Origin of the sequence: Streptomyces sp. NPDC101166, assembly GCF_044768125.1 — a bacterium.
Lineage (GTDB): Bacteria > Actinomycetota > Actinomycetes > Streptomycetales > Streptomycetaceae > Streptomyces.
Genome location: NZ_JBIWPF010000034.1, coordinates 1 through 48,519 on the forward strand (window position 1 = coordinate 1; position 48,519 = coordinate 48,519).

Below are 48,519 nucleotides of genomic sequence, written 5' to 3' on the forward strand. Positions count from 1 at the left end.
CCAGTAGTCGCTCACCGACGCATTCAACCGCCATCGCAGCCCGTCTGCCAGCCACTATGCACGCCGCCAGTCGCCAATTGAGATGACTTCTAAGGGCTGTCCCGTAATCCCTGGTGGATCAGTGTGCGGCGTCAGATGCGATGCATCGCAAGGCGGAGGGACGTCCGCATACTGGATGTATGCGGACGTTCGGCGAGGTGCCGTAGCTGTCGTCGCACGCCCGCCAGGGGTTACGGGACAGCCCTTGGCTCCAGATGCCAGTCGGCGTCCGGCCAGCCCACCATCAGCAGGTCGTGCCCACCGGGTTCCGGCCCGCGCTCGGCCCGCCACACCACACCGAGTCCCAGCCCCCGCACCCAGAACCGCTCGGCCACCGCCAGGTCCCGAGAGGGCCGGGCCACGCGGATGTGACTACGACCGTTGACGGGCATCGTGACCTCTTCCTGAGCTGCCGATTCCAGCTCAGCAGCCTAGGGATCAGACTCTCGCGCGGCCATCGGCCGATCGCCCTGCATCACAGGTCTTAAGGCCTCTGGTGCGGCGTTCGCAGAGGCCGGGCCGAGGAGCAACCCTTCGAAGCCGCAGCGGTCGCCCGGGCCGGTGTCCGCCGCCGTACCGGCTGGGAAAACTGCTGTCGGGCAAATGGATCAAGATGTTAGAACTACCGCTGTGCACAAGACTCTTGAGTTTCCCGATCTGCTGCGGCTGATCGACGAACGGGCAACCGCGTTCCGCGCCGCGATCGCCGCCGCGCCCAGCCTCGACCTGCCCGTGCCGACCTGCCCCGGGTGGACGCTGTTCGACCTGGTGCAGCACATCGGCGAGGGCCGCCGCCGCTGGGCCGCCACCGTCGCCGCCGGGCCGGACGCCACGTCCAGGACCCCGGCCCAGGGTGACGCGGTCGCGCCGCAGGAGCGCGAGGCCGTGCCGGCCTGGCTGGCCGCCTCGACCGAGCTGTTGCTGACGGCCCTGCGGGAGGCCGGTCCGGATCAGGGCTGCTTCACCGGCTGGGGCAACACACAGACGCCGCACACCGCCGGCGGCGTCGCCCGGCACCAGGTCCAGGAGCTCGCGGTGCACACCTACGACGCCCAGCTCACCGTGGGCGAGCCGGCCTCACTGCCCGTCGAGGTGGCGCTCGACGGTGTCGAGGAGACCCTGTTCATCACCTGCTTCACGACGAGCGCCTGGCCGCACAAGCCCACCGCCTTCGACTTCCACGCCACCGAGGGCCGCTCCTGGCGCCTCACGGCCGACGGCGACGGTGCACGGACCACCCGGCTGCCCTCTGCCGACGAGGACCCGGACGCGGCAGGCGTCTCCGTACGCGGCACGGCCAGTGATCTGGTCCTCTACCTGTACGACCGCATTCCGGCGGACACCCTGCGACTCGACGGGGACCCGCAGCTGCTCGACCTGCTCCGCGCCTGGGAACCGGAGGACTAGGAGGGAGGGCCAGTTCGACTGACCGCCGCCATTGGCACAACAGCACACCGGCCGGCCCGTCATGCGGTAGCTGACCGCCTGCGGCCCGGTCCGTGATCCAGAATGGTCGGATGGTCAGGCTCGAGACTTCCCGTTTGATCCTGCGTCGCTGGCGCGAGGAAGACGTTGCGCCGATGGCTGCCGTCAATGCCGACCCCAAGGTCATGCGGTGGATCCGTGACGGCAGCGTCCGTGACGAACAGCAGACCCGCGACGGGATCCAGGCATGGGAGAGCGAGTGGGAGTCACAGGGCTTCGGCCTCTTCGCCGTGGAGATCCGGTCCACCGGCGAACTGGCCGGGTTCACCGGTCTTTCGGTGCCCGAATTCTTGCCGGAGGTGCTTCCGGCGGTCGAGGTCGGCTGGCGGCTGGGACGTTCCCACTGGGGGCAGGGCCTGGCCACGGAAGCCGCTGCGGCCGCTGTACGGTTCGGCTTCCAGGAACGAGGGCTGGATCGGCTCGTCAGCATCGCTCAAGTGGGCAACGACGCCTCCGAACGGATCATGACCAAACTGGGAATGCATCCGGTCCGTGAGACGGTCAATCCCACCTGCGGTCGGCGAGTCCGGGTGTTCGAGTTGTCGTCGGACCAGTACGTGACAACCCACTCTTAGGAAGCGGGCTTTCGCCTGCAGCGGCCGAGCCACTGCCATGATCGTCACCATGGGGATACACATCGCGACGGCCGACGTGGCCGACTTGCATCAGGTCCTGACCGATCACCCCCGTTACTGGGGCGAACGCGACCTTCGGTCGCTCCATCTTCTCGCACTGGTGCAGGAGTTCGGTTCCACCTGCCTGGTCGCCCGAGCCGAGGACGGAATCCGCGGGTACATCTTCGGATTCGTCACCCCGGACGGCACCGGGTACGCGCATCTGATCGCCACACGGGACGACGCCCGTGGCACCGGTCTCGGGCGTCGTCTGTACACGGCGTTCGCCGAAGCGGCGGAACGCCACGGTGCACGGCGGTTGAAGGCGATCACGTCGATCGAGAACACCGGCTCGATCGCCTTCCACCGCCGCCTCGGCTTCAATGCGAAGTTCGTCGATGACTACAACGGCCCCGGCCAGGCGATGGCCGTCTTCCACCGAGAACTGCCGCTCCACGTCCGGTAGCCCTGACATGGCTCACACGGCCACGATCTGCCACTGCTGTCGTGTCGCCCGTGTGTAGGTCCACTGGTTGATGTCGGCGCCGTCCGCCGTCGAGCCGCCGTCGACGTTCAGCGCGAGTCCGGAGAGCCGGTTGGTGAGGTGGTGGTAGCCGTCGCCGGTCGGTGTCACGGCCCAGTGCTGTTGCGGGACGCTGTCGTCGGACCAGATGCCGACGTTGCCGCCGTCCGCCCGCGAGAGTTGGGCCACCTCCAGCAGCTTGCCACTGCCCACACTGCGGATCTTGTAGTAGCCGTCGCCTGTGGAGGTGAAGGTCCACTTCTGGTTGGCCTGGTTCATCCAGGGCCGCTGGCGGACGTCGGTCCCGTCGGCGGTGCCCGCGTCGAGGACGTCGGCCACTCCGCCGCCGGCGCGGTTCACCAGCCGGTACACCGTCGTGTCCCCCGGCAGCACCCGCGAGAGCAGCTTCGGCTTCCTCTTCCTGCCGCCGATGTGCACGCCGCCGAGGTTGGCGTAGCCACCGGTGGCCTCCACTGCCTCGATCCGGACGAAGCCCACGTTCCTCGGGGTCCACTCGACGACCTTCGTCGCCTGGCTGCCGCCCCAGATGCCCTCAGCGACCTTGGTGAACCGGGTGCCGTCGGTGCTGGTGTGGATCGCGTACGAGATGATGTCGCCGTCGGTGGAGTTGTTGCGGTTCCACTGCTTGGGCAGGTACTCCAGCGTGGAGACGTCGCTCCAGACTCCGCCGAGGTCGACGGTGATCGACTGCGGCAGGTTCAGCGACCACGTGGACCAGCATGTCTCATACCCCTTGTCGCTGAGGCCGTCGATCGCGCGCATCGGCCCCTCGCCGGTGTGGAAGCCGGTCGCGTAGGCGCTGACCGGAGTCACCGGGTGCTCGGCACGCGGCAGTTGGGGCGGTAGCGGCTTGCGGGACCTGTCCGGCCGCCAGGCCGCGCCCACCTCGGCCAGCCGCTTGACGATGTTGTCGTCCAGCCTGCCGTCGCGGTTGGGCGGGCAGTTCAGGATGAACGATGTGTACTTCGGCTCCAGATCGACGAGATGGGACAGGAGCGACGCCTTGCTGGCGGGGTCGGTGGTCGGGGTCGAGGGGTGCCAGAACCATCCGTCGCTGATCGTCTGCCCCTGCAGCGCCGCGTGCGTGTTTCCCGCCGGGGCCGTGATGCCGAGCGGCTCCTCGAAGTAGATCGCGTCACCCAGGAAGGGCACGGAGAGACCGCCGTGGTCGATCATGACGATGTCCGGCTGGAGGGACTTCACGTGCTCGCGGATCCGCTGGTAGGAGACGGCCTGCTGGCCCATCTGCCAGCCGTAGCCGTCCGTGACGAACATGTCGACGGTGCCGTAGTTCGTCAGCAGCTCGGTGATCTGGTCGAGGATGTAGGTCACGTCGGAGGGCACGACGTACTGGTCCGCACCGACCCCGTGCCGGCTGTCGTACCCCTGCACGCTGTAGGAGCGGTCCCAGATCGAGAAGTACAGGCCCACCCGGAGCCCTTCCTTGCGGAAGGCCTTCGTGTACCGGGCGACGATGTCCTGCGGGTAACCGCTGTTGGCGACGTTGTAGTCGTTGTACTCGGACGGCCACAGGCAGAAGCCGTCGTGATGCTTGGTGGTCAGGACGCCGTAGCTCATCCTCGCGGCCTTCGCCGCCGCGGCCCACTGCGCGCAGTCCACCCCGCTAGGGGCGAAGAGCTTGGGGTTCTGGTGGGGCGCGGCCCACTCCTCGTCGGTGAACGTCCCCATGTTGAAGTGGTTGAACATACCGAACCGCATGTCGACCAGCCTGCTCAGGCCGGCCTGCGGGCCGACCGCGGCCTCGGCGGGAGAGCCGGCCGCGACGGGCAGCGCCGCGGCGGCGGCGGTGACCCCGGCGGCGGTCAGTACGGAGCGGCGGGACGGACTTGCTGACGGCATGGTCCTACTCCTGAATCAGGGGTGCGGGTGCGAAGCCTCGCGCCTGAACCTCTTACACATGACCCGGCCACGTCAACCATCTTGATGGGATGAAAACAACGCCTACCCGAAGGGGAATGGGAACATATACGGCATTGCACGGCTTCATACGCGCCAGACATCACATGCTTGCCGAACGATGTATGTGCCGAAAACGATGGAAGCCCCATTCTGGATTTAACGGACCGCACCGCTGAACCGGGGTGCGGGGCGAGCCGGACCCGAAATCCGACCGAAGGGCTGGAGGGCGGCGCCATGACTCTCACCGGCGAGCAGACCTGGCCGAACCCGGCCGAGTGGACGGGAAAGATCTACAGCGAAGGCTGGCGGACCTCTGAGGGCGGGATCCACCAGGTGGTCGAACCGGCCACGGGCGCGCCGCTGGCGCGGGTGGGACACGCCTCCCCCAGGGATGTCGAACGGGCCGCCGACAGTGCCGCGCGGGCCGCTTCGGAATGGGGGGCGACCCCGCCGTCCGAGCGTGCGGGGATGCTGATGCGCGCGGTCGGCGCCCTGCGTGAGCACAGCGGCGCGATCCGTGAGTGGATCGTGCGGGAAACGGCGGGCGTCCCGGCCAAGGGCGACTACGAGATCGCCGCCGGACTCGCTCAGCTCCAGCACGCCATCGGACTCGCCTCCCGTCCCCTCGGCGAGGTCCTCACGCCGCAGTCCCCCGGCACCACCAGCCTGGCGTGGCGGGTGCCGCTGGGAGTGGTGGGAGTCATCACTGCCTGGAACGCGCCGCTGCTCTTCGCGATGCGGGCCCTGGCGCCCGCGCTGGCCCTCGGCAACACGGCGCTGCTCAAGCCCGCCCCCCTCACGCCGGTGTCCGGCGGCGTCCTCGTCGCGCAACTGTTCCGGGAGGCCGGGCTGCCCGAGGGCGTTCTGCACGTCCTACCCGGCGGCGCGGAGGTCGGGCGGGCGGTCGCCGCCGACCGGCACGTCGCGATGGTCTGCTTCACCGGCTCCACCCCGGCCGGGCGCGAAGTGGCCCGGGTCGCGGGCGAAGGGCTCAAGCGCGTGTCCCTGGAACTGGGCGGCAAGAACTCGATCGTCGTCCTGGCGGACGCCGACGTGGAGGCGGCCGCTGCGGCGGGAGCCGTGAGCTCCTTCGGCTACCAGGGCCAGGCCTGCGTCGCGGCCGGACGCCACGTGGTCCACACGGACGTCGTCGAGGCCTACACGGAGGCGCTCGTCCGGCAGGGTGAGGCGCTGCGGACCGGCGATCCCCGCGAGGACGGCGTGGCTCTCGGCCCTGTCATCAGCGAACGGCAGGCGGCCCGGATCGAGCGGATCGTGGAGGAGAGCGTCGCGGCCGGAGCACGCGTGCTGTCCGGAGGCCCACGCGAGGGGCTCTTCTACCCGCCGACCGTGCTCGACCGCGTCGACCGGACCATGCCGGTCTTCACCGAGGAGATCTTCGGGCCCGTCGCTCCGGTCATCCCGGTCCGCACCGAGGACGAGGCCGTCGAGGTGGCCAACGACACGGCCTACGGTCTGACCGCCGCCGTCCACTCGGGATCGGTGCCGCGAGCCGTCGCCGTCGCGCAGCGGCTGCGTACCGGAATGATCCACATCAACGACGTGTCCGCCAAAGATGCCGCGAACGCGCCCTTCGGCGGTATGGGCATCTCGGGCAACACCTCCCGCATCGGCGGCACGGCCAGCCTGGAACAGTTCACGCAGTGGCGCTGGATGACGGCACCCGGACCGTGACGACGCCCGCCCCGCGAGTCCACCGGTCGGGCGATGCGGCGTTCAGCAGCCGCACGGCGGTCACAGGAGGCCCAGTTCCCGGGCGCGGCGGACGGCGTCGTTGCGGCGGTTCACGGACAGCTTGCGGTAGGCGCTCTTGAGGTGGGTCTTGACCGTGTTCACCGAGACGTACAGGTCGCCGGCGATCTCCTCCGTGGACATCATCTGCGCGAGCCGCGCCAGCACGTCTCGTTCCCTTCCGCTGAGTTCCTCCACTACTGGCGGCCGGTCGGCGTCCTCGGAGGGCGTGGTGGCGCTGGCGGGGAGGAGCCAGCCCTCCGCGTACGGCCGCAGGGTCGCCGAGTCGAGGTGGGGCCGGATCCACGGCCCGGCGTCCAGGAAGGGGCGGCGCAGCAGTTCACGGCGGGCCTCGCCGAGGGCCTGGGCGACGAGCCTGCACGCTCTCACGGGTTCGCCGGCCGCGTCGGCGGCCTGCGCTCTGACCAGGGTGGCCCGTACGGTCACGGCGGGGCCGAGGCCGTTCTCGGGGCGCAGTCCGTCGAGCAGGTCCGCCGCGGCCGCGGGCCGGCCCGCCGCGAGCAGGGCCCGTGCCGCCTGCACGGTGCAGGCCGGCTGGTCGTCGGTGACGGCGAGCAGCAGTCCGGCCGCGGCGTCCGGCCGCCCTTCGGACAGGTGCACGGCGGCGGCGACGAGCGCCCGCTGCCCTTCCGCCCAAGGGGATGCCGCTTCGGCCCGGACGGACGTCTCCACCGCTTGGAGCGCGGCCCGGGCGTCGCCGCGCGCGAGACGCAACCGGGCGGTGACGGCGGCGCGGCAGGCCGCCAGGACGGGGTCCCGCAGTGCGGGGTGCGCCTCGCCCGCCGCGTCGAGCAGGGCCTGGGCGCGGGCCTGTTCGCCGCGTTCCACGGCGACGGCGGCGAGGACCAGCCGCCCCATGCCGGAGCCGGACGGCTGGGGCAGGCCGAACCGCTCCGTCTCGGCCAGCGCCGCCCGGGCCCTGCGTTCGGCCCTGCCGGGCCAGCCGTTCAGATGGTCGATCAGGGCGAGGCGGCCCAAGGCGTCCTCACGTGGAAGCGCCGTCGAGGCGCCGCCGGGCACGCCGACCGCCGCGGCGAGGGCGTCGCGGGCGGCGTCGTGGTGTCCGGCCCACAGTCGCGCCGAGCCCAGGTGGGTCAGCAGGAGCGCGAAGAGTTCGGGGTGTCTGTCCAGGAGCGGGCCGCGGACCTTCGTCCGCAGTTCTCCCGCTTCCTCTCCGGCCGCCTCGGCCCTGTCGGGCGAGCCGGTCAGCCGGGCGGCCAGCGCTTCGAGCAGGGCGCAGCTGAGCCGGGCGGCCGCCGACTCGGACGGGTCGAGCGCGGGGTGTTCCGCCTCGTACAGTGCTCCGGCGGCCCGGCGTTCCACCGACTGGTCTTCGCGCATGAGGCCGTGCCGGGCTCGGTCGAGGTGGGGCAGACCGGCGTCGAGGTCGCCGCGGGCGAACTCGCGGGCAGCTCGGACGAGGTCGGTGGCCGTGCTCCTGATCCCGGGGTCCATCCGGGAGAACAACTCGGCCAGGTCGTCGGAGCGCAGGCCGGTGAAGAACTGGCCGAGCGCGAGGTCGTCGACCAGGGCCCGCGCGCTGAACTCCCAGTCCCCCGCGGCCGCACCGTGGGTGAGGGTCTCGGTGAGGTGTCCGGAGCGGCGGAGCCATCGCGCGGCCCTCTGGTGGAGCACGGGCTCCAGGCCCGGGGAGCGCACCCGCAGATGGGCCCGGAGGATCTCCCCGAACAGCGGGTGGAGGCGGTACGAGGCGTGTCCGAGATGCTCGACGAACGCGTTCTCGCGCTCCAGGGCGCTCAGGATGGGCTCGGCGTCGCCGCGCTGCGTCAGCGCGTTCGCGAGCTGCGGATCGAAACGGTCGAGCACGCTCACCCGCAGCAGCAGGTCCTGAGTCTCAGCGCTCTGCCGCTTGAGCACCTCCGCGAGCAGGAAGTCCGCGACGGGACTGCGGTCTGCCTCGAACTCCTTGAGATAGGTGTGCGGATCCGGGCTCTCCAGCGCCGCCATGGCGCACAGCCTCAGCCCTGCGGCCCAGCCGCCGGTCCGCTCCACCAGCGCGCGCGCCGCGTGCTCCGGCAGGCGCAGCCCGTGCAGGGCCAGCACCTCGGCCGCCTCCTGCGGGGTGAACGCCAGCTCACCGCCTCTGATCTCGGTCAGTTCGCCCGCCGCCCGATAGCGGTGCAGCGGCAGCAGCGGTTCGTTGCGCGTGACGAGGACGAGGCGCAGGCCGAGCCCCGCGTGGTGCAGGACGAACTCCAGTTGCTCCGCGATCTCCGGATCGGTCACCCGGTCGTACTCGTCGAGCACCAAGGTCACCGGCCGCTCCCGGGCGCTGAGTGCGGCGGCGAGCCGCGTCAGCAGGGTGTGGGGCACGCGGCTCGGGTCCGCCGGGCAGCCGACGTCGGCGGGCATCTCCGGCATGCAGGAGCGCAGCGCCTGGAGGAGATACGCCCAGAACATGCCCGGGCCCTGGTCCGCCTCGTCGGTGGTGAGCCAGGCGAGGCACTCCGGCCGCGCCGCGGCCCAGTCGGCGACCAGCAGGGTCTTGCCCGCCCCGGCGGCGCCGTTGACCATGGTCAGCGGCGTGTGCAGCGCCTGGTCGAGATGCCTGACCAGCCGTTCGCGCCGCAGGAAGGTCAGCGGCCGGGCCGGGACGGCGAACCGTGTGCGCAGATAGGGGTCTCCCAGCGGGTCGGCGTACGGCGGCGTCGACCGCGTACCGCTCTCACCGCTCTCCTCCAGCTCAGCCATGGCGTTCACCGCCCCTGGTCGTCAGGTCGTGGGCAGCGGTGCTCCCAGCATCCCAGCATCCGGCCGACACCGCGCTGCCGCGGACATCGGCGCAGGTCAGACCATCTCGGAGACGGTTCGACCGCTACCCATCGGCCCGGACGCGGCTCTCCGCACCGACCCGGCTCCGCGCACGTCACCACCCAAGGGTCGTCAGGTGCTCGCGGTACCAGCTCGCCGACTCCGCGAGCCGGGCCAGCGGGCCGGGGCCCGGCGTTTCCCGGGTCAGCCTCCATATGTCGTCGGACAGGTACCAGTGGTCCCGGCCGACCAGCGCGAACTGGCGTTCCGAGGCGCGGCCGGGGGTGGCCCGCAGGTGTTCCAGGCACCTGGGCCACGGCCAGTCGGCGGACGGGCGGGGCGGCAGGACGTCGTACGCCGACAGCCTCGCCAGCAAGTCGCCTGTGCGGACGGGCTCCGGATGGCCCACGTGGTACACGCCGGGCGGCACCTCGTGCGGCCCGACGGCGACGGCGGCGATCAGCCGGGCGAGGTCGCCGACGTCCACCACGGACAGCAGCGCGCGCCCGCCGTCCCACTCGGCGGGCACCCGCTCGACGAATTCCCGCAGCCCGGGGACGACCCAGCGGTCCCCCTCGCCCAGCACGAGCCCGGGCCGCAGCACCACGGCGCCCGCCTCCCGGGCGCAGGCTTCCCCGGCCAGTCTGGTCCTGCTCGCCGCGGAGACCGGCTCGGCCGGCGCCTCGTCGACGGCGACGCCCCGGTGCGGGCCGGCGCCGTAGACAGCGGCCGTCGACAGATGCACCACCCGGCGGACCCCTGCACGCGCGGCCTCCGCCATCAGGGCGCGGGTGCCGTGCACGTTGACTGCCTCGCAGCGCTGCTCGTCCCCGCCGATGTACGAGGCGAGGTGGATCAGCGTCCGCGCTCCCTCACACAGCCCGCGCAGCCCCGCCGGGTCGGTCGCGTCTCCGCGGAACCACTCGACGGGCAGAGCCGCCCCGTCCTCGGGGAGCCTGCGCACCAGCGCTCTCACGCGGGGCCGGCTCGGACCGGCCGGCAGCGCGCACAGCGCCCGCAGGGTGTGCGAGCCGATGAAACCGGTCGCCCCGGTCAGCACGACGGTGCCGGCCGCCGCTGTCTCGTCTGCCCCGGCTGTCCCGCGGGCGGCCCCGCCGGTGTCCCCGCCTGTCGTGCCGTTCAGTGCCGCCCCCACGCCGCTCCCCCTCGCCGTACCGCCGCCTCGCCGTACGCCCGGCTCGCCGCCGTACGGACGTACCGCCCCGTCACCATCTGCGGCCGTCTTCCGCTCAACGTGCGGGCTCAACCGGATGGTTCCGCCGCCGGGTCGGGCGATCGGGGGAAAACGGTCCAGGACTCGCCGATTGGCCTTGGTCCGCCGCTCGTCCCGCCCCCTACCGTCGGCCGCATGCGCATTCGAATCGTCGACGCCTTCACCGACCGCCCCTTCGCCGGGAACCCGGCCGGGGTCCTCCTGCTCGACGCCTTCCCGGGCGACGACTGGCTCCAGGACGTCGCCATGGAGGTCAACCACGCCGAGACGGCGTTCGCCCATCCGCTGCCGGCGGGCGGCGAGGCGGACTGGGCGCTGCGCTGGTTCACGCCGGTCGCCGAGGTGGCGATGTGCGGTCACGCCACACTCGCCACCGCGCACGTCCTGCACTCCACGCGCGCGCACGAGGGACCGGTGCGGTTCGCGACGCGCAGCGGCGTCCTCGTCGCGACACCAGCCGCGGACGGCTCGATCGCCCTGGACTTCCCGACCGCGCCGCTCACCCGCGTGGAGATCACGGAAGGCATCGGCGAGGCCCTCGGCGCGCAACCGCTCGCCGCGTTCGACACGGGGCCGAACGTCGGAGACCTGCTGGTCGAACTCGCCGACGAGAAGACGGTCCACGCGCTCGCCCCCGACCTCAGCTCGCTCGGCGCGCACTCCGCGCGCGGGGTGATCGCCACCGCCCGCGCCGAGGATCCGGCGCGCGGCTACGACTTCGTCTCCCGTTGCTTCTTCCCGAACGTCGGCATCGACGAGGATCCGGTCACCGGCAGCGCCCACACAGCCCTGGCGCCGTACTGGTCCGAACGGCTGGGCCGCCCCGAGCTCACCGGTCTTCAGGCCTCGCGCCGCTCCGGTCTCGTGAGCACGCGCCTGCGCGGCGAGCGCACCTTGCTGAGCGGCCGCGCGGTCACCGTCATCGAGGGCGAGCTGCTGGTCCCCGAGCCCTCCCGCTGACCACTCCGCCGCCCGAGGACCGGTGGCGCCTCACATCACCGGCAGCCACGACACCTTCCCCGCCAGCAGCGCGTAGCCGACGAACGCGCCGATGTCGAGCAGTGAGTGCGCCACCACCAGAGGGCCGACGCGGCCCCACCGCCGGTACAGGAACACGAACACCACGCCCATCACCATGTTGCCCACGAAGCCGCCGATGCCCTGGTAGAGGTGGTACGAGCCGCGCAGCACGGAGCTGGCCGCCAGCGACCCGGTCGGGCTCCAGCCCAGTTGGTCGAGCCGGCGCAGCAGGTAGCCGACGACGATGACCTCTTCCAGGATCGCGTTCTGCATCGCGGAGAGGATCAGCACCGGGAACTTCCACCACACGTCGGGCAGCGCCTCGGGCACCACCGTGAGGTTGAAGCCGAGTTGCCTCGCCGCGAGGTAGAAGGCGATGCCGGTGCTGCCGATCCCTGCCGCGACGGCGGCGCCCCGGCCGAGGTCCGGCCAGGGCCGGGTACGGTCGAAGCCGAGGGTGCGCAGCCCCTGTCCCTCGCGCAGCAGGAGGTGCGCGACAAGGGCGACGGGGATCAGCGCCGTGGTGATCCCGAAGAGCTGCCAGGCGAGATCGAGCCAGGGACGGCCGGGCGCGGCCGAGGCGTTGAGGGTCGCGGCCTGGTCCTTCAGGCCTCCGGGTTTCGTGACCGAGCCGACAAAGCTGATCAGGGCGGACACACCGCTCGCACCGAGCGAAAGCCCCAGGACGAGCAGCGTCTCGTCCCGGAGCATCCGTCGCGAGAGCGGCTGTTGGGGAAAGGAACCGGCCACCGCGCCCGTCTCCACCTGCACACCTGCTTCCAGTCGAGTACGGGGCGCACCTTCGCTTCGCATGCCGGGCGGCCGGACGAGACCGGCGCCGGGGTCGGCAGGGAGGGCGCCACCGCCATGGGACGTCACAGCTTGCCCGATCAGTGCGGGGCGGGCGTCGGCGACCCCCGTGTCGGCGCGTGGTCGTGGCGGCCGGCCGCACCGGACGGCGTGACAGAGGGGCCGGAGGGGATCAGCCCGCTGTCGACAGCCGGCGTTGCGGAGCGGCCTAAGGCAGCCCGCTGCGCCACCCCGCCCGGAGGCGGGGCGACGTCCAGGGACGGAGCGAGGGCGACGTCCAGGGACGGAGCGACGTCCAGGGGCGCGGGGAACCGTGCGACCAGCCCCCACGCAGCCGCACCCGTCCGACGGCCCCGCCGCACCGGGCGGAGCGTCAGCCCGCAGGCACCGGCTCCGGCAGGCCCACCGGCCAGGTGTGAGCGGGCTCGCCCTGGTGCGACAGTTCGGCGTAGCGGCGGGTGGTGGCCGCGAGGGCCGCCTCCCGGGACATACCGGCCTCGAGCGCCCGGTGGAACGTCTCCACCTGCCAGCTCGCCCCGTTGGTGCGCCGTCGGCACCGCTCCTCGATGATGCCCAGGTAATGGTCGCGGTCGGCGGGCTCCACTCCCCACGCGTCCAGTCCCGCCTCGGCCAGCGGCAGCAGCTCCTCGCGGACGAGGCTCACCACGTCGACCTCGGCCGTGCCGCCGAGCCGCCCCCGCCGCGGCCACTGCAGCCGGGCGTCGATGCCGTACCGGCAGGCGGTGTCGAAGTTGGCGGCGGCGGTCTCGAACGGCATACGCGTCCATACCGGCCGGGAGTCCTCGGCGAGGGCGCGGACGAGGCCGTAGTAGAAGGCCGCGTTGGCGACGACGTCGGAGACGGTGGGCCCGGCGGGCAGCACCCGGTTCTCCACCCGCAGGTGGGGGAGGCCGTCGGCGATGCCGTAGACGGGGCGGTTCCAGCGGTAGACGGTGCCGTTGTGCAGGACGAGCTCGGCGAGTTTGGGGACGCCGCCGGCGTCCAAGACCTCCAGCGGGTCCTCGTCGTCGCAGATCGGCAGCAGCGCCGGGAAGTAGCGCAGGTTCTCCTCGAACAGTTCGTACGCCGAACTGATCCACCGCTCCCCGAACCAGGTCCGCGGTCGCACGCCCTGCGCCTGGAGTTCCGGCGGGCGGGTGTCGGTGGCCTGCTGGAAGACCGGCGGGCGGGACTCGCGCCACAGTTCGCGGCCGAAGAGGAACGGCGAGTTGGCCCCGACGGCCACCTGGACGGCGGCGACGGCCTGGGCCGCGTTCCACACGTCGGGGAACCGGGAGGGGGTCACCTGGAGGTGCAGCTGCACGGAGGTGCAGGCCGCCTCGGGGACGATCGACTTCGACGTGCACGACAGCTGCTCGACGCCGTCGATGTCGAGGGAGAACTCCTCGCCGCGGGCCGCGACGATCTGGTCGTTGAGAAGGGTGTAGCGGTCCACGTCGGAAAGGTTGGACGTGACGAGGTCGTCACGGTCCAGAGTCGGCAGAATGCCGATCATCACGATTCCCGCGTCGACCTCTCCGGCCTTCCGATGGGCATATGCCAGCGACGTGCGGAGTTCCTCGGCCAGCCGGTCGAATACCCGCCCGCCCAACCGGTGTGGAGCTATGTTCACTTCCAGGTTGAACATGGCGAGTTCTGTTTGGAAATCGCGGCTGGCGATCCTCTCCAGCACTTCTCCGTTCAGCATTTTCGGCAGCCCGTCGGCACCCGCGAGATTCAGTTCGATCTCGAGCCCCATGAGGTTCTTGGGGCGGTCGAAGCGCTGCTGAGCCAGGAGCCGCTCCAGCCCCGTGAGGCACTGCCGCAGCTTGTCGCGGTAGCGCTGCCGATCGGACAGGTCGAACCCGCCTGCCACGACCTTCTCCCCCATCGAAGCTTCCCTCCTCGCGTGGCGGGCCGGTGGTCCGGCCGCCGGATGTCCCGGGGTCACGTGGGATGATGCCCAGCCTTCCCGATCGATAACGTCCCCGTCGGGCCGCGCCGACCGCTAACCTGAGCGGACGTGACCGGAGGCACATTCACGGGGCATGCGGCAGAACGCTGTTTCACCGACGTTTCGTCACCGGTTCACCGGATGAAGAACTCGTGAAAAACGACGATGCGAATAGGCCGACCGCGTCATCACCATATCCCGAGGTCACGGCCTCGCGCCCCGCTCTGAATCGGGATGATTCACGCGTACCGTCGACCGAATAGACTCTTGCCGGGTGCCCCGGGACCGGCTAGTCGAAACACAGTCTGAACACGTGTCGTATAAACTCCGCGAACAAGGCAGAGAAGGTGGGCGCCCTCGGTCGAAGGAGCCTGTCGTTCCGTCGTGGCGACGGACGGCAGGCCGCACGTGTCTGTCGGTTCCCTCACCCCGGCCACCACCTCTGTGACCTTCCCCGAGAGCTGACAGCGCCGTCCGCCCCCGCCCTCGCGCCACCGTGCCTGTCGAATGAGAGGCGACCCACCATGCCGCTGCATGTCCCCCCGGCTCCCGCGCCCGCCCTGCGCTCCGTCCTCACAGCCCTTGCTTCGCCCACTGCGGTCAGTGCGGCGAGGACCCCCTCGCTGCGTGACGCCGAGGGGCCGGCCGTTCCCGAACTCCCCCTGCCCCTGCATGTGCTGGACCGGATCACCTCCGAGGGCGTGTCGGCGACCCGGCTGGCCGGCTGGCGGTTCCTGATCCGCTGCGGCGACCGGGCGGTGGCCGCGGCCGAGACCCGACTGACCGCGGACGGCTGGGCGTTCTCGCACTTCTTCGAGGGCCCGTACATCGCCTCCACCGAACGGGCCCTGCGCCAGGCCGAGTCGACGCCCCAGCCGTACCAGGCGAGACTGCTGTCCGTGCCCGGCCTCTACATGCTCACCCTGTGGCTGCACGGCGACTGCGCCTCCGACGGCGTCGCGGGGCACCCCGCGGCGACCGATCTGCTGGTTCCGCTGGCCCCCGCGCCGCCCGGGATCGCGGCCCACCGGCCGCACCGGGTAGCCGAGTTGCTGCCGGTGCTGACCCTGCGGGTGACGCCGCCGGCCCCCCTGCTCGGCTCCCCCGCCCCGGCCTGACCGCCCCGACCGCCTCGTCGTGCCCCGACCGCCGCGGCGGCGGGGCACGGCACCGCTCGTGATCAGCAGACCCGGGCCCGAGCCATCCACCGGATAATGCGACGCGGAGGGCTTGCTCGCTCCTTTAGGGTGCGCCGAATGGACGACAGCACTTCATGGCAGCACTCGACGGCGACTCAGACCCTGTACTTCCATCCCGATTATCTCGATGCGGTACGCGCCGAACGGAAGACGACCACGGTACGTTTCCATGACCCGGTGGAGACCGGCCCGGTGAGCCTGGTGTTCGAGTCGGACGATGAGGTGGCACTACCGGGTGTCGTCACGCAGGTCATCGCCAAGACGGTCGCCCGGCTGAGCGAGTCGGACGCCCGAGCGGACGGTTTCCGTGATCTCGCCGAGCTCCACGACAGGCTGCGGTTTCACTACCCCCGGATCGAGCCGACCGACACCATCGCCATCGTGCACTTCCGGTTGGTGAAACAGCGGCGCCGCCTGCAGTGATTCGGTGTCGACAGAAGTGCCTGATGAAGTGGCTTGCGTCCGAAAAGTGCCACCTGGGCGTGTGTCGAGATGCTTCTCCGTGGCGATTTTTGCCGCTCGTAAGGTGTTTTCGACGAGACGGTCGAGTGTGGCTGGGAAAAGGTGAGGGTGCCCGCTCAAGGAAAGAGTGAAGCGTCCACGGACGACATACGTTCGCTCTACCCCCGGTGTTCACGGCCCAGGAGAGCGCCGGCAACCAGCCAGTGGAATACAGCCCCGCCGGAAAAGGTCGGCGGCAACTCGCCGACCTTTTCGAGCCGCTGCAATCTCGCACGAAGCCCCTCGGTCCACACCGCTCGGGCCGCAGGGCAAAGCCGATGCTGCCCCCCTGCATCCCCCTCCGGACCATCGCACACGAACTCGCCGGCAAGGCCGACTCGCCTGGCTGTCGTGCACATCACCGGGAAGCCTCGACCGACGCCTGACTGATCATTCTGAATGAACTCGGCTGTAGAGCACGACAGTTGAGACAACCGGAGGCCGAACAGTCCATGCGTCAGGTGATCTTGCAACGGCTGGCCTGTGGTAGCGGTGCTGCCGACCGACGGGCCGACCATTCTGCACACACGAACTAGCCCCATCGGGCCACCGGAAACCACCCGAAGTGACAGTGCGGTCGGGATGAACCGTCCGGGTGGGTGATGCGTCATGAACCTGTGAGAGGCGGTGCAGCGAAATCCCTGCGGATCGACGCCCGTGGGGCAACACTGGGTTCCGACCGACTTATCACAACGGGGGGCGGCCTTGAACGACGTTTCACGCCGCGGGACAGACGCGACACACTCGACCGACGCGATACACCCGACAGACACCTCACATCTCACGACAGAGCGAAAGATCTCCTCCATGTGCCAGCACAAGCCACCGTGCCCCACAGCCGACTCCGCCGACCGGGAATCCGCCCGTCTCCTGGCGCACCACCCGGAGCAGGGCTGGAGCCTGCTGTGCAACGGCGTCCTGCTCTTCGAGGACACCGGTGAGCTCCTCCCCGACGGCCAGATCATCGCGCCGCACCGCCCGCTCGACGCCGGCCGCGTGGTGACCGCCGCCTAAGGGCTGTCCCGTAATCCCTGGTGGATCAGCGTGCGGCGTCAGATGCGGTGCATCGCAAGGCGGAGGGACGTCCGCATACGGGATGTATGCGGACGTTCCGACAACGCGGCGAGGTGCCGTAGCTGTCGTCGCACGCCCGCCAGGGATTACGGGACAGCCCTCAGGCACCCGCATCCCCGGGGCGCGCCCCCGGAGCCTGGCCGGCCGGCGTCGAGCGACGCCGGCCGGTGTACCGAGGGGCCGGGCCGCAGCCGCCGCTGCGCACCGGCCCCGACGCGCGTCCGGAGCCGGTCACAGGCCGTAGCCGACCGATTCCCCTCCTGCCCGTCTTCCCCCGACCGCCCACTTTCCGGAAGACTCCTGGAAGTTTCGCGCCGGCGCCCGCAGCGGCGCTACGGAGGTGGGGAAGTGACAACGGACGACACGGCGCCCGCGTCCCGGGGCAAGGTGACCATCACGGAGATCGCCCGGCGGGCCGGCGTCTCGGTGCCGACAGTGTCCCGGGTGGTCAACGGCCGCTCCGACGTGGCGCCCGAGACCCGGGCCAGGGTCGAGGACCTGCTGCGCCTGCACGGCTACCGCAAGCGTCCCGCCCCCTCCGCCCCGGCCCGCGCCACCCTGCTCGACCTGGTCTTCAACGACCTCGACAGCCCTTGGGCGGTGGAGATCATCCGCGGCGTGGAGGAGGCCGCGCACGCGGCGGGCGCGGGCACCGTGGTGTCGGCGATCCACGGGCGTTCGGGCGACGCCCGGGAGTGGCTGCGCAATCTGCGCGCCCGCGCCTCGGACGGCGTCATCCTCGTCACCTCGGCCCTGGAGCCCACCCTGCACGAGCAGTTGCGCATCCTGGGAGTGCCGCTCGTGGTGGTCGACCCGACCGGCTCCCCGGCTTTCGACACCCCCACCATCGGCGCCGCCAACTGGTCGGGCGGACTGGCCGCGACCGAGCACCTGCTGTCCCTCGGCCACCGAAGGATCGGATTGATCGCCGGTCCGCCCCGACTGCTGTGCTCCCGCGCCCGGTTCGACGGCTACCGGGCGGCCCTGGAGGCGGCGGGCCTCGGCGTCGACGAGTCCCTGGTCGTGACCGGCGACTTCCGGCCCGAGTCGGGATGCACCGGGTGCACCGCCCTGCTCGACCTGCCCGAGCCGCCGACGGCACTGTTCGCGGCCAGCGACCAGATGGCTCTCGGCGCGATCGAGGCGCTGCGCCGGCGCGGACTGCGGGTGCCGGAGGACATGAGCGTGGTCGGTTTCGACGACCTGCCCGAAGTGCGCTGGTCCGCACCGCCGTTGACCACCGTGCGTCAGCCCCTGGCCGACATGGGCAAGCTGGCCGTGCGCACGGTGCTGCGCCTGGCCCGCGGCGAGCGCCCGGACTCGCCGCGGGTGGAGTTGGGCACGGAGCTGGTGGTGCGCTCCAGCACCGCGCCGCCGGCCACGGCGCGGTGAAAGCTCCGTGAGGTGAAGGCTCCCTTGGCGAAAGACCTATGGTGGAGGCCCCTTGCAGGGGTCGTCAGCGCCGCTTCAACGCGTCCCGGATCGCGTGGTACGCCGGCTTCGGCGCGAACTGCTCGTCCCAGGGCAGGGCGGCCCCCTCGCCGGGGAAGAACGCCGGGATCCACGAGTACTTGTCGGTCCAGTCCCACACGGTGATGCCGATGCACCGCCGCACCGCGAGGCACGCCTTCGTCAGGTCCCGGTACCAGTCGGCCTGTTGGGCCAGCTTCTCCTCCGTCGCGGGCAGCAGCATCCGTACGTCGACCTCGGTGAGCGCGGTGTCCAGGCCGAGCCGGGCGAAGCGGCGGAGGTTGTCCTCCAGCGTGGTCGGATAGCCGTACTGGAGCGCCAGGTGCGCCTGGAGGCCGAAGCCGTGGAGCGGGACGCGCTGGGCCTTGAGCTGCTTGGCGAGGGCGTAGTAGGCGTCGCTCTTCGGGCCGACGGCCTCGACGTTGTAGTCGTTGACGTAGAGCTTGGCCTTCGGGTCGGCCTCGTGGGCCCAGCGCAGGGCGTCGGCGATGTAACCGGGGCCCAGGGTCTTGTAGAAGATCGACTCGCGCCAGGTGCCGTCCTCGTTGAAGGCCTCGTTGACGACGTCCCAGGCGTAGACCTTGCCCCGGTAGTGGCGCACCTCGGTCTGGATGTGGTTCTTCAGCACGGCCCGCAGTTCGTCCGCCGTCCACTGCCTGCTCGTGAGCCAGCCGGGCAGCTGGTTGTGCCAGACGAGGGTGTGGCCGCGGACCTTCTGCCGGTTGGCACGGGCGAACTCCAGGACCTCGTCGCCCTTGGTGAAGTCGAAGACGCCCTGCCGGGGTTCGGTGGCGTCCCACTTCATGCCGTTGCCGGGGGTGATCATGCCGAACTCGTGGCCGAGGATCTTCGTGTAGGCGGTGTCGGTGAGCACGGGGTTGTCGGTGGCGCTGCCGAAGTAGCGGCCGTGGCGCTGCGCCAGGTCGCCGAGGGTCTTCGCGCGGTGCTGCTCTCCCGCCTGGGCGGCGGGGCCGCCGGCGGTTCCGGCGGCGACGAGCAGGGCGGCGAGGGCTCCGGCGAATCCGAGCCGGAGACGGGAGGGGCGGGTGGTGCTGGGCATGGTGCGACTCCTCACGGTGCGGGGTGTGGGTGAGCCGTACGGGGGTGCTGGTGCCGTGCGTCCGCGGGCGGGCGTCATCCCTTGCTGGCGCCGGCGGTGAGCCCGCCGACGAGCTGGCGCTCGGCGACGGAGTAGAGGGCCAGGGCGGGGACCATGGCGAGGACCAGATAGGCGAAGACACGGGCGTACTCCGCCGAGTACTGGCCCTGGAACTGCTGGACGCCGATCGGGATCGTCCACCAGGTGGAGTCGGTGAAGACCAGCAGCGGCAGGAGGAAGTTGTTCCAGCTGCCGACCACGGCGAGGACGGAGACCGTGCCGAGGGCGGGGCGGGCCATGGGCAGCAGGATCCGCCAGAAGAAGCCGAGCGGGCCGCAGCCGTCGATGGTGGCCGCCTCCTCCAGCTCGGCCGGGATCTCCCGGAAGAAGCCGCGCAGGATGACGATGGTCATCGGCAGCCCGAACGCGGCCTGCGGCAGGATCACGCCGAGGGGGTTGTCGAGCAGGTCCAGCGAGCGCAGGAGCAGGAAGAGGGGCAGGGCGGCTACGGCGAAGGGGAACATCAGCCCCATCGTGAACAGGGTGAACAGCGCCTCGCGGCCGCGGAAGGCGAAGCGGGCGAAGGAGAACGCCGCGAGTGCGGACACGGCGACCACGACGACGGTCGTCCCGACGGCGATCAGCGTGCTGCTGCCGAGCAGCCGCCAGAAGTCGCCGCCGCCCAGGATGTCGGTGTAGTTGGAGGTGACCCAGGTGTCGGGCAGTCCGACGGGGTTGCGGGAGAGCTCGTCGGTGGACTTGAAGCCGGACAGCACGGCGTAGACCAGGGGCACGACCATCACCGTCGCGACGGCTACGAGGACGACGTGCAGCGGAAAGGTACGTCCGGACTTGCGGGCGCTCACGAGCCGCCTCCTCGCAGGGTCGTGGTGGCGCCCTCGAGGTCCCGGCGGAGCACGAACCGCTGGTAGGCGAGGGCGAAGACGAGGCAGACGGCGAACATCGCCACGCTGATCGCGCTGGCGTAGCCGACCTGGTAGCGCTTGAAGCCGTACTGGAACATGGTCACGGCCATCGTCTCGGAGTGGTGGTCGGGGCCGCCCGCGGTGGTGACCCAGACCAGGTCGAAGAGCTGGATCGCGCCGATGACGGACAGGAAGACGCTGATGCGCAGGGTCGGTCCGAGCAGCGGCAGGGTGATGTGCCGGAACCGCTGCCAGGGCCCGGCCCCGTCGATGAGGGCCGCCTCGGTCAACTCGGCCGGGATGGACTGGAGTCCGGCCAGGTAGAGCATCATGTGGAAGCCGAAGTACTTCCATGTCATGACGAGGAACAGGGTGGCCATGACGGTGGACGGGTCGGCGAACCACTGGCCGCCGGCGCCGTCCAGGCCGACCGCGTCGAGCACCTGGTCGGCGAGGCCGTCGTCCGGAGCGAAGATCATGCCGAACAGCACGCCGGTGATCGCCTCGGAGAGGATGTAGGGCGCGAAGAACAGCATCCGGTACACGGCCCGGCCGCGGATGCGCTGGTTGAGGGCGACGGCCAGGGCGAGCGCGAACGGCAGCTGCAGGGCGAGGGAGAGCAGCACCAGGACCAGACAGCGCCACAGGTCGCCCAGGAACACCGGGTCCTTGAAGAGCCTGGTGAAGTTGTCGCCGCCGACGAAGTCCTCGGGCATGCCGAAGCCGCCCCAGCGGAAGAACGCGGCGTACAGCGCGAACAGCATCGGCAGCAGCACCAGCACGCCGAACAGCACCAGAGCGGGAGCCTGGAGGCCGACGGCGGTCAGCCAGTTCGACGTCCGCCGCCGCGCCCGGCCCCGGGCCGCCGCCTCGGAGGCGGTGGCCGCAGGGCCGTCGTCGGGGCCGTTGCTCTCGCCGGGGCCCTTGCGCTCGTCCGGGAGGAAGGTCGAGGTCATCGCGGCCTACTGCTCTTCCTTCGCGACCTTGGTGATCGACTCCGTGACCTGCTGCGCTGAGCGGGACCCCGCGATGAGCGCGGCGACGCTGTCGTTGACCTCCTGGCCGACGGCGGGCGCGTACGCCTGGTCCAGGTAGAGCTGGAATCCGGTGGCCGCCTTCAACTGGGCTTGTACGGCTGTGAGGTTGGGGTCGGTGAGCGCGCTCTCGGCGGCCGGGACGATGGGCAGCACGCCGGTCTTCTTGACCAGTTCGGTGTCGGTGGCGGCGGAGGCGAAGAACTTCAGGAAGTCGACGGCCGCTTGCGGCGCGCCCGCACGCAGGGCGTGGCCGCCGCCCCCGCCGAACACCTCGGTGAGCGCGCCCTTGCCGCCCTGGACCTCCGGGAACGGGAAGAAGCCGAGGTCGGCGCCCAGCCCCTTGCCCGCGTCGGCCTGCACCACCGGGGCCCACTGGCCCATGAGTTCCATCGCGGCCTTGCCGTTGCCGACGGCGGCGGCCTGGCCGGCCGGGGTGGAGTAGGCGGCGCCGAGGAAGCCCTTCTGGAACGGCTGGAGGTCGACGAGTTCCTGAAGGTGCTGCCCGGCCTGGACGAACCCTTCGCCGGTGAAGTCCTTGCTGTCGCTGGCCTTTTGAAGGGCGTCGATCCCGGCGGTGCGCATGGCGAGATAGGCCCAGTAGTACATGCCGGGCCACTTCTCCTTGCCCGCCAGGGCGAGCGGAGTGATGCCGGCGGCCTTCAGCTTCTTCACGGCGTCGAGGAATCCGCTCCAGGTGGTGGGGGGCGCCGCGATGCCGGCCCGCCGGAAGAGGGACTTGTTGTACCAGAAGCCGATCATGCCGATGTCGAACGGGATGCCGTAGACCTTCTCGTCGACCAGGTACGGCTTCCTGGCCACCGGGAGCAGCCCCTGCGACCAGTCCTTGGTGCGGTCGGTCAGGTCCTCGACGAGTCCGGCGTCGATCTGCTGCTTCAGGACGCCGCCGCCCCAGGTGTGGAAGATGTCGGGCAGTTTGCCCGAGGCGGTCAGCGCCGTCATCTTCGACTTGTAGGCGTCGTTCTCCAACTGGACTATTTTGACCTTGACTTGGGGATTCTGCTTCTCGAACTGCTTGGCGAGGAGAGCCCACACGTCCTTGGCGGGTTGGGTGGTGGAGATGTTCCACCACTCGATCGTGGTCGTCCCCGACGACCCTCCGTCCGAGCCGCCGCCGCAGGCGCTCAGTGCCGTCATGCCCACACCGGCCGCGGCGGAGGCCGCCAGGAAGCCTCGGCGGGAGAGTGCCGGGTCGCCCATGGTGCGCTCCTTGAGTACGGGACGGCCCCCACGACCGTCCACCGAGATCGAAAGTTTCGACGCTGATCCAGAAAGGTTCGCTGCTGCCGCACCCTAGAGACAGGCTCCGACGGGTGGCAACCCCTTGAACACAGCGAATCCTCCGACGGTCGGAACCGTGCGGCGGATCATCTCGCTGATCCCGCAGTCAGAAGACGGGATACGAGTCGTGAAGGATAGGAGGCGAAGCGGGCGAAACATTCGCTCTCAACAGCGAACCTTCCGGTGTTGCGCATCCCAGGCCCGCGCCTTGGCGGACCGGGAGCGCCCGTGTCGTCAGCGGTCTGTGGTCAGCCCCCGGAGGGCGACGTTGAGTTCGAGGACGTTGACCCGGGGCTCACCGATGAAGCCGAGGGTGCGGCCCTGTGTGCAGTCCTTCACCAGCTTCTCGACCCGCGTGACGGGCAGGCCGTTGCGTGCCGCCACGCGGCGCACCTGCAGTTCGGCGTAGGCCGGGGAGATGTCCGGGTCGAGGCCGGACCCCGAGGAGGTGACGGCGTCGGCGGGCACCTGGGAGGGCCGCACCGGGTGGCCGGGAACCGAGTTGTCCTTGACGACGGCCGCCTTGGCCGCCTTCACCCACTCGATGAGCTCCCGGTCGTCGCCGGAGCGGTTGGTCGCGCCGGAGAGGATCAGCTTGTACCGCGTGTTGACGCTGTTGACGCCGAGGCCGTTCTGCGGGCGGCCCTGGAACCACTTCAGGTCGGGCGCGGGGGTCTCCTGCCCCTTCGTCAGGGGCAGGTCGTAGGCCTGTCCGATGAGGGAGGAGCCGACGACCCGGCCCTGCGCCGAGATCTCGGAGCCGTCGGCCTTGTCGCGGAACAGGCTCTGGGCGACGCCGGTGACGGCCAGCGGGTAGAGGACGCCCGTCACCAGGGTCAGCACGAGCAGGGCGCGCAGGCCCGCCGCGAGCAACCGGGCCGTGTTGAGAAAGGAGTTGTTCATGGCGGTCAGCCGATCCCGGGGACGAGGGAGACGAGCAGGTCGATGAGCTTGATGCCGATGAAGGGCGCGACCAGACCGCCGAGGCCGTAGATCGCGAGGTTGCGCCGGAGCATCCGGTCGGCGCTGACCGGCCGGTACCGCACGCCCTTCAGGGAGAGCGGCACCAGCGCGATGATGATCAGCGCGTTGAAGATCACCGCGGAGAGGATCGCCGAGTCCGGCGAGGACAGGTGCATGATGTTGAGCTTGTCCAGGCCGGGGTGGACCGCGGCGAACAGCGCCGGGATGATCGCGAAGTACTTGGCGACGTCGTTGGCGATCGAGAACGTCGTCAACGCACCCCGGGTGATGAGGAGTTGCTTGCCGATCTCGACGATCTCGATGAGCTTGGTCGGGTCGGAGTCGAGGTCGACCATGTTGCCGGCCTCCTTGGCGGCCGACGTGCCGGTGTTCATGGCGACGCCGACGTCCGCCTGGGCGAGGGCGGGCGCGTCGTTCGTGCCGTCGCCGGTCATCGCGACGAGCTTGCCGCCGGCCTGCTCCCGTTTGATGAGGGCCATCTTGTCCTCGGGGGTGGCCTCGGCGAGGAAGTCGTCGACGCCTGCCTCCTCGGCGATCGCCCTGGCGGTGAGCGGATTGTCGCCGGTGATCATGACGGTCCTGATGCCCATGCGGCGCAGTTCGTCGAACCGCTCGCGCATGCCGTCCTTGACGACGTCCTTGAGGTGGACGACGCCCAGCACCCGGGCCACGCCTCCGTCCTCGACCGCCACGAGCAGCGGCGTACCGCCGGCCGCGGCGATCCCGTCGGTCAACTCCTGTGCGTCCGCAGCCACTCGGCCGCCACGCTCGGTCACCCAGGCGGCGACCGAGCCGCTCGCCCCCTTGCGTATCCTGCGGCCGCCGACGTCCACGCCCGACATCCGGGTCTGGGCCGTGAAGGCGATCCACTCGGCGTCGGCCAGCTCGCCCTGGTGCCGCTCGCGCAGCCCGTAGCGCTCCTTGGCCAGCACGACGACGGAGCGCCCTTCGGGCGTCTCGTCGGCCAGCGACGACAGCTGGGCGGCGTCGGCGAGTTCGGCCTCCGTCGCCCCGCGCACCGGCACGAACTCGGCGGCGCGACGGTTGCCGAGGGTGATGGTGCCGGTCTTGTCGAGCAGCAGCGTGGAGACGTCGCCGGCGGCCTCGACCGCGCGTCCCGACATGGCGAGGACGTTGCGCTGGACCAGCCGGTCCATGCCGGCGATGCCGATCGCGGAGAGCAGCGCGCCGATCGTGGTCGGGATGAGGCAGACCAGCAGCGCCACCAGTACGACCATCGTCACCCGGGCGCCCGCGTAGTCGGCGAACGGCGGCAGCGTGGCGCAGGCCAGCAGGAAGACGACGGTCAGCGAGGCGAGCAGGATGTTCAGCGCGATCTCGTTGGGCGTCTTCTGCCGGGCCGCGCCCTCGACGAGGCCGATCATCCGGTCGATGAAGGTCTCACCGGGCCTCGTCGTGATCTTGACGACGATCTGGTCGGAGAGGACCTTGGTGCCGCCGGTGACGGCGCAGCGGTCGCCGCCGGACTCGCGGATGACGGGCGCCGACTCACCGGTGATCGCGGACTCGTCGACGGAGGCCACGCCCTCGACGACGTCGCCGTCACCGGGGATGACGTCGTCCGCCTCGCAGACGACGAGGTCGCCGATCCTCAACTCGGCGCCGGGAACGCTTTCCTCGACGGCGCCGACGACCCGCCGGGCCACCGTGTCGGTCTTGGCCTTGCGCAGCGTGTCGGCCTGCGCCTTGCCGCGGCCCTCGGCGACCGCCTCCGCCAGGTTGGCGAAGACCACGGTCAGCCACAGCCAGGCGCTGATGGTCCAGCCGAACGGGTCGCCCGGGTCCTTCAGGGAGAACGCGGTGGTCAGCAGTGAGCCGACCCACACCACGAACATGACGGGCGACTTGACCATCACCCGCGGGTCCAGCTTGCGCAAGGCGTCCGGCAGCGACCGGACCAGCTGGCCGGGGTCGAACAGTCCCGCGCCGACACGGCCCTCGGAGGGCTTGTGCCCGGTGGGCACGTCGCTGTGCGGCACCCGGGTCGGGGTGGCTGTGGACATCGAGTCCTCTTGGTTCTCGGTACGGGTGGTCATGCCGCCAGCCCCTCTGCGAGCGGCCCGAGCGCGAGGGCGGGGAAGTAGGTGAGACCGGTGATGATCAGCACCGCGCCCACTAGCAGGCCGGTGAACAGCGGTTTCTCGGTGCGCAGCGTGCCCGCGGTGACCGGGACCGGCCGCTGCTCGCCGAGCGAGCCGGCCAGCGCCAGCACGAACACGATCGGCAGGAACCGGCCGAGGAGCATCGCCAGGCCCAGGGTGGTGTTGAACCATTGCGTGTCCGCGTTCAGGCCGGCGAAGGCCGAGCCGTTGTTGTTCGCGGCGGAGGTGTAGGCGTAGAGGATCTCGGAGAAACCGTGCGCCCCGGAGTTGGTCATCGAGTGGACCGGGGTCGGCAGTGCCATCGCGGCGGCGGTCAGGACCAGTACCAGCGCCGGTGTGACGAGGATGTAGCAGGCGGCGAGCTTGATCTCGCGGGTGCCGATCTTCTTGCCGAGGTACTCGGGCGTGCGGCCGACCATCAGCCCGGCGATGAACACCGCGATGACCGCCATGATCAGCATGCCGTAGAGGCCGGAGCCGGTGCCGCCGGGCGCGATCTCGCCCAGCATCATGCCCAGCATGGCGATCCCGCCGCCGAGGCCGGTGAAGGAGGAGTGGAAGGAGTCCACCGCGCCGGTCGAGGTGAGCGTGGTCGACACCGCGAAGATCGACGAGGCGCCGACCCCGAAGCGGACCTCCTTGCCCTCCATGGCTCCGCCGGCGATCTGGAACGCCGGGCCGTGGTGCGCGAACTCGGTCCACATCATCAGAGCGATGAAGCCGGCCCAGATGGCGCCCATCGTGGCGAGGATCGCGTAGCCCTGCCGGACCGAGCCGACCATGACGCCGAACGTCCGCGTCAGCGAGAACGGGATCACCAGCATCAGGAAGATCTCGAAGAGGTCGGTGAACGGCGTCGGATTCTCGAAGGGGTGTGCGGAGTTGGCGTTGAAGTAGCCGCCGCCGTTGGTGCCGAGCTCCTTGACGGCCTCCTGCGAGGCCACCGCCCCGCCGTTCCACTGCTGCGACCCGCCCAGGCTGTGCCCGTCGAGGAACTGACCGACCTCGTGGATGCCGGAGAAGTTCTGGATCACGCCGCAGGCGACCAGTACGATCGCCGCGACGAAGGCGCCCGGCAGCAGGATGCGGGTGACGCCGCGCACCATGTCGGCCCAGAAGTTGCCCAGTTCGCCCGAGCGCGAGCGGGCGAACCCGCGCACCAGGGCCACCGCGACGGCCATGCCGACGGCCGCGGAGACGAAGTTCTGCACGGCCAGCCCGGCGGTCTGCACCACATGGCCCATGGCCTGCTCGCCGTAGTACGACTGCCAATTGGTGTTGGTCACGAAGGACACGGCGGTGTTGAACGCCTGGTCCGGGTCGATCGACCTGAAGCCCAGGGACAGCGGCAGCACGCCCTGGATCCGCTGGAGCAGGTAGAGGAAGAGGACGCCGGCCGCCGAGAAGGCGAGCACCCCGCGCAGGTACGCGGTCCAGCGCATCCGCGTGTCGGGGTCGGCGCCGATGCCCCGGTAGATCCACTTCTCGACCCGCCAGTGCCGGTCGGAGGAGTAGACCTTGGCCATGTGGTCGCCGAGCGGTATGTGGGCGAGGGCCAGCGCGCCGACGAGGGCGAGCAGTTGGAGGACGCCCGCGAGTACGGGACCCATCGATTCTCAGAACCTCTCGGGGAAGAGCAGGGCGAGGACGAGATAGCCCAGCAGGGCGACGGCCACGACCAGGCCGACGACGTTCTCGGCGGTCACAGCTTCGTCACCCCCTTGGCGACGAGGGCCACCAGGGCGAAGACCGCGATCGTGGTGACGACGAAGGCCAGATCGGCCATCGTGAGCTCCTGAAGTCGGGGATGCGGATCGGACGTCCAACGCGCGGCATCGGGCGTCGAACGCTGTCGATGTCGAGGAAACAACCCCGGTGGCCGGAAGCGAGCGCCGTTGACGGCTCCCATACGCCGCTCCACCCGCCCTTGACGGGACTCATACGCGCGTGACGCTGGGTGTCCGACGACGCCTCACGGCCCCGTCACCCGCGCCTGCTCCCCCGTACGGCGCAATGCCCTCCGTACCCGCCCCGGCATCGCCCTCCGACGCTCTTCGCAGGTCCGCCCGGCGAGTCTTAACACAAGCTTGACGCCGCGAACCCCCTTCCGCCGTGGGCCCACGCATCACTCTCCGCTTACGCTGAGGCGGCCGTCCGCGTGATGGCCAAAAACCGCGCACCGCGCGCCGCACCACAGGCCCAGCCGCACCTCAGGAGCACCGCCGATGGCCACCACCGAGCACCCCGCATCCGGCCGCCTTCGCGCGTGGATGCTGGAGGGCCTGTCCGACATGGGCAAGGACGGCGGCCACCAAGGCCCGCACGCGGCGCCGGAACCGGCCCACGAGGGTCAGCGCTGGTACCGGGTCATGTGCCTGACCGGCGTCGACTACTTCTCCACCCTCGGCTACCAGCCGGGCATCGCCGCCCTCGCGGCCGGACTGCTGTCGCCGATCGCGACGATCGTGCTGGTGATCGTCACGCTGGCCGGGGCGCTGCCGGTCTACCGGCGCGTCGCCGAGGAGAGCCCGCGCGGCGAGGGCTCGATCGCCATGCTGGAGCGGCTGCTGTCGTTCTGGAAGGGCAAGCTGTTCGTCCTGACCCTGCTCGGCTTCGCCGCCACCGACTTCCTGATCACCATCACCCTGTCCGCGGCGGACGCCTCCACCCACCTCGTGGAGAACCCGCACCTCAACAGCGCCCTGCACGACCGGCAGATGCTGATCACGCTCATCCTCGTGGCGCTGCTCGGCGCGGTCTTCCTCAAGGGCTTCCTGGAGGCGATCGGGTTCGCCGTCGTCCTGGTGGGCGTCTACCTCGCGCTGAACGCGGTCGTCGTGGTCGTCGGGCTGTGGCACATCGCCACCGAGGAACACGTCGTCACCGACTGGTCGAGCGCCCTGACCGCAGAACACGGCAACGTCTTCGTCATGATCGGCCTGGCCCTGATCGTCTTCCCCAAACTCGCGCTCGGCCTCTCCGGCTTCGAGACCGGCGTCGCCGTCATGCCGCACGTCCAGGGCGAGCCCGGCGACACCGACGAACGTCCGACCGGCCGCATCCGGGACACCAAGAAGCTGCTCACCACCGCCGCCCTGGTCATGAGCGGCTTTCTGATCACCACCAGCTTCATCACCACCCTGCTCATCCCGGAGAAGGAGTTCGAGCCCGGCGGAGACGCCAACGGCCGCGCGCTCGCCTATCTGGCGCACGACTACCTGGGCAACGTCTTCGGCACGGTCTACGACGTCTCGACGATCGCCATCCTGTGGTTCGCCGGGGCCTCCGCGATGGCCGGCCTGCTCAACCTGATGCCGCGCTACCTGCCTCGCTACGGCATGGCCCCGCACTGGGCCCGCGCCGTGCGCCCGATGGTCATCGTCTTCACCCTGGTCGCCTTCCTCGTCACCTGGATCTTCGACGCCGACGTCGACGCCCAGGGCGGCGCGTACGCAACCGGTGTGCTGGTGCTGATCAGCTCGGCGGCGATCGCCGTGACCATCGCCGCCCGCAAGGCCGGACAGCGCAAGTGGACGATCGCTTTCGCGGTCATCGCGGCGGTGTTCCTCTACACGACGGTCGTCAACGTCATCGAGCGTCCCGACGGCGTGAAGATCGGCGCCTGTTTCATCGCCGGCATCATCCTCGTCTCGCTCCTGTCCCGGCTGGCCCGCGCCTTCGAACTCCGCGTCACCGGCGTGACGCTCGACCCCATGGCGGAACGTTTCATCCGGGACATGGCCAGCCGGAAGATCCGGTTCATCGCCAATGAGCCCGACCAGCGCGACAAGGCAGAGTACCGCGACAAGATCGAGCAGATCCGGTACGACAACGACATCCCCGGCCAGGAGGACTTCGTCTTCGTCGAGGTCACCGTCCTGGACCCGTCCGAGTTCGAGGCGAACCTGACCGTGCGCGGCGAGGTCCTGCACAACCGCTACCGGGTCCTGACCCTGGAGTCCTCCTCGATCCCCAACGCCCTGGCCGCGCTGCTGCTCCACGTCCGCGACGCGACGGGCTGCACGCCCCACATCTACTTCGAGTGGACCGAGGGCAATCCGTTCGCCAACTTCCTGCGCTTCTTCCTCTTCGGTCAGGGCGAGGTCGCCCCGGTCACCCGAGAGGTCCTGCGCGAGGCGGAACCGGACCGCGCCCGCCGCCCCCGCGTCCACACCGGCTGACGCGGGCCCGGCCGGCCGGTGCCCCTATCGTGACGGCATGCAGTCCTACACCATCGGCCAGGCCGCGCGTCTGCTCGGCGTGAGCCCCGACACCGCGCGCCGCTGGGCCGACGCGGGCCGGGTGGCGACCCACCGCGACGAGACCGGGCGACGTCTCATCGACGGCGAGGACCTCGCCGCGTTCTCCGTCGAACTCGCCCAGGCGGGCAGCCCCGAGGAGGGCGCGGCCTCCTACACCTCGGCCCGCAACGCCTTCCCCGGCATCGTCACCGCGATCAAACTCGGCGACGTCGCCGCCCAGGTGGAGATCCAGGCCGGCCCGCACCGCCTGGTCTCCCTGCTCACCCGGGAGGCCGTGGAGGAACTCGGCCTGGAGATCGGCATGGAGGCCACCGCCCGCGTGAAGTCGACCAACGTCCACATCGACCGCGTCTGATCGCAGTCGGCAAAGCACATGCACCCCTCAGGCATCGTTCTCGGCGGCTGATGCGAGGCCAGCAGGCGATCACACCTCGCACATGCGGCATTATCATCACGGCAGGGACCCGTTCGAGGGACCGACGACACCGAGGAGATCGCCGTGATGACCCGAACCAGGCGCCGGGCCCGCCGGACGTCGCAGGCCGCCGCCTCGGCGGTCGCGCTGCTGGCCCTGGCCGGCTGTTCCGACGCCGAGGGCACGGCGACCGACGCCTCCGGATCCCCGGCGAAGCCCTCGGGGACGGTGACCGTCTTCGCGGCCGCCTCCCTCAAGGAGAGCTTCACCGCGCTCGGCAAGGAGTTCGAGAAGACCCACCCCGGCACCGAGGTCACCTTCAGCTTCGGCGGCAGCGACTCCCTCGCCGCGAGCATCACCGGCGGCGCCCCGGCCGACGTGTTCGCCGCCGCCAGCGCCAAGACCATGGCGATCGTGACGGACGAGAAGGCCAACGCCTCCGCCCCCGTCACCTTCGCCCGCAACCGGCTGGAGATAGCCACCGCCCCGGGCAACCCCGACAAGATCGCCTCCCTGAAAGACCTCACCAGGCCGGGCCTGAAGGTCGTCCTGTGCGACAAGAGCGTCCCGTGCGGCGCCGCCGCCCAGAAGGCCCTCACCGCCGGCGGCCTGAAGGTCACCCCGGCCTCCTACGAGCAGGACGTCAAAAGCGCCCTGACCAAGGTCGAGCTGAAGGAGGCCGACGCCGCGCTGGTGTACAAGACCGATGTGCACGCGGCGGGTGACAAGGTGGAGGGCGTGGACTTCCCAGAGTCGGCCGGCGCCGTCAACGACTACCCCATCACCCTCCTCGGGGACGCCCCGAACCCGACGGCGGCCCGTGCCTTCATCGACCTCGTGCGGTCCGCGCAGGGCGCCCGCGTGCTGTCCGAGGCCGGATTCCTGAAGCCGTGAAACGCGGGGTCCGCGCGGGCGTTCCCTTCGCGCTCCTCCTGCCCGCCCTCCTCGGACTGGCCTTCCTCCTGCTGCCGCTGGTCGCTCTCGTGGTGCGCGCCCCCTGGCACCACCTGCCCGAGCAGCTGACCAGCGACGCGGTCTGGCAGGCGCTGCGGCTCTCCCTCGTCTGCGCCACCGCCGCGACCGCGGTGAGCCTGGTCGTCGGCGTGCCCCTGGCCTGGCTGCTGGCGCGCGCGGACTTCCCCGGCCGCGGCCTGGTCCGCGCCCTGGTCACCCTGCCGCTGGTGCTGCCCCCGGTGGTGGGCGGTGTGGCGCTGCTGCTGGCCCTCGGCCGCAACGGCGTGGTCGGGCAGTGGCTGGACGCCTGGTTCGGCGTCACGCTCCCCTTCACCACGGCGGGCGTCGTCGTCGCGGAGACGTTCGTGGCGATGCCGTTCCTCGTCATCAGCGTCGAGGGGACCCTGCGCGCCGCCGACCCCCGCTACGAGGAGGCCGCCGCCACCCTGGGCGCCTCCCGCTTCACCGCTTTCCGCCGCGTGACCCTGCCGATGGTCGCCCCGGGCATCGCGGCCGGCGCGGTGCTGGCCTGGGCACGCGCGCTCGGCGAGTTCGGCGCCACGATCACCTTCGCGGGTAACTTCCCCGGCCGCACACAGACCATGCCGCTCGCCGTCTACCTCGCCCTGCAGAGCGACCCGGAGGCCGCCATCGCCCTCAGCCTGGTGCTCCTGGTCGTGTCCGTGGCCGTCCTGGCGGGCCTGCGCGACCGCTGGATGACCGCGCCATGACCGCGGCCGGCGCACCCCTCACCGCGGGCCTGGACTCCCGCCTCGTCGTCGACCGCGGCTCCTTCCGCCTCGACGTGACGCTCCGGGCCGCGCCCGGCGACGTCGTGGCCCTGCTCGGCCCCAACGGCGCCGGCAAGACGACGGCCCTGCGCGCCCTGGCCGGGCTCGTCCCGCTGGCCGAGGGCCATCTGCGCCTGGACGGCGAGGCGCTGGAGCGCACCGCGCCGGAGTCCCGTCCCGTCGGCGTGGTCTTCCAGGACTACCTGCTCTTCCCGCACCTGAGCGCACTGGACAACGTGGCGTTCGGCCCGCGCTGCCAAGGCGCCACCAAGGCGCAGGCCCGCGCACAGGCCGCCGGATGGCTGGAGCGCATGGGTCTCACCGAACACGCCGGCGCCAAGCCCCGCCGACTGTCCGGCGGCCAGGCCCAGCGCGTCGCCCTGGCCCGCGCCCTCGCCACCCACCCCCGGCTGCTGCTGCTCGACGAGCCGCTCGCCGCGCTGGACGCCCGCACCCGGCTCGAGGTGCGCGCCGGGCTGCGCCGCCATCTGGCGGCGTTCGAGGCCGTCGCCGTCCTGGTCACCCATGACCCGCTGGACGCCATGGTCCTCGCGGACCGTCTGGTCGTCGTCGAGCACGGCCGCGTCGTCCAGGAGGGCGCCCCGTCCGACATCGCCCGTCATCCCCGCACGGAGTACATCGCGCAGCTGGTCGGCCTCAACCTCTACCGGGGCCGGGCCGACGGGCACACGGTCCATCTGGACGCGGGGCCCGCGCTGACCACGGCGGAGGAGCTCTCCGGCCCGGTCTTCGTCGCCTTCCCGCCGAGCGCGGTCACCCTCCACCGCGACCGCCCCGCCGGCTCCAGCGCCCGCAACATGTGGCGCTGCGAGGTGGCCGGTCTGGAGACCCACGGCGACCAGATCCGCGCCGACCTCGGCGGCGAACTCCCGCTGGCCGCCGACCTCACCACGGTCGCGGCCGCCGAGCTGGACCTGCACCCCGGCGCCACGGTCTGGGCGACGCTCAAAGCGGCACAGACGCACGCATACCCGGCATAGCGCCGACCGGGCCCTACGGTGGATGCCCATGACCCTGAGCATCCGCAACCAGCTCCCCGGCACGGTCACCGCCGTCGCCCCCGGCGACGTGATGGCCACCGTCGGCATCCGCCTCACCAGCGGCCGGTCCGTCACCGCGGCGATCACCAGGGAGGCCGTGAACGGCCTCGATCTGGCGCCCGGCTCCGCCGTCCGCGCCCTGGTGAAGTCGACGGAGGTCGCGGTGGCCACCGGCCCGGTCGAGGGGCTGTCGATCCGCAATCAGATCCCCGGCACGGTCACCGGCATCGCCGTCGGCAGCGCGATGGCCTCGGTCGGGCTCGCCGTCGAGGACGGCGAACTGGTCGCCGTCATCACCCGGGAGGCCGTCGAGGACCTCGGTCTCACCGTCGGCTCCCACGCCGTCGCCCTCATCAAGGCGACCGAGGTGTCCCTGGCGACGGGATGAGACGCCCGAGGGCTCCCGCCCACAGGGGACGGGAGCCCTCGGCGCACCGGCGCGGGCCGCCCGGCGTCAGTCCTCGTAGGCGTCCAGCGGCGGGCAGGAGCACACCAGGTTCCGGTCGCCGAAGGCCTGGTCGATCCGGCGCACCGGCGGCCAGTACTTGTCGGCGGCCGACACCCCGGCCGGGAAGACGGCCTCCTCCCGCGAGTACGCGTGCTCCCACTGCCCGCCGAGCGCGGCGGCGGTGTGCGGTGCGTTGCGCAGCGGGTTGTCGTCGGCCGGCCACGCGCCCGAGGCGACCTTCTCGATCTCCGCACGGATGGCGATCATCGCCTCGCAGAACCGGTCCAGCTCGATGATGTCCTCGGACTCGGTGGGCTCGATCATCAGCGTCCCGGCCACCGGGAACGACATCGTCGGCGCGTGGAAGCCGTAGTCGATGAGCCGCTTGGCCACGTCGTCGACGCTCACCCCGGTCGCCTTGGTCAGCGGCCGCAGATCGATGATGCACTCGTGCGCGACGAGCCCGCCGGGGCCGGTGTACAGCACGGGGTAGTGCGGTTCGAGCCGCTTGGCGATGTAGTTGGCGCTGAGCACCGCCACCTGGGTGGCCCGCTTCAGCCCCTCCCCGCCCATGAGCCGCACATAGGCCCACGAGATCGGCAGGATGCCGGCGGAGCCCCAGGGCGCGGCCGAGATCGGTCCGACGCCCGTCTCGGGCCCCGCGGCGGGCTGCAGCGGGTGGTTCGGCAGGTACGGGGCGAGGTGCGAGCGCACGGCCACCGGGCCGACGCCGGGACCGCCGCCGCCGTGCGGGATGCAGAACGTCTTGTGCAGGTTCAGGTGGGAGACGTCACCGCCGAAGTGCCCCGGCTTGGCCAGCCCCACGAGCGCGTTGAGGTTGGCGCCGTCCACGTACACCTGGCCGCCGGCGTCGTGCACCTGGGCGCAGATGTCGGCGACGTGCTCTTCGAACACACCGTGCGTCGACGGGTAGGTGATCATCAGCACGGCGAGCTCGTCACGGTGCTTGTCGATCTTCGCCCGCAGGTCCTCGACGTCGATCTCGCCGTCGCCGGCGGTGGCGACGACGACGACCTTCATGCCGGCCATCACGGCACTGGCGGCGTTCGTCCCGTGCGCGGACGAGGGGATCAGGCACACCGTGCGCTGCTCGTCCCCGTTGGCCCGGTGGTAGCCGCGCACGGCGAGCAGCCCGGCCAGCTCGCCCTGCGAGCCCGCGTTGGGCTGGAGGGAGACCTTGTCGTAGCCGGTGACCTCGGCGAGCCGCTCCTCCAGTTCCCGGATGAGGGTGAGGTATCCCTGCGCCTGATCGGCGGGCGCGAAGGGGTGCAGTTGCCCGAACTCGGGCCAGGTGACCGGCTCCATCTCGGTGGTGGCGTTGAGCTTCATGGTGCACGAACCCAGCGGGATCATGCCCCGGTCCAGCGCGTAGTCCCGGTCGGACAGCCGGCGCAGGTAGCGCAGCATCGCGGTCTCGGAGCGGTGCTGGTGGAAGACGGGGTGGGTGAGGACCTCGTCGGCACGCAGCAGCCCCGTGGGCAGGGTGTCCTCGGTGACCGCGTCCAGCGCCGCGATGTCGCCCTCGGTCCCGAACGCGGCCCACACGGCGGTGATCTGGGCCCGCCCGGTGGTCTCGTCGCAGGCGATCGACACGTGGTCGGCGTCGACGAGGCGCAGGTTGACGCCGTTGCCCCGCGCGGCGGCGACGACGTCGGCGGCCCGGCCCGGCACACGGACGGTCAGCGTGTCGAAGTAGGAGCCGTGCACGACCTCGGCCCCGCCGGCCGTGAGCCCCGCGGCCAGGATCGTCGCGTACCGGTGCGTGCGCCGGGCGATCGCCCGCAGCCCCTCGGGGCCGTGGTACACCGCGTACATCCCGGCCATGACGGCGAGCAGCACCTGAGCCGTGCAGATGTTGCTGGTCGCCTTCTCCCGCCGGATGTGCTGCTCGCGCGTCTGCAGCGCCAGCCGGTAGGCCTTGTCGCCGTCCACGTCGACGGAGACGCCCACGAGCCGCCCGGGCAGGCTCCGCGCGAACTTCTCCTGGACGGCCATGTAGCCGGCGTGCGGCCCGCCGAAGCCCATCGGCACACCGAACCGCTGCGTCGTGCCGACGGCGATGTCCGCGCCCAGCTCCCCGGGCGAGGTCAGCAGCGTCAGAGCGAGCAGGTCGGCAGCGACGACGACGAGCGCGCCCAGCTCGTGGGCCTGGTCGATGACGGGCTTGATGTCCCGTACGACGCCGGAGGCGCCTGGGTACTGGAGCAGCACGCCGTTGATCTCACGGCCGGCGATCTCGGCGGGGATGCCGTCGGCGAGGTCTGCGACGACCACCTCGACGCCGGTCGGCTCGGCGCGGGTCTCGATCACGGCGATCGTCTGCGGCAGCACGTCCGCGTCGATCAGGAAGAGACCCTTCTTGTTCTTGCCCATGCGGCGGGCCAGCGCCATCGCCTCGGCGGCGGCCGTCCCCTCGTCGAGCAGCGAGGCGCCCGAGGTGGGCAGCCCGGTCAGGTCGGCGACCATGGTCTGGAAGTTCAGCAGGGCCTCCAGCCGGCCCTGCGAGATCTCCGGCTGATAGGGCGTGTAGGCCGTGTACCAGGCCGGGTTCTCCATGACGTTGCGCAGGATGACGGGCGGCGTGAACGTGCCGTAGTACCCGAGGCCGATCATGGGGGCGAGGACCTCGTTGCGGTCGGCGAGCGACCGCAGCTCGGCCAGCACCTCGGCCTCGGTGCGCGCGCCGGGCAGGTCCAGCGCGTCGGCGTTCTTGATCACATCCGGGACGGAGGCGGCGGTCAGCTCGTCCAGCGAGCCGTATCCGACCTGCGCGAGCATCTTGGCCCGCGCCTCCTGGTCAGGGCCGATGTGGCGCTGCTCGAAGGGGATTCCCTGTTCGAGGTCGGAGAGCGGAATGCGATGGGCGGTCATTGCGGAGGCCTCCTGGTCTGACGCGACCTTCGAGGGGCACCACTGGCGCGGGTACCCGGACGGCCTCCCCCTCTGTCATCTCAACCTGAGAGTTTCACCGGCCGCCCGTGGGCGTCCGGTTTTCACCGTCGGTGAGAGCGGCAACTCGCGCCACCGCTCTGCTTTCCAGAGTGACCTCGTCCGTGCGGTACGTGGGCCTGAGAGATTCCGGGGAGGATTTGCTCCTTCGGCGCCTCCGATGGCGTCTCGGAGGACTCTCCCGCACGGGGTCAGCAGCCGTTGCCAGACTACCAGCGGGGTCAACGCCCCTCCTTTCGAGTGGCCGCCCGTCCGGTTGTGCTCTTTTGTAGTGCTTACGGATGAGGTGCGACCACGTGGAGGGCCCGTGCAGACCGACATCGATCCGCGCAACCTGATCGGCCGCAAGGCGTTCGACCGCAACGGCGCCAAGATCGGCACGGTGGACGAGGTCTACCTCGACGACGCGACCGGCGTGCCGGAATGGGCCGCCATACGCACCGGCCTCTTCTCCCGTGACGCCTTCGTCCCGCTGGAGCCCAGCGAACTGGTGGAGGGCGCGCTGCGCATCCCCTTCGAGCGGACCCTGATCAAGGAGGCCCCCGACTTCGGCGTGGGCCGCCACCTCTCCCCCGAGCAGGAGCTCCAGCTCTACCACCACTACGGCCTCGACGTGGCCGCCCCTCCCCCGCTGCCCGACCACGACTTCGGCAGACTCGCCGGCTCGGACGACACCTGAGCCGCGCCGCAGGTCACCGGGTCGGGGCCGTGCGGGGCCCGGGCCCGGGCGCAGCCGCACGCGGGGCTGCCTCCGTCTCGGGCGGCGGTCCGGCGCCGGGCGTCCCCGGGGGCGCGCCGGGCACCAGGGGCAGCGGGTCCGCCGGCTCCAGGGCGGGGTCGTCGACCCGGAACGTCCGCACCCGGCCCACATCCGACCAGGGCGTCTCGAAACGCACGGTGACCCGGCCGAGGCCGCTGCCCTGCACCCAGCCGTGCCCCAGCTCGGCGTGGCGTATGTCGAGCCCCGGACGCCACCGGTGTTCCGCGGGCGTCTCCTCCCGCTCGGCTGACTCACGCGCCGGCTCCTCCTCGGGCGCCGCCGACATCCGCTCCCCCGCGGCCTGTGCGAACAGGTCCTCCTGCGTGTAGTCCGCCAGGCCGCTGACTCCCACGCCGAGCAGCCGCACCCCTCCCGTGGTGTCCACGGATTCCAGCAGCCGCGCCGCCGCCTCCCGCACCACGGCGGGGTCGTCGGTGGGCCCGCGCAGGGTCTCGGACCGGGTGAGCGTGGAGAAGTCGTAGCGCCGTACCTTCAAAACGATCGTCCGTCCCGACAGCCCGGCCTCGCGCAGCCTGCGCACGCACCGGTCCGCCAGCCGCCCGACCTCCAGCCCCACCCGCAGCCGGTCGTGGATGTCCACGTCGTAGGTGTCCTCCACGGACACCGACTTGGTCTCCCGCTCGGCCACCACCGGCCGCTCGTCCCGCGCCAGCGCCATGCCGTACAGCGCGTGTCCGTGCGCCTTGCCCAGCAGCCGTACGAGTTCGTCCTCGCCGGCCTCGGCGAGCTCGTCGACCGTGGTGATCCCCGCCCGTCTGAGATGGTCGCCGGTCGCAGGCCCCACGCCCGGCAGCGTCCGCACCGACATCGGGCCGAGCAGCGCCCGCTCGGTCCCCGGCTCGATCAGCACCAGCCCGTCCGGCTTGGCCCGCTCCGAGGCGATCTTCGCGAGCATCTTGGAGGCGGCCAGCCCCACCGACCCCGTGAGCCCCGTGACGGCACGGATGTCCGCGCGCAGCCGGACCCCGGCCGCCTGCGCCGACACACCGTCCCAGGCCGCTCCCCCGGCCTCCAGGTCGACGAACGCCTCGTCCAGGCTGAGCGGCTCCACCAGCGGGGACAGGGCCCGCAGCAGCGCCATCACCTGGTCGCTGATGGCGCGGTAGAACATGAACCGCGGCACCAGGTAGGCGGCGTTCGGAGCCAGCCGGCGCGCCTGCCCCATGGGCATCGCCGAGTGCACCCCGAACACCCGCGCCTCGTACGAGGCGGTGGCCACCACCCCGCGCGGCCCGAGGCCCCCCACGATCACGGCCTTCCCGCGCAGGCTCGGCTTGGACGCCTGCTCCGCCTGCGCGAAGAAGGCATCCATGTCGAGGTGCAGGATGGTGGGCGCGTTTCTCACATCTCCGATGCTGCACCACACCACTGACAACGGCGTCACACCGCGGTCTCCGACGGCCGAGAGGCCGCCGGAAAGGCTCCCCGGAAGGTCAGACCGCCCGGTTGCGCCGCCGCGCCAGCTCGTCGGCCGGGTTGTGCCCCACGAGCGTCTCCCCGGTGTCGAGGCGTTCCCCGTGCAGCTGCGACAGCGCGCTCTCGACGTCCCGCCAGACCACGCCCACCGCGATGCCGAAGACTCCCTGGCCGCCCTGAAGCAGCGCGTGGACCTCGTCGGGGGACGTGCACTCGTAGACCGTGGCCCCGTCGCTCATCAGCGTCAGCCGCTCCAGATCACGGAACCCGCGCTCACGCAGGTGCTGGACGGCGGTGCGGATGTTCTGCAGCGACACCCCCGTGTCCAGGAACCGCTTGACGATCTTCAGGACGACGACGTCCCGGAAGCTGTACAGACGCTGGGTGCCCGACCCGTGGGCGGGCCGCACGCTCGGCTCGACGAGCCCCGTGCGGGCCCAGTAGTCCAATTGCCGGTAGGTGATGCCCGCGGCCGCGCAGGCCGTCGGACCCCGGTAGCCGATCTGTTCGGACGCCATGGACGCCGCCCCTCCGCCGCTCGGCACGGCCGCCGGCCGCTGCGAAGCCTGCGGGGCCGCACTGCCGTGACCGGGATGCCCCCCGCTCGCACGCAGCCGAGAGCCTGGGGGCGGGTACGGACCGCCACCCCCGACACCGAATCCGGGGGCACCCCCAGCCGTACCGTCGCCGCTGCTTCTCACGCCGACCTCCGTCCTTGACCTGCCTCTCGACGGTAGGCAGTCACCGGGGGTGCGTCAACGATCGCCACACTCGCCACGCCGGGTGATAATCACCCTAAGAGTGGTTTCCCGCACCCCGTCGCGGGGAAAGGCTAGCCGAATGCGCTGAGAAGGAGCCGTAGGACGCTCTCACTCGCCCCCGGCAATTGCCGGGAACCGGCCCTGCCGCAACGCCCCCTCGGAAGTGCCGGCAGCGCCCCGCGAGGCCTACTGATTGCTGGTGCCGAAGTCCTCCGGGGAGATCTGGTCGAGGAACTCGCGGAACTTCTCCACCTCGTCCTCCTGCTCGTCCGGGATCGCGATGCCCGCGTCGTCCAGCACCGTGTCGCTGCCGAAGATCGGCGTCCCGGTGCGCAGGGCCAGCGCTATGGCGTCGGAGGGGCGGGCGCTCACCTCGACCCCGCTGGCGAAGACCAGCTCGGCGTAGAAGACGCCCTCACGCAGATCCGTGATGCGCACTTCCGTGAGCTCCTGGCCGACAGCCTCCAGCACGTCCTTGAACAGATCGTGGGTCAGCGGCCGCGCCGGAGCCATGCCCTGCTGGGCGAAGGCGATGGCCGTCGCCTCCCCCGGCCCGATCCAGATCGGGAGGTAACGGTCGCCTCCCACTTCACGCAGCAGCACGATCGGTTGGTTGGAGGGCATCTCGACCCGGACACCTACGACATCGAGCTCGTTCACACAGCAACCCTAGGCCGTGCCCGGGACGTTTGGGTAGTCGGGCCGGGAACGGTTGACCGATCCGGCCGCCGCGCGCAGCACCCGGGCGGGCCTGCGCCAGGGGCTCTCGGGCCCTACACCGTCCCCGTGGACACCATGGTGTGGCTCGGCGGGGTCGTCATGCCGGTCTCGATGGTGGGCGGGTTCCTCGTCAGCGGTGCTCTCGGCGCCGGACCGATGGGGGCGATCCTCGCCGCCGAGCTGAAGGACGCGGCTCTTTGGCGGATCAAGTCGCAAGAAAGCAGCGGGACCGGTCGGCCCAGCTGAGCGGGGTCTGGTGCGTCCGACTGCAAGGCGGAGGAGGGAGGCGACGCGACGGGGGTACCTCCCGCGCGAGCGAAGCCGAGCGTGGGGGAGTCGGCGAGTGACGACAACGCCGCAGGTGGGCGTGCCAGACCCCGCGTCGGCGGCATGATCCGCCGGACAGCCGCCAAGCCCCCTCAGGGCAGCCGCACTCCGAGCGCGGTCTGCACCAGCGCCGAGTGCAGCCGGACCGTGAGGTCCGCCAGCTCCTTCGTACGGGCCTGCGCATGCGCCCTCGTCTGCGGATTGCGGTGCAGCTTGAGCGGGGCGACCACCTGGTCCACCAGCCCCGCCTCACGATCCGCGGCCGCCTTCATCACCCGCAGATGCCGGGGCTCGATGCCGAACCGGCCCAGTTCGGCCACCAGTGCGGCGACGGTGGCCGCCTCGGCGTCGTAGACCCCGTCGGCGAGCGGCACCACCAGCCCGTACGACTCCCACTCGTCGAGATCACGCTCGTCGATCCCGGCGGCGGCCAGCAGCTCGGCCCGGCCGATACGGGCGACGGTGGGAGCGTCGGACGCCTCCGGGACGGTCTCGCCGTCCCGCTGCCGGCCCACCGTGGGAAGCGGTGCGGCCTCGCCGCGCTCCATGGCGTCCAGATGCTCGCGGATCACCTTGAGCGGCAGATAGTGGTCTCGCTGCATCCGCAGCACATGGCCGAGGCGCTCGACGTCCCCGGCGCTGAACTTGCGGTACCCGGACGGGGTCCGCTGCGGCTCGACGAGCCCTTCGGCCTCCAGGAAACGGATCTTGGAGATCGTCACCTCGGGGAACTCGTCGCGCAGCACGTTCAGCACCGTGCCGATGCTCATCAGACCACCGTCCGCGGCGGCGGCGCCGTGCCCGGCACCGCCCCTCGGTGTTCGAAGCATGGACCTTCCCTTGGGGGGTGCCCCCGGGACGCTCCCGGGGGAGGGTCAGTAGCCTCGCTGGCTCGCGTAGAAGACCAGCCGGTACTTGCCGATCTGCACCTCGTCGCCGTTCGACAGGGGAACCTCGTCGATCCGCTCGCGGTTGACGTACGTTCCGTTCAGGCTGCCGACGTCGGCCACCGTGAACGAACCGTCCTGGCCGCGCCGGAACTCCACATGGCGACGCGAGACGGTCACGTCGTCCAGGAAGATGTCGCTCTGCGGGTGACGCCCCGCCGTGGTCAGATCGCCGTCCAGCAGGAAGCGGCTGCCCGAGTTGGGACCGCGGCGCACGACCAGCAGCGCCGAACCCAACGGCAGCGCGTCGACCGCGGCCTGAGCCTCGGGCGAGAGCGCCGGCAACTGCGTCTGCCCGGTGACCTCGGCGTCGTACGCCTCCAGACCCGAGATGGAGATCGTGGACGTCGTCTCCGACGCCCGCTCCGGCGTCACGCCCGGCCTGAGCGGCGCGCCACAGTTGGAGCAGAAGCGACTGTTCTCCGCGTTGCGGTTACCGCACCTCGTACACACCAGGGCCGACATAGGGGAAAACCCTCCACCCGTAGTTGAGGTTGACGGTTGCCCGAAACCTATGCCGCCGGACTGGGCGGGGTCAACAGACGCCGCGCCCTGACCACCGGGAATGTCACCGCCCGAACCACCCACCTGGTCCCGGAACAGCGGCCGCTGGCCTTCCGCGTCCGGCTGCGCACGATGGCGCGCGGTCGCGTTGTCGCTGCCTTCTCGCGCGCTCTTGCCGAACAACTTCGCAAACAACTTCACGGGCGATTCCCCTTGACCGAAACAGACCCGCCCGTGGGGCAGGACGAACCCTGACTGAATACACCGGCCGACCCGGACATCTTCACAACGTCCGTAGCCACCAGACAGTTTCCACCACGCACCACCCGATCGGTGCGCCGACCCCCCGCAACCTCATGCCCCTGCCCGACGACCGCCATGCACCGCCGGTTCACTGCGAGGACGACCGAGCGTAGTCAGGCTGCTTCGCCGCTCGCAAGGCGTCCACGACGATCTTGGTGGATCGCTCGACGGTCACGGTGGCCTGCTCCTTCTCCAGGGTCTGCACGACGCCTCCAGGGATGTTGAGCGCCGGTTCGAGGTCCTGCGGCTTGCCGATGACCTTGAAACGATAGGGCGCGTTGATCTTGTTCCCGTCGACGCTCACGGAGTTGTCGGAATCGGTGAGGTACGTGCCGGCGACCACCCGCACGTCGTTCACCTGGATCGCCTCCGCCCCCGCCGCGCGCAGCTCCTGGATCGCGTCGAGCAGCATGTCCGCCTCGACCGTCCCCTTCTTGTCATCGATGGTCACAGTGATGCCGGGCCCCTCGGCGGCCACCGTGCCCGCCAGGATGCCGAGTTGCTTCTCCTTCTCGACCGTCTGCCGACGGGCCTCCTCGGCCTGGTCCGAACTGTTCTCCAGCTCCTGACGCTGCTTCTCGAGACCCTGCTTCTCGTCCTCTAGACGCTGACTGCGGTCATCCAGTTCATCGAGGATGCGCACGAGGTCCTCCTGGCGCGCACCGCGCAGGGCGTTTCCGCTCTCGCTGTTGGAGGCGACCTGCACGGCCAGACCGAAGCCGAGACCGAACAGCAGCAGCGCGACGATGAGTTGGGCCCGGGTGACACGCGGCGGCCACAGCCCCTGCACCAGCCGCTGCCGCCCGGTCAGCGACGGCTCGGGGTCCTCGCCGGGGGCCCATCCGGGAGGCTCCTCCGCAGACGGCGTCGGAGACTTCGCTTCGGCTGCGGCAGCGGGGCCGGCCGCAGCGGGCGCCGCCTCGGCGGTCCCGGGGCGCGTCTCCTGCGCCGGGACCTCGGCGGGCAACTCCTTGCGCAACAGCTGGGTCGTGGGCGTCTCGTCCTGCCGCGGGGCCTGGTCACGGTGCGTCCCCTGCCCCTGACGGGGGGTCTCGCTGCGGGGCGCGGCCTCCTGGCGGAGTGCCTCGTCGCGGTGCGACGTCTCGTCCGGTCGCGAAGTCCTGTCCTGGTCGCTCATCGGCCTCACGCCCTGAAGACGTGCCGGCGGATGGCCGCGGCGTTGGAGAAGATGCGGATGCCCAGCACGACCACGACGCCCGTGGACAGCTGCGACCCGACGCCCAACTCGTCGCCCAGGAAGACGATCAGCGCGGCCACGACCACGTTCGACAGGAACGACACGACGAACACCTTGTCGTCGAAGATCCCGTCCAGCATGGCCCGCAGACCACCGAACACGGCGTCCAGCGCCGCCACGACGGCGATCGGCAGATAAGGCACGACGGCCGCCGGAATCTCGGGCTGGACCAAGAGGCCGGCCACGACTCCCACGACGAGGCCCAGTACGGCGATCACGATGTGCCCTTCTCACTCTTCTCGGTGCTTGGCTGTGCTGTGCGTACGATCACACTCGGCGCTGCGGGCAGCTTGACGTCGCTCTCCACCGAGATGGCGGTCCGGATGCCGAAGTTCTCCTGGAGGGCGCTCAGATACAACCCGTCGGAGCTGTCCTGGAAAGCGGTGCTGAGGTTCTTCCCGTCACCCACCGCGAGGACGGTGTACGGGGGCACCAGCGGACGGTTGTCGACCAGTATCGCGTCGCCCGCCGCCCTGATGGCCGACAGCGCCGTCAGCCGCTGCCCGTTGATCGAGACGGCCTCCGCGCCCGACGCCCACAGCCCGTTGACGACCCGCTGCATGTCACGGTCGCGTACCCGGCCGGTGTCGGAGAACCCCGTCGTCTCGCGCGGGTTCCCCCCGCCTCCCGGGGACGCCTCCTCGGCGTCGTCCACGACCAGCTTCACGCCGGGCCCGTGCACCCCGACGGCACCCGCGAGCATCCCCGCCAGCACCGCCTGGCCGCCGCCGCTGTCGCGGAGCGCCTCCCGCTGCCGCGCGCTCACGTCGTCGCGCAGCTCGTCGACGTCGCCTTCCAGCTTGTCGGCCGCCTCGGTCTCGTGATCGATGCGGTCGATCAGTTCCTCGCGCTCCTTGGCGACGGCGGGGGCGGCGACGCGCGCCTGCACCCCGCCCACCGTCACCACGAGGGCGGCGAGCACCAGCCCGGCGGCGAGACCGAGCTTCGCCCGCACCGTTCTGGGCATCCCGCCCGAGCCGTCGGCCCGCTTACGAGTGGCGGCCTCGGCATAGCCTTCGTCGAGGCTGTGGTCCATGACGTTGGTGAGCAGCGACATGGACGCGTCCGGGCGCGACCCGAGCGCGGGTGTGCTCCGAACGGGGGGCTGCTGCGGCATGCCGCACATCGTCGCACGTCGCCACCGATACCTCCGAATGGCCCCACCGGCGTGCCGGACGGGCCCCCTCGCGGAGGCCCGTCCGGCACGTACCCGTGGGTGCGCGGCTCAGCGCCCGGCGCTGTCCACGACCGCCGACCACTCGTCCAGCAGGGCCTGCGCGGAGGCGTCGTCCGGCCCTTCCGCCCACAGATGGGTGACCGCCTCGGCCGGGTCCGGCAGGACCATCACCCAGCGGCCGTCCGCCTCGACCACGCGGACGCCGTCGGTGGTGTCCACGAAGCGGTCTCCGGCCGCCTCGACGACGCGCCGCATCACGAGCCCCTTGACGGCCCACGGGGTCGCCAGATCCCGCTTCAGGACGTGCGCCCGCGGAATCCGCGCGTCGATCTGGCTCAGCGTGAGCTGCGTCCGGGCCACGAGCCCGATCAGCCGCACGAAGGCCGCAGTGCCGTCGAAGACGCTGCTGAACTCGGGGACGATGAAGCCGCCCCGGCCGTCACCGCCGAAGATGGTCGAGTCGTCGCGCCCGACCCGGGTCAGGTCGTCGGGCGAGGTCGTCGTCCATTCGACCTGCGTGCCGTGGTAGGCCGCCACCTGCTCGGCGATCCGCGTCGTGGTCACCGGCAGGGCGACCCGCCCGCTGCGCCGCTCGGCGGCCACCAGGTCGAGCAGGACGAGCAGCGCCCGGTCGTCCTCGATGATCCGGCCCTTCTCGTCGACGAGCGAGAGCCGTTCGCCCACCGGGTCGAACCGCACGCCGAACGCGGCACGCGAGGACGCCACGATCTCCCCGAGGCGCACCAGCCCGGACCGCCGCTGGTCGGCGGACTCCGTCGGCCTGGACTCGTTCAGGCCCGGGTTGATGGTCAGCGAGTCCACCCCGAGCTTGCCGAGCAGACTCGGCAGGACGAGCCCGGCGCTGCCGTTGGAGGCGTCCACGACGACCTTCAGCCCGGACTCGGCGATCCCGGTGATGTCCACGTTGCGCAGCAGCGACCCGGTGTACGAGTCGAAGACGCTCGCAGGGAAGTGCAGGTCGCCGATCTCGCCGGGGAACGCCCGCCGGTACTCCTGCCGCGCGAACACCCGGTCCAGCTTGCGCTGGCTGCCCTGCGACAGGTCGGCGCCCCGCCCGTCGAAGAACATGATGTCCACGGAGTCCGGCACTCCGGGCGATGTCCGGATCATGATGCCGCCGGCGCTGCCCCGCGCGGTCTGCTGCCGCGCCACCGGCAGCGGCACGTTCTCCAGGTCCCGTACGTCGATGGCGCTGGCCTGGAGCGCGGAGATCACCGCCCGCTTCAGTGCCCGCGCGCCACGGGAATGGTCGCGGGCCGTGGTGACGGTCGAGCCCTTCTTCAGGGTGGTCGCGTAGGCGCCGGCGAGGCGCACCGCCAGCTCGGGCGTGATCTCGACGTTCAGGATGCCGGAGACGCCGCGGGCGCCGAAGAGGTGCGCCTGGCCGCGGGACTCCCAGATCACGGAGGTGTTGACGAACGCGCCGGCTTCGATGGTCTTGAACGGATAGACCCGCACGTTGCCCTGAACGATCGATTCTTCACCGATCAGGCATTCGTCGCCGATGACCGCGCCGTCCTCGATGCGGGCGGCCCGCATGATGTCGGTGTTCTTTCCGACGACACAGCCGCGCAGATTGCTGTGCTGCCCGATGTACACGTTGTCGTGCACGACGGCCTTGTGCAGGAAGGCGCCGCTCTTGACGACGACGTTGGAGCCGACGACGGAGTGCTCGCGGATTTCCGCGCCGGCCTCCACCTTCGCGTAGTCCCCGATGTAGAGGGGGCCGCGCAGAACGGCGTCCGGGTGCACTTCGGCGCCTTCGGCCACCCACACGCCCGGCGAGATCTCGAAGCCGTCGAGCTCGACGTCGACCTTGCCTTCCAGAACGTCGGCCTGGGCCTTCACATAGCTCTCGTGCGTGCCGACGTCCTCCCAGTAGCCCTCGGCGACATAGCCGTAGATCGGCTTGCCTTCCTTCATCAGCTGGGGGAAGACATCGCCGGACCAGTCCACGGGAACGTCGGCTTCCACGTAGTCGAAGACCTCGGGCTCCATCACGTAGATGCCCGTGTTCACGGTGTCCGAGAAGACCTGGCCCCAGGTCGGCTTCTCCAGGAAGCGTTCGACCTTGCCTTCCTCGTCGACGATCGTGATACCGAATTCAAGGGGGTTGGGCACGCGCGTGAGGCAGACCGTGACCAGAGCGCCCTTTTCCTTGTGGAAGTTGATGAGATCGGTGAGGTCGAAGTCGGTCAGGGCATCGCCGGAGATGACGAGGAAGGCGTCGTCCTTCAACGCCTCCTCCGCGTTCTTGACGCTTCCGGCGGTACCGAGTGGCTTCTCCTCGTTGGCATAGCTGAGCTCCATTCCGAGCTCCTCGCCGTCACCGAAGTAGTTCTTGACCAGGGAGGCCAGGAACTGCACGGTGACGACGGTCTCGTTGAGCCCATGCCTTTTGAGCAGCCTGAGCACGTGCTCCATGATCGGCCGGTTGGCCACCGGCAGGAGCGGCTTGGGCATGCTCGAGGTCATAGGGCGAAGGCGAGTGCCTTCGCCTCCGGCCATCACGACGGCCTTCATGTCGGAAGCGTCCTCCTTGAAGAGACGGTCTAGCCGACTTCACCCGTCCAGATTGTCCCGCACTTTTCCCCCGCGGGCCATCGAGCCGCTCTTGACCGGCAATCGGTGGGCTCAGTCGGCCATGACGTCCGCACGGACCAGGCGGCGGACTTGTACCACGTAGAGGACTCCTGCCCACCAGTACAGGGTTGTACCCCAACCTGCGAACGCCCATCCGAAAACAGCCGCCAGTGAAGCGAGCCATCCGCTTCCGTCGCTGAGCAGCAGAAGCGGGAACGCGTACATCAGGTTGAACGTGGCGGCCTTCCCCAGGAAGTTCACCTGGGGCGGCGGATAGCCGTGCCGTCTGAGGATGCCCACCATCACCAGCAGAACGAGTTCCCGGGCGAGAAGTACAGCGGTCAACCAGAGGGGCAGAATCTCCCGCCAGGTGAGGCCGACCAGGGTGGAGAGAATGTAGAGCCGGTCGGCGGCCGGGTCGAGAAGCCGGCCGAGGCTGCTGATCTGGTTCCAGCGCCTCGCCAGCTTGCCGTCCAGGTAGTCGCTCACCCCGCTCAGGGCCAGCACGAGGAGAGCCCAGCCGTCGCTCTGCGGGCCTCCGAACTCGGGCCTGAGAATCAGCCACAGGAAGAGGGGCACGCCGACGAGACGCGCCATGCTGAGGATGTTGGGGATGGTGAGGACCCGGTCGGTCTGAACACGGGTCTCCTGGACCTCCACCCGGGGGCCTCCAGTAGGAAACGAACCAACGATGCTCCCCGACCCTACCTCAACGCAAAAAAGCTCTGGCTCTCGGGCTGAGATGCCCAAGAGCCAGAGCTCTAAAAGGAGTTCGGCGGCGTCCTACTCTCCCACAGGGTCCCCCCTGCAGTACCATCGGCGCTGTGAGGCTTAGCTTCCGGGTTCGGAATGTAACCGGGCGTTTCCCTCACGCTATAACCACCGAAACACTATGAAACTGTTTCAGCCGCACCACGCTGTGGCAGCGTGGGGCCGTTCGTGG

General features: G+C 70.7%; 40 protein-coding genes, 1 rRNA gene, 3 pseudogenes and 1 riboswitch. Of the genes and pseudogenes, 17 read left to right on the plus strand and 27 right to left on the minus strand.

The window, feature by feature from the left end; genetic code table 11:
• Window positions 1–248: 248 nt before the first annotated feature.
• Window positions 249–431: pseudogene (locus ACIRS4_RS34570) on the minus strand (VOC family protein); the annotation flags it as partial.
• Between the two features lie 238 nt (window positions 432–669).
• On the opposite strand from ACIRS4_RS34570, the gene ACIRS4_RS34575 reads away from it, so the two are divergent.
• From ACIRS4_RS34575 to ACIRS4_RS34585, 3 genes are all read left to right on the plus strand, one after another.
• Window positions 670–1,446, plus strand: coding sequence for a maleylpyruvate isomerase family mycothiol-dependent enzyme (locus ACIRS4_RS34575; RefSeq protein ID WP_404203610.1), 777 nt, complete (start codon window positions 670–672; stop codon window positions 1,444–1,446).
• A 110-nt stretch (window positions 1,447–1,556) separates the two neighbouring features.
• Window positions 1,557–2,099, plus strand: coding sequence for a GNAT family N-acetyltransferase (locus ACIRS4_RS34580; protein ID WP_404203612.1), 543 nt, complete (start codon window positions 1,557–1,559; stop codon window positions 2,097–2,099).
• Between the two features lie 37 nt (window positions 2,100–2,136).
• Entirely contained in the window at window positions 2,137–2,604 is a 468-nt protein-coding gene (locus ACIRS4_RS34585; RefSeq protein WP_404203614.1) for a GNAT family N-acetyltransferase, read from the plus strand.
• A gap of 12 nt (window positions 2,605–2,616) precedes the next feature.
• On the opposite strand, the gene ACIRS4_RS34590 is transcribed toward ACIRS4_RS34585, so the two are convergent.
• Complete coding sequence (locus tag ACIRS4_RS34590; protein ID WP_404203616.1) at window positions 2,617–4,542, minus strand: alpha-L-fucosidase; 1,926 nt, start codon at window positions 4,540–4,542, stop codon at window positions 2,617–2,619.
• Between the two features lie 294 nt (window positions 4,543–4,836).
• Here ACIRS4_RS34590 and ACIRS4_RS34595 point away from each other — a divergent pair, with 294 nt between their 5' ends.
• Window positions 4,837–6,297: an aldehyde dehydrogenase family protein gene (locus ACIRS4_RS34595; RefSeq protein WP_404203619.1), complete on the plus strand. Its 1,461-nt coding sequence runs from the start codon at window positions 4,837–4,839 to the stop codon at window positions 6,295–6,297.
• A gap of 60 nt (window positions 6,298–6,357) precedes the next feature.
• Here the strand turns inward: ACIRS4_RS34595 and ACIRS4_RS34600 are convergent, their stop codons facing one another.
• Both ACIRS4_RS34600 and ACIRS4_RS34605 read right to left on the minus strand, forming a co-directional pair.
• Window positions 6,358–9,087, minus strand: coding sequence for a LuxR C-terminal-related transcriptional regulator (locus ACIRS4_RS34600; RefSeq protein ID WP_404203621.1), 2,730 nt, complete (start codon window positions 9,085–9,087; stop codon window positions 6,358–6,360).
• 175 nt (window positions 9,088–9,262) lie between these two features.
• Entirely contained in the window at window positions 9,263–10,303 is a 1,041-nt protein-coding gene (locus ACIRS4_RS34605; RefSeq protein WP_404203623.1) for an NAD-dependent epimerase/dehydratase family protein, read from the minus strand.
• 213 nt (window positions 10,304–10,516) lie between these two features.
• Between ACIRS4_RS34605 and ACIRS4_RS34610 the strand changes: the two genes are divergently transcribed.
• Window positions 10,517–11,341: a PhzF family phenazine biosynthesis protein gene (locus tag ACIRS4_RS34610; RefSeq protein ID WP_404203625.1), complete on the plus strand. Its 825-nt coding sequence runs from the start codon at window positions 10,517–10,519 to the stop codon at window positions 11,339–11,341.
• A 30-nt stretch (window positions 11,342–11,371) separates the two neighbouring features.
• On the opposite strand, the gene ACIRS4_RS34615 is transcribed toward ACIRS4_RS34610, so the two are convergent.
• Both ACIRS4_RS34615 and ACIRS4_RS34620 read right to left on the minus strand, forming a co-directional pair.
• Window positions 11,372–12,172, minus strand: coding sequence for a CPBP family intramembrane glutamic endopeptidase (locus tag ACIRS4_RS34615; RefSeq protein ID WP_404203627.1), 801 nt, complete (start codon window positions 12,170–12,172; stop codon window positions 11,372–11,374).
• A 412-nt stretch (window positions 12,173–12,584) separates the two neighbouring features.
• The gene (locus tag ACIRS4_RS34620) at window positions 12,585–14,102 is read right to left on the minus strand and encodes a glutamate-cysteine ligase family protein (protein WP_404203629.1); all 1,518 of its coding nucleotides are present in this window, start codon (window positions 14,100–14,102) and stop codon (window positions 12,585–12,587) included.
• Between the two features lie 587 nt (window positions 14,103–14,689).
• Between ACIRS4_RS34620 and ACIRS4_RS34625 the strand changes: the two genes are divergently transcribed.
• The 4 genes from ACIRS4_RS34625 to ACIRS4_RS34640 all read left to right on the plus strand — a co-directional run bounded on the left by ACIRS4_RS34625 (window position 14,690) and on the right by ACIRS4_RS34640 (window position 18,331).
• Window positions 14,690–15,283 (plus strand): hypothetical protein, encoded by a 594-nt coding sequence (locus tag ACIRS4_RS34625; protein WP_404203631.1) that lies wholly within the window; start codon window positions 14,690–14,692, stop codon window positions 15,281–15,283.
• Window positions 15,284–15,421: 138 nt separating this feature from the next.
• A complete protein-coding gene (locus ACIRS4_RS34630) occupies window positions 15,422–15,787 on the plus strand; it encodes an ASCH domain-containing protein (RefSeq protein WP_404203633.1) in 366 nt (121 codons plus the stop codon).
• Between the two features lie 885 nt (window positions 15,788–16,672).
• Window positions 16,673–16,879, plus strand: coding sequence for a DUF5999 family protein (locus tag ACIRS4_RS34635; RefSeq protein ID WP_404203635.1), 207 nt, complete (start codon window positions 16,673–16,675; stop codon window positions 16,877–16,879).
• Window positions 16,880–17,287: 408 nt separating this feature from the next.
• A complete protein-coding gene (locus tag ACIRS4_RS34640; protein WP_404203637.1) occupies window positions 17,288–18,331 on the plus strand; it encodes a LacI family DNA-binding transcriptional regulator in 1,044 nt (347 codons plus the stop codon).
• 64 nt (window positions 18,332–18,395) lie between these two features.
• Here ACIRS4_RS34640 and ACIRS4_RS34645 read toward each other — a convergent pair whose 3' ends face one another.
• From ACIRS4_RS34645 to ACIRS4_RS34685, 9 genes are all read right to left on the minus strand, one after another.
• A complete protein-coding gene (locus ACIRS4_RS34645) occupies window positions 18,396–19,469 on the minus strand; it encodes an endo-1,4-beta-xylanase (RefSeq protein ID WP_404203639.1) in 1,074 nt (357 codons plus the stop codon).
• Between the two features lie 74 nt (window positions 19,470–19,543).
• The gene (locus tag ACIRS4_RS34650; protein ID WP_404203681.1) at window positions 19,544–20,308 is read right to left on the minus strand and encodes a carbohydrate ABC transporter permease; all 765 of its coding nucleotides are present in this window, start codon (window positions 20,306–20,308) and stop codon (window positions 19,544–19,546) included.
• Between the two features lie 62 nt (window positions 20,309–20,370).
• Window positions 20,371–21,390, minus strand: a complete 1,020-nt coding sequence (locus tag ACIRS4_RS34655; protein WP_404203641.1) for a carbohydrate ABC transporter permease — start codon at window positions 21,388–21,390, stop codon at window positions 20,371–20,373.
• Window positions 21,391–21,396: 6 nt separating this feature from the next.
• Window positions 21,397–22,689 (minus strand): extracellular solute-binding protein, encoded by a 1,293-nt coding sequence (locus tag ACIRS4_RS34660; RefSeq protein ID WP_404203643.1) that lies wholly within the window; start codon window positions 22,687–22,689, stop codon window positions 21,397–21,399.
• 315 nt (window positions 22,690–23,004) lie between these two features.
• Window positions 23,005–23,673 (minus strand): potassium-transporting ATPase subunit C, encoded by a 669-nt coding sequence (locus tag ACIRS4_RS34665; protein WP_404203645.1) that lies wholly within the window; start codon window positions 23,671–23,673, stop codon window positions 23,005–23,007.
• A gap of 5 nt (window positions 23,674–23,678) precedes the next feature.
• Window positions 23,679–25,811 (minus strand): potassium-transporting ATPase subunit KdpB, encoded by a 2,133-nt coding sequence (gene kdpB, locus ACIRS4_RS34670; RefSeq protein ID WP_404203647.1) that lies wholly within the window; start codon window positions 25,809–25,811, stop codon window positions 23,679–23,681.
• On the minus strand, window positions 25,808–27,487 hold the full coding sequence (gene kdpA, locus ACIRS4_RS34675; protein WP_404203649.1) for a potassium-transporting ATPase subunit KdpA: 1,680 nt from the start codon (window positions 27,485–27,487) through the stop codon (window positions 25,808–25,810). Before kdpA ends, kdpB begins: the two co-directional genes overlap by 4 nt.
• Before the next feature lie 6 nt (window positions 27,488–27,493).
• Window positions 27,494–27,583, minus strand: coding sequence for a K(+)-transporting ATPase subunit F (kdpF, locus tag ACIRS4_RS34680; protein WP_037817630.1), 90 nt, complete (start codon window positions 27,581–27,583; stop codon window positions 27,494–27,496).
• A complete protein-coding gene (locus tag ACIRS4_RS34685) occupies window positions 27,580–27,786 on the minus strand; it encodes a hypothetical protein (RefSeq protein WP_404203652.1) in 207 nt (68 codons plus the stop codon). Before ACIRS4_RS34685 ends, kdpF begins: the two co-directional genes overlap by 4 nt.
• A 316-nt stretch (window positions 27,787–28,102) precedes the next feature.
• Between ACIRS4_RS34685 and ACIRS4_RS34690 the strand changes: the two genes are divergently transcribed.
• From ACIRS4_RS34690 to ACIRS4_RS34715, 6 genes are all read left to right on the plus strand, one after another.
• Complete coding sequence (locus ACIRS4_RS34690; protein ID WP_404203654.1) at window positions 28,103–30,058, plus strand: amino acid transporter; 1,956 nt, start codon at window positions 28,103–28,105, stop codon at window positions 30,056–30,058.
• A 37-nt stretch (window positions 30,059–30,095) separates the two neighbouring features.
• Window positions 30,096–30,494, plus strand: a complete 399-nt coding sequence (locus tag ACIRS4_RS34695; protein ID WP_404203656.1) for a molybdopterin-binding protein — start codon at window positions 30,096–30,098, stop codon at window positions 30,492–30,494.
• A 147-nt stretch (window positions 30,495–30,641) separates the two neighbouring features.
• Window positions 30,642–31,448: a molybdate ABC transporter substrate-binding protein gene (gene modA / locus ACIRS4_RS34700; RefSeq protein WP_404203658.1), complete on the plus strand. Its 807-nt coding sequence runs from the start codon at window positions 30,642–30,644 to the stop codon at window positions 31,446–31,448.
• Window positions 31,433–32,239: an ABC transporter permease gene (locus ACIRS4_RS34705; RefSeq protein WP_404203683.1), complete on the plus strand. Its 807-nt coding sequence runs from the start codon at window positions 31,433–31,435 to the stop codon at window positions 32,237–32,239. The genes modA and ACIRS4_RS34705 overlap by 16 nt, the downstream gene beginning before the upstream one ends.
• Complete coding sequence (locus ACIRS4_RS34710; RefSeq protein ID WP_404203660.1) at window positions 32,236–33,300, plus strand: ABC transporter ATP-binding protein; 1,065 nt, start codon at window positions 32,236–32,238, stop codon at window positions 33,298–33,300. The genes ACIRS4_RS34705 and ACIRS4_RS34710 overlap by 4 nt, the downstream gene beginning before the upstream one ends.
• A 28-nt stretch (window positions 33,301–33,328) precedes the next feature.
• Window positions 33,329–33,748, plus strand: coding sequence for a molybdopterin-binding protein (locus tag ACIRS4_RS34715; RefSeq protein ID WP_404203662.1), 420 nt, complete (start codon window positions 33,329–33,331; stop codon window positions 33,746–33,748).
• A gap of 66 nt (window positions 33,749–33,814) precedes the next feature.
• On the opposite strand, the gene gcvP is transcribed toward ACIRS4_RS34715, so the two are convergent.
• The gene (gcvP, locus tag ACIRS4_RS34720) at window positions 33,815–36,700 is read right to left on the minus strand and encodes an aminomethyl-transferring glycine dehydrogenase (RefSeq protein ID WP_404203664.1); all 2,886 of its coding nucleotides are present in this window, start codon (window positions 36,698–36,700) and stop codon (window positions 33,815–33,817) included.
• A gap of 175 nt (window positions 36,701–36,875) precedes the next feature.
• Window positions 36,876–36,972: riboswitch (glycine riboswitch) on the minus strand.
• Between the two features lie 113 nt (window positions 36,973–37,085).
• Between gcvP and ACIRS4_RS34725 the strand changes: the two genes are divergently transcribed.
• Entirely contained in the window at window positions 37,086–37,457 is a 372-nt protein-coding gene (locus ACIRS4_RS34725) for a PRC-barrel domain-containing protein (protein ID WP_404203666.1), read from the plus strand.
• On the opposite strand, the pseudogene ACIRS4_RS34730 reads toward ACIRS4_RS34725, so the two are convergent.
• The 3 genes and pseudogenes from ACIRS4_RS34730 to ACIRS4_RS34740 all read right to left on the minus strand — a co-directional run bounded on the left by ACIRS4_RS34730 (window position 37,379) and on the right by ACIRS4_RS34740 (window position 40,396).
• Window positions 37,379–38,904: pseudogene (locus ACIRS4_RS34730) on the minus strand (DNA polymerase IV). The gene ACIRS4_RS34725 and the pseudogene ACIRS4_RS34730 sit on opposite strands and share 79 nt — an antisense overlap.
• Window positions 38,905–38,992: 88 nt before the next feature.
• Window positions 38,993–39,676: a MerR family transcriptional regulator gene (locus ACIRS4_RS34735; RefSeq protein ID WP_404203668.1), complete on the minus strand. Its 684-nt coding sequence runs from the start codon at window positions 39,674–39,676 to the stop codon at window positions 38,993–38,995.
• Between the two features lie 246 nt (window positions 39,677–39,922).
• Window positions 39,923–40,396 (minus strand): bifunctional nuclease family protein, encoded by a 474-nt coding sequence (locus tag ACIRS4_RS34740; RefSeq protein WP_055634823.1) that lies wholly within the window; start codon window positions 40,394–40,396, stop codon window positions 39,923–39,925.
• A gap of 105 nt (window positions 40,397–40,501) precedes the next feature.
• Between ACIRS4_RS34740 and ACIRS4_RS34745 the strand changes: the two are divergent.
• Window positions 40,502–40,702, plus strand: a pseudogene (locus ACIRS4_RS34745) (hypothetical protein); the annotation flags it as partial.
• 173 nt (window positions 40,703–40,875) lie between these two features.
• Here the strand turns inward: ACIRS4_RS34745 and ACIRS4_RS34750 are convergent.
• The 8 genes from ACIRS4_RS34750 to rrf form a co-directional block, all read right to left on the minus strand.
• Window positions 40,876–41,613 (minus strand): MerR family transcriptional regulator, encoded by a 738-nt coding sequence (locus ACIRS4_RS34750; RefSeq protein WP_404203670.1) that lies wholly within the window; start codon window positions 41,611–41,613, stop codon window positions 40,876–40,878.
• A gap of 45 nt (window positions 41,614–41,658) precedes the next feature.
• Window positions 41,659–42,543 (minus strand): FHA domain-containing protein, encoded by an 885-nt coding sequence (locus ACIRS4_RS34755; RefSeq protein ID WP_404203685.1) that lies wholly within the window; start codon window positions 42,541–42,543, stop codon window positions 41,659–41,661.
• Window positions 42,544–42,625: 82 nt separating this feature from the next.
• Entirely contained in the window at window positions 42,626–43,675 is a 1,050-nt protein-coding gene (locus ACIRS4_RS34760) for a DUF881 domain-containing protein (RefSeq protein WP_404203672.1), read from the minus strand.
• A 5-nt stretch (window positions 43,676–43,680) separates the two neighbouring features.
• Window positions 43,681–44,013 (minus strand): small basic family protein, encoded by a 333-nt coding sequence (locus tag ACIRS4_RS34765; RefSeq protein WP_030798533.1) that lies wholly within the window; start codon window positions 44,011–44,013, stop codon window positions 43,681–43,683.
• Complete coding sequence (locus tag ACIRS4_RS34770) at window positions 44,010–44,912, minus strand: DUF881 domain-containing protein (RefSeq protein WP_404203675.1); 903 nt, start codon at window positions 44,910–44,912, stop codon at window positions 44,010–44,012. Before ACIRS4_RS34770 ends, ACIRS4_RS34765 begins: the two co-directional genes overlap by 4 nt.
• A gap of 108 nt (window positions 44,913–45,020) precedes the next feature.
• Window positions 45,021–47,516, minus strand: a complete 2,496-nt coding sequence (locus ACIRS4_RS34775) for a sugar phosphate nucleotidyltransferase (protein ID WP_404203678.1) — start codon at window positions 47,514–47,516, stop codon at window positions 45,021–45,023.
• Window positions 47,517–47,627: 111 nt separating this feature from the next.
• Complete coding sequence (locus ACIRS4_RS34780; protein ID WP_351098115.1) at window positions 47,628–48,236, minus strand: CDP-alcohol phosphatidyltransferase family protein; 609 nt, start codon at window positions 48,234–48,236, stop codon at window positions 47,628–47,630.
• 110 nt (window positions 48,237–48,346) lie between these two features.
• Window positions 48,347–48,463 (minus strand): 5S ribosomal RNA (gene rrf, locus ACIRS4_RS34785).
• Window positions 48,464–48,519: the final 56 nt, after the last annotated feature.

Bases quoted from the DNA above. Each gene is read 5' to 3' on its own strand.
- ACIRS4_RS34715 (WP_404203662.1), top strand. From the start codon at position 33,329: ATGACCCTGAGCATCCGCAACCAGCTCCCCGGCACGGTCACCGCCGTC.
- kdpA (WP_404203649.1), bottom strand. From the start codon at position 27,487: ATGGGTCCCGTACTCGCGGGCGTCCTCCAACTGCTCGCCCTCGTCGGC.
- ACIRS4_RS34595 (WP_404203619.1), top strand. From the start codon at position 4,837: ATGACTCTCACCGGCGAGCAGACCTGGCCGAACCCGGCCGAGTGGACG.
- ACIRS4_RS34610 (WP_404203625.1), top strand. From the start codon at position 10,517: ATGCGCATTCGAATCGTCGACGCCTTCACCGACCGCCCCTTCGCCGGG.
- ACIRS4_RS34580 (WP_404203612.1), top strand. From the start codon at position 1,557: ATGGTCAGGCTCGAGACTTCCCGTTTGATCCTGCGTCGCTGGCGCGAG.
- ACIRS4_RS34635 (WP_404203635.1), top strand. From the start codon at position 16,673: ATGTGCCAGCACAAGCCACCGTGCCCCACAGCCGACTCCGCCGACCGG.
- ACIRS4_RS34655 (WP_404203641.1), bottom strand. From the start codon at position 21,390: ATGACCTCGACCTTCCTCCCGGACGAGCGCAAGGGCCCCGGCGAGAGC.
- ACIRS4_RS34590 (WP_404203616.1), bottom strand. From the start codon at position 4,542: ATGCCGTCAGCAAGTCCGTCCCGCCGCTCCGTACTGACCGCCGCCGGG.
- ACIRS4_RS34760 (WP_404203672.1), bottom strand. From the start codon at position 43,675: ATGAGCGACCAGGACAGGACTTCGCGACCGGACGAGACGTCGCACCGC.
- ACIRS4_RS34710 (WP_404203660.1), top strand. From the start codon at position 32,236: ATGACCGCGGCCGGCGCACCCCTCACCGCGGGCCTGGACTCCCGCCTC.
- ACIRS4_RS34625 (WP_404203631.1), top strand. From the start codon at position 14,690: ATGCCGCTGCATGTCCCCCCGGCTCCCGCGCCCGCCCTGCGCTCCGTC.
- ACIRS4_RS34690 (WP_404203654.1), top strand. From the start codon at position 28,103: ATGGCCACCACCGAGCACCCCGCATCCGGCCGCCTTCGCGCGTGGATG.
- ACIRS4_RS34645 (WP_404203639.1), bottom strand. From the start codon at position 19,469: ATGCCCAGCACCACCCGCCCCTCCCGTCTCCGGCTCGGATTCGCCGGA.
- gcvP (WP_404203664.1), bottom strand. From the start codon at position 36,700: ATGACCGCCCATCGCATTCCGCTCTCCGACCTCGAACAGGGAATCCCC.
- ACIRS4_RS34665 (WP_404203645.1), bottom strand. From the start codon at position 23,673: ATGAACAACTCCTTTCTCAACACGGCCCGGTTGCTCGCGGCGGGCCTG.
- ACIRS4_RS34685 (WP_404203652.1), bottom strand. From the start codon at position 27,786: ATGGGAGCCGTCAACGGCGCTCGCTTCCGGCCACCGGGGTTGTTTCCT.
- kdpB (WP_404203647.1), bottom strand. From the start codon at position 25,811: ATGACCACCCGTACCGAGAACCAAGAGGACTCGATGTCCACAGCCACC.
- ACIRS4_RS34620 (WP_404203629.1), bottom strand. From the start codon at position 14,102: ATGGGGGAGAAGGTCGTGGCAGGCGGGTTCGACCTGTCCGATCGGCAG.
- ACIRS4_RS34660 (WP_404203643.1), bottom strand. From the start codon at position 22,689: ATGGGCGACCCGGCACTCTCCCGCCGAGGCTTCCTGGCGGCCTCCGCC.
- ACIRS4_RS34585 (WP_404203614.1), top strand. From the start codon at position 2,137: ATGATCGTCACCATGGGGATACACATCGCGACGGCCGACGTGGCCGAC.
- ACIRS4_RS34775 (WP_404203678.1), bottom strand. From the start codon at position 47,516: ATGAAGGCCGTCGTGATGGCCGGAGGCGAAGGCACTCGCCTTCGCCCT.
- ACIRS4_RS34770 (WP_404203675.1), bottom strand. From the start codon at position 44,912: ATGCCGCAGCAGCCCCCCGTTCGGAGCACACCCGCGCTCGGGTCGCGC.
- ACIRS4_RS34630 (WP_404203633.1), top strand. From the start codon at position 15,422: ATGGACGACAGCACTTCATGGCAGCACTCGACGGCGACTCAGACCCTG.
- modA (WP_404203658.1), top strand. From the start codon at position 30,642: ATGACCCGAACCAGGCGCCGGGCCCGCCGGACGTCGCAGGCCGCCGCC.
- ACIRS4_RS34650 (WP_404203681.1), bottom strand. From the start codon at position 20,308: ATGGTCGTGCCCCTGGTCTACGCCGTGCTGTCCGGCTTCAAGTCCACC.
- ACIRS4_RS34750 (WP_404203670.1), bottom strand. From the start codon at position 41,613: ATGCTTCGAACACCGAGGGGCGGTGCCGGGCACGGCGCCGCCGCCGCG.
- ACIRS4_RS34695 (WP_404203656.1), top strand. From the start codon at position 30,096: ATGCAGTCCTACACCATCGGCCAGGCCGCGCGTCTGCTCGGCGTGAGC.
- ACIRS4_RS34600 (WP_404203621.1), bottom strand. From the start codon at position 9,087: ATGGCTGAGCTGGAGGAGAGCGGTGAGAGCGGTACGCGGTCGACGCCG.